Source organism: Campylobacter sp. (genome assembly GCF_052170435.1).
Classification (GTDB): Bacteria; Campylobacterota; Campylobacteria; order Campylobacterales; family Campylobacteraceae; genus Campylobacter_A.
In genome coordinates, this window is record NZ_JBQNAN010000004.1 from 56,503 (window position 1) to 103,379 (window position 46,877).

49 protein-coding genes, 1 other RNA gene and 1 pseudogene (1 of these 51 running past the window's edge) are annotated in these 46,877 nt (G+C 46.8%); 20 read left to right on the forward strand and 31 right to left on the reverse strand.

Annotated elements, in window-relative coordinates; all coding sequences use genetic code 11:
- From ACTTJF_RS02885 to ACTTJF_RS02895, 3 genes are all read right to left on the reverse strand, one after another.
- Positions 1-570, reverse strand: partial view of a flagellar basal body P-ring protein FlgI gene (locus ACTTJF_RS02885; protein ID WP_299027876.1) — the 5' portion only. The gene continues 492 nt to the left of window position 1, outside the view; 570 of the gene's 1,062 nt are visible here — the first part of the coding sequence; it begins with the start codon at positions 568-570; the stop codon falls past the left edge of the window.
- Between the two features lie 66 nt (positions 571-636).
- Positions 637-1,203 carry a 16S rRNA (guanine(966)-N(2))-methyltransferase RsmD gene (gene rsmD, locus ACTTJF_RS02890; RefSeq protein ID WP_442550688.1) on the reverse strand — a complete coding sequence of 189 codons (567 nt, stop codon included), beginning with the start codon at positions 1,201-1,203 and terminating at the stop codon, positions 637-639.
- Entirely contained in the window at positions 1,200-1,586 is a 387-nt protein-coding gene (locus ACTTJF_RS02895; protein WP_442550689.1) for a hypothetical protein, read from the reverse strand. Before ACTTJF_RS02895 ends, rsmD begins: the two co-directional genes overlap by 4 nt.
- A 148-nt stretch (positions 1,587-1,734) precedes the next feature.
- Between ACTTJF_RS02895 and ACTTJF_RS02900 the strand changes: the two genes are divergently transcribed.
- The 5 genes from ACTTJF_RS02900 to ACTTJF_RS02920 all read left to right on the forward strand — a co-directional run bounded on the left by ACTTJF_RS02900 (position 1,735) and on the right by ACTTJF_RS02920 (position 4,939).
- Entirely contained in the window at positions 1,735-2,106 is a 372-nt protein-coding gene (locus ACTTJF_RS02900) for a FlaG family protein (RefSeq protein WP_442550690.1), read from the forward strand.
- A gap of 2 nt (positions 2,107-2,108) precedes the next feature.
- A complete protein-coding gene (gene fliD / locus ACTTJF_RS02905) occupies positions 2,109-3,842 on the forward strand; it encodes a flagellar filament capping protein FliD (protein WP_442550691.1) in 1,734 nt (577 codons plus the stop codon).
- 11 nt (positions 3,843-3,853) lie between these two features.
- Positions 3,854-4,246, forward strand: coding sequence for a flagellar export chaperone FliS (gene fliS, locus ACTTJF_RS02910; protein ID WP_442550692.1), 393 nt, complete (start codon positions 3,854-3,856; stop codon positions 4,244-4,246).
- On the forward strand, positions 4,233-4,451 hold the full coding sequence (locus tag ACTTJF_RS02915) for a hypothetical protein (RefSeq protein WP_442550693.1): 219 nt from the start codon (positions 4,233-4,235) through the stop codon (positions 4,449-4,451). The genes fliS and ACTTJF_RS02915 overlap by 14 nt, the downstream gene beginning before the upstream one ends.
- Before the next feature lie 71 nt (positions 4,452-4,522).
- On the forward strand, positions 4,523-4,939 hold the full coding sequence (locus ACTTJF_RS02920; protein WP_442550694.1) for a hypothetical protein: 417 nt from the start codon (positions 4,523-4,525) through the stop codon (positions 4,937-4,939).
- 225 nt (positions 4,940-5,164) lie between these two features.
- Here the strand turns inward: ACTTJF_RS02920 and rnpB are convergent.
- The 21 genes and pseudogenes from rnpB to ACTTJF_RS03025 form a co-directional block, all read right to left on the reverse strand.
- An RNA gene (gene rnpB / locus ACTTJF_RS02925) (RNase P RNA component class A) lies at positions 5,165-5,490 on the reverse strand.
- 166 nt (positions 5,491-5,656) lie between these two features.
- A complete protein-coding gene (locus tag ACTTJF_RS02930; protein ID WP_442550695.1) occupies positions 5,657-6,559 on the reverse strand; it encodes a hypothetical protein in 903 nt (300 codons plus the stop codon).
- A gap of 226 nt (positions 6,560-6,785) precedes the next feature.
- Positions 6,786-7,043 (reverse strand): annotated as a pseudogene (locus ACTTJF_RS02935) (hypothetical protein); the annotation flags it as partial.
- A gap of 37 nt (positions 7,044-7,080) precedes the next feature.
- Positions 7,081-9,114, reverse strand: a complete 2,034-nt coding sequence (glyS, locus tag ACTTJF_RS02940; protein WP_442550696.1) for a glycine--tRNA ligase subunit beta — start codon at positions 9,112-9,114, stop codon at positions 7,081-7,083.
- A complete protein-coding gene (locus ACTTJF_RS02945; protein ID WP_442550697.1) occupies positions 9,111-9,239 on the reverse strand; it encodes a hypothetical protein in 129 nt (42 codons plus the stop codon). Before ACTTJF_RS02945 ends, glyS begins: the two co-directional genes overlap by 4 nt.
- Positions 9,226-10,563, reverse strand: coding sequence for an endonuclease/exonuclease/phosphatase family protein (locus tag ACTTJF_RS02950; protein ID WP_442550698.1), 1,338 nt, complete (start codon positions 10,561-10,563; stop codon positions 9,226-9,228). Before ACTTJF_RS02950 ends, ACTTJF_RS02945 begins: the two co-directional genes overlap by 14 nt.
- Entirely contained in the window at positions 10,560-11,039 is a 480-nt protein-coding gene (locus ACTTJF_RS02955) for a tRNA (cytidine(34)-2'-O)-methyltransferase (RefSeq protein ID WP_442550699.1), read from the reverse strand. The genes ACTTJF_RS02950 and ACTTJF_RS02955 overlap by 4 nt, the downstream gene beginning before the upstream one ends.
- 196 nt (positions 11,040-11,235) lie before the next feature.
- Complete coding sequence (locus ACTTJF_RS02960; RefSeq protein ID WP_442550700.1) at positions 11,236-12,372, reverse strand: CCA tRNA nucleotidyltransferase; 1,137 nt, start codon at positions 12,370-12,372, stop codon at positions 11,236-11,238.
- The gene (locus ACTTJF_RS02965; protein WP_442550701.1) at positions 12,338-12,847 is read right to left on the reverse strand and encodes a CiaD-like domain-containing protein; all 510 of its coding nucleotides are present in this window, start codon (positions 12,845-12,847) and stop codon (positions 12,338-12,340) included. The genes ACTTJF_RS02960 and ACTTJF_RS02965 overlap by 35 nt, the downstream gene beginning before the upstream one ends.
- Positions 12,844-13,089 (reverse strand): hypothetical protein, encoded by a 246-nt coding sequence (locus ACTTJF_RS02970; protein ID WP_442550702.1) that lies wholly within the window; start codon positions 13,087-13,089, stop codon positions 12,844-12,846. Before ACTTJF_RS02970 ends, ACTTJF_RS02965 begins: the two co-directional genes overlap by 4 nt.
- Positions 13,086-14,156: a 3-isopropylmalate dehydrogenase gene (leuB, locus tag ACTTJF_RS02975; protein ID WP_442550703.1), complete on the reverse strand. Its 1,071-nt coding sequence runs from the start codon at positions 14,154-14,156 to the stop codon at positions 13,086-13,088. Before leuB ends, ACTTJF_RS02970 begins: the two co-directional genes overlap by 4 nt.
- Before the next feature lies 1 nt (position 14,157).
- Entirely contained in the window at positions 14,158-14,640 is a 483-nt protein-coding gene (locus tag ACTTJF_RS02980; protein WP_122863074.1) for a 3-isopropylmalate dehydratase small subunit, read from the reverse strand.
- Between the two features lie 614 nt (positions 14,641-15,254).
- A complete protein-coding gene (locus ACTTJF_RS02985) occupies positions 15,255-16,316 on the reverse strand; it encodes a sensor histidine kinase (protein ID WP_442550704.1) in 1,062 nt (353 codons plus the stop codon).
- On the reverse strand, positions 16,297-17,154 hold the full coding sequence (locus ACTTJF_RS02990; protein ID WP_442550705.1) for a hypothetical protein: 858 nt from the start codon (positions 17,152-17,154) through the stop codon (positions 16,297-16,299). Before ACTTJF_RS02990 ends, ACTTJF_RS02985 begins: the two co-directional genes overlap by 20 nt.
- A 15-nt stretch (positions 17,155-17,169) precedes the next feature.
- On the reverse strand, positions 17,170-17,844 hold the full coding sequence (locus ACTTJF_RS02995) for a response regulator transcription factor (protein WP_442550706.1): 675 nt from the start codon (positions 17,842-17,844) through the stop codon (positions 17,170-17,172).
- Positions 17,845-17,935: 91 nt separating this feature from the next.
- Entirely contained in the window at positions 17,936-18,535 is a 600-nt protein-coding gene (locus tag ACTTJF_RS03000; protein WP_314127825.1) for a LysE family translocator, read from the reverse strand.
- A 350-nt stretch (positions 18,536-18,885) separates the two neighbouring features.
- Positions 18,886-19,377, reverse strand: coding sequence for a YfbM family protein (locus tag ACTTJF_RS03005; RefSeq protein ID WP_442550707.1), 492 nt, complete (start codon positions 19,375-19,377; stop codon positions 18,886-18,888).
- Between the two features lie 65 nt (positions 19,378-19,442).
- On the reverse strand, positions 19,443-19,802 hold the full coding sequence (locus tag ACTTJF_RS03010) for a DsrE/DsrF/TusD sulfur relay family protein (protein ID WP_442550708.1): 360 nt from the start codon (positions 19,800-19,802) through the stop codon (positions 19,443-19,445).
- Positions 19,803-20,155: 353 nt separating this feature from the next.
- Positions 20,156-21,202, reverse strand: a complete 1,047-nt coding sequence (locus ACTTJF_RS03015; RefSeq protein ID WP_442550709.1) for a type II asparaginase — start codon at positions 21,200-21,202, stop codon at positions 20,156-20,158.
- Positions 21,203-21,285: 83 nt separating this feature from the next.
- Entirely contained in the window at positions 21,286-21,621 is a 336-nt protein-coding gene (locus tag ACTTJF_RS03020) for a branched-chain amino acid transporter permease (protein ID WP_442550710.1), read from the reverse strand.
- Positions 21,618-22,280, reverse strand: coding sequence for an AzlC family ABC transporter permease (locus ACTTJF_RS03025; protein WP_442550711.1), 663 nt, complete (start codon positions 22,278-22,280; stop codon positions 21,618-21,620). Before ACTTJF_RS03025 ends, ACTTJF_RS03020 begins: the two co-directional genes overlap by 4 nt.
- 197 nt (positions 22,281-22,477) lie before the next feature.
- Here ACTTJF_RS03025 and ACTTJF_RS03030 point away from each other — a divergent pair, with 197 nt between their 5' ends.
- Complete coding sequence (locus ACTTJF_RS03030) at positions 22,478-23,479, forward strand: SEL1-like repeat protein (protein ID WP_442550712.1); 1,002 nt, start codon at positions 22,478-22,480, stop codon at positions 23,477-23,479.
- Positions 23,480-23,623: 144 nt separating this feature from the next.
- Here the strand turns inward: ACTTJF_RS03030 and flgG are convergent, their stop codons facing one another.
- Together flgG and ACTTJF_RS03040 are read right to left on the reverse strand one after the other, a co-directional pair.
- Positions 23,624-24,412, reverse strand: coding sequence for a flagellar basal-body rod protein FlgG (flgG, locus tag ACTTJF_RS03035; protein ID WP_442550713.1), 789 nt, complete (start codon positions 24,410-24,412; stop codon positions 23,624-23,626).
- A 550-nt stretch (positions 24,413-24,962) separates the two neighbouring features.
- Positions 24,963-25,775, reverse strand: coding sequence for a flagellar hook-basal body protein (locus ACTTJF_RS03040; protein ID WP_442550714.1), 813 nt, complete (start codon positions 25,773-25,775; stop codon positions 24,963-24,965).
- Positions 25,776-26,001: 226 nt separating this feature from the next.
- Here ACTTJF_RS03040 and rpoD point away from each other — a divergent pair, with 226 nt between their 5' ends.
- Positions 26,002-27,882, forward strand: a complete 1,881-nt coding sequence (gene rpoD / locus ACTTJF_RS03045) for an RNA polymerase sigma factor RpoD (protein WP_442550715.1) — start codon at positions 26,002-26,004, stop codon at positions 27,880-27,882.
- A gap of 81 nt (positions 27,883-27,963) precedes the next feature.
- Here rpoD and ACTTJF_RS03050 read toward each other — a convergent pair whose 3' ends face one another.
- Positions 27,964-28,191 (reverse strand): hypothetical protein, encoded by a 228-nt coding sequence (locus tag ACTTJF_RS03050; protein ID WP_442550716.1) that lies wholly within the window; start codon positions 28,189-28,191, stop codon positions 27,964-27,966.
- 52 nt (positions 28,192-28,243) lie between these two features.
- Here ACTTJF_RS03050 and ACTTJF_RS03055 point away from each other — a divergent pair, with 52 nt between their 5' ends.
- The 6 genes from ACTTJF_RS03055 (at position 28,244) to ACTTJF_RS03080 (ending at position 33,319) form a co-directional block, all read left to right on the forward strand.
- Positions 28,244-28,654 carry a hypothetical protein gene (locus ACTTJF_RS03055; protein WP_442550717.1) on the forward strand — a complete coding sequence of 137 codons (411 nt, stop codon included), beginning with the start codon at positions 28,244-28,246 and terminating at the stop codon, positions 28,652-28,654.
- A gap of 229 nt (positions 28,655-28,883) precedes the next feature.
- Complete coding sequence (locus ACTTJF_RS03060; RefSeq protein WP_442550718.1) at positions 28,884-29,918, forward strand: ABC transporter substrate-binding protein; 1,035 nt, start codon at positions 28,884-28,886, stop codon at positions 29,916-29,918.
- Positions 29,915-30,892 carry a FecCD family ABC transporter permease gene (locus ACTTJF_RS03065; RefSeq protein WP_442550719.1) on the forward strand — a complete coding sequence of 326 codons (978 nt, stop codon included), beginning with the start codon at positions 29,915-29,917 and terminating at the stop codon, positions 30,890-30,892. Before ACTTJF_RS03060 ends, ACTTJF_RS03065 begins: the two co-directional genes overlap by 4 nt.
- Entirely contained in the window at positions 30,876-31,649 is a 774-nt protein-coding gene (locus ACTTJF_RS03070; protein WP_442550720.1) for an ABC transporter ATP-binding protein, read from the forward strand. The genes ACTTJF_RS03065 and ACTTJF_RS03070 overlap by 17 nt, the downstream gene beginning before the upstream one ends.
- Positions 31,650-32,059: 410 nt before the next feature.
- Positions 32,060-32,431, forward strand: a complete 372-nt coding sequence (locus tag ACTTJF_RS03075; RefSeq protein ID WP_442550721.1) for a hypothetical protein — start codon at positions 32,060-32,062, stop codon at positions 32,429-32,431.
- Positions 32,432-32,725: 294 nt separating this feature from the next.
- A complete protein-coding gene (locus ACTTJF_RS03080; RefSeq protein WP_442550722.1) occupies positions 32,726-33,319 on the forward strand; it encodes a hypothetical protein in 594 nt (197 codons plus the stop codon).
- A 77-nt stretch (positions 33,320-33,396) separates the two neighbouring features.
- Here the strand turns inward: ACTTJF_RS03080 and ACTTJF_RS03085 are convergent, their stop codons facing one another.
- From ACTTJF_RS03085 to ACTTJF_RS03095, 3 genes are read right to left on the reverse strand one after another with little or no spacing between them, the layout of a single operon-like run.
- Positions 33,397-34,323 carry an ABC transporter ATP-binding protein gene (locus ACTTJF_RS03085; protein ID WP_442550723.1) on the reverse strand — a complete coding sequence of 309 codons (927 nt, stop codon included), beginning with the start codon at positions 34,321-34,323 and terminating at the stop codon, positions 33,397-33,399.
- 4 nt (positions 34,324-34,327) lie between these two features.
- Positions 34,328-35,884 (reverse strand): ABC transporter permease, encoded by a 1,557-nt coding sequence (locus ACTTJF_RS03090; protein ID WP_442550724.1) that lies wholly within the window; start codon positions 35,882-35,884, stop codon positions 34,328-34,330.
- On the reverse strand, positions 35,884-36,885 hold the full coding sequence (locus ACTTJF_RS03095; RefSeq protein WP_442550725.1) for a Fe(3+) ABC transporter substrate-binding protein: 1,002 nt from the start codon (positions 36,883-36,885) through the stop codon (positions 35,884-35,886). The genes ACTTJF_RS03090 and ACTTJF_RS03095 overlap by 1 nt, the downstream gene beginning before the upstream one ends.
- A 161-nt stretch (positions 36,886-37,046) precedes the next feature.
- On the opposite strand from ACTTJF_RS03095, the gene ACTTJF_RS03100 reads away from it, so the two are divergent.
- The gene (locus ACTTJF_RS03100; RefSeq protein WP_185899068.1) at positions 37,047-37,424 is read left to right on the forward strand and encodes a rhodanese-like domain-containing protein; all 378 of its coding nucleotides are present in this window, start codon (positions 37,047-37,049) and stop codon (positions 37,422-37,424) included.
- Positions 37,425-37,653: 229 nt separating this feature from the next.
- On the opposite strand, the gene ACTTJF_RS03105 is transcribed toward ACTTJF_RS03100, so the two are convergent.
- The gene (locus ACTTJF_RS03105) at positions 37,654-38,751 is read right to left on the reverse strand and encodes a CinA family protein (RefSeq protein WP_442550726.1); all 1,098 of its coding nucleotides are present in this window, start codon (positions 38,749-38,751) and stop codon (positions 37,654-37,656) included.
- Positions 38,752-38,872: 121 nt separating this feature from the next.
- On the opposite strand from ACTTJF_RS03105, the gene ileS reads away from it, so the two are divergent.
- From ileS to ACTTJF_RS03135, 6 genes are all read left to right on the forward strand, one after another.
- Positions 38,873-41,629, forward strand: a complete 2,757-nt coding sequence (ileS, locus tag ACTTJF_RS03110; protein WP_442550727.1) for an isoleucine--tRNA ligase — start codon at positions 38,873-38,875, stop codon at positions 41,627-41,629.
- Between the two features lie 96 nt (positions 41,630-41,725).
- On the forward strand, positions 41,726-43,084 hold the full coding sequence (gene gatA / locus ACTTJF_RS03115; RefSeq protein WP_442550728.1) for an Asp-tRNA(Asn)/Glu-tRNA(Gln) amidotransferase subunit GatA: 1,359 nt from the start codon (positions 41,726-41,728) through the stop codon (positions 43,082-43,084).
- A 4-nt stretch (positions 43,085-43,088) separates the two neighbouring features.
- Positions 43,089-44,537, forward strand: a complete 1,449-nt coding sequence (gene guaB / locus ACTTJF_RS03120) for an IMP dehydrogenase (RefSeq protein ID WP_442550729.1) — start codon at positions 43,089-43,091, stop codon at positions 44,535-44,537.
- Positions 44,537-45,637 carry a homoserine O-acetyltransferase MetX gene (metX, locus tag ACTTJF_RS03125; RefSeq protein ID WP_442550730.1) on the forward strand — a complete coding sequence of 367 codons (1,101 nt, stop codon included), beginning with the start codon at positions 44,537-44,539 and terminating at the stop codon, positions 45,635-45,637. Before guaB ends, metX begins: the two co-directional genes overlap by 1 nt.
- Positions 45,630-45,824: an exodeoxyribonuclease VII small subunit gene (xseB, locus tag ACTTJF_RS03130; RefSeq protein WP_002948190.1), complete on the forward strand. Its 195-nt coding sequence runs from the start codon at positions 45,630-45,632 to the stop codon at positions 45,822-45,824. Before metX ends, xseB begins: the two co-directional genes overlap by 8 nt.
- Positions 45,817-46,629 (forward strand): carbon-nitrogen hydrolase family protein, encoded by an 813-nt coding sequence (locus tag ACTTJF_RS03135; protein WP_442550731.1) that lies wholly within the window; start codon positions 45,817-45,819, stop codon positions 46,627-46,629. The genes xseB and ACTTJF_RS03135 overlap by 8 nt, the downstream gene beginning before the upstream one ends.
- Positions 46,630-46,877 lie beyond the last annotated feature (248 nt).

Genomic DNA, 46,877 nt, shown 5'->3' on the forward strand with positions numbered 1-46,877 from the left:
GTCGAAATTCGACTCTTTTAAGCTTAAAAATATCGCTTCTTGGTTATAGATATCGTATGCGATCTCACGCTCCACGATAGCGCCGCTTGGGATCGTGCCTGCGGTTACGTGGTTGCCGCCTTTGCTTCCTCCGCCGCGAGATGCCGTCTTGCCGCCTATGGTTAGCGAGCCCTGCGCTAGAGCGTAAATGTCGCCGTCCACGCCCTTAAGCGGAGTCATCAAAAGCGTTCCGCCCTGAAGGCTCTTTGCATCGCCGATAGATGAGATCACGACGTCGAGCTTATCGCCTTGCCTAGCAAACGGCGGCAGCTTTGCGATAACCATTACCGCGGCGGTATTTTTTGATTTGATGTCGTCTGGCTTGATTTTTACGTTCACGCTTTGAAGCATATTTGAAAGAGACTGGATCGTAAACTCCGAGCTACTGCCGTCGCCAGAGCCATTTAGACCAACGACCAGACCGTATCCGATCAGCTGATTTTCCCTCACGCCAACGACGTTTGCGATGTCCTTTATCTGCGCTGCAAAAGCCGATATAGCAAGGCTCAGCAAGCATGCCGCTAGTTTCATTTTCGTCCTTAAATTTGTATTTTCAAGGACTAAAAGCAATTAGTATTCCAAATTTGACGCAAGAATTTAAGAATAGTAGCTAAGCGAGGTGTTTCCGAATTTTTTAGATTTTAAAAGCGTGAACGAGCCGATGTTTTCAGGCAAATTTAAGTGGCTGGCGTGCTCGAAAGCGATCAGATAAATTTTGTCTTTTGGCAAATTTCGCGCCAAATTTACGCATTTTTCATAAACGTCCGCAAAGCCGTCCCTGATATCAAAAGGCGGATCAAGATACAAAATAACTGGCAAATTTTGCCTCGTGACGATGGCGGGAGTAGCGTCAAAAGTATCGCCGTTTATGACTTCTAACTCATCGCCGATAAGTTTAGCGTTTTGTAGCGCGATTTTATAGGCGTTTTTGTCGATTTCTACCGCGTAGGCCTTTGTCGCGCCGTTACTTAGCGCTTCTGCAGCCATCAGCGCGCTACCGCCGAAAGCCTCGATAAAAACCTTACCCGCTAGCTCGTAGCGAAACGAATCAAAAAACGAGCCTTTGACGATGCTTTTGGTACTTCGCGTAGTTTGAAGCGAAGGCAAAAGCAGCTTTTTACCTTTAAATTTGCCGCTTGAAATCGTAGCGTAGAGATTTTTCAACGAGCTTTCCTTAAAATCGCAAGTAGCTCTTCTTTAAATTTATCTATCAAATTTGAAACCTCAAGCTCCAAATTTGAACCGTTTTGCGGTGCGGCTTCTTCTTTTATAACAAATGCGGGCGAGGTCGTGCGAGAAGGCGCGATAGGTTCTGAAAACTGAATCGCCGAGTAAAACTCCTCAAGCGCGGAGACAAGGGCTTCTTTGCTAAAAGGGATTTTTAGATGAGGCGAGTGCTCGGCGATCACGAAAACGGGCTTTTTGGCCTCTATCTTTTTGTCTGCCACGATAAAATCGCAATCTTTTCTAGGCGAGATAAAATCTCTCAAAAATAGCCTTAGAGACTCCCCCAGCAAAATACAGTCGCATTCAAACGAAATTTTCACAAATTCTCCTTTTTCTCGCCTTGATTTAGGCTGGATTTTAACAAATTTATGCGAAAATTTAAATTAAGCAAAAAAATTTCCCGAACGGGGCTAAAAAAATTTGCAAATTTGACGATATAGAAGCTAGCAAATATTCAAAGGAGAAAATATGGAAATTTTCAAAGTAGCGAGCCAACCGATGGCAAACGTAGCTACAAGCTCGCACGCACAAAGCTCTACGCAAACTAGAGAGGTCGAAAGGACGCAGATCCAGCAAGACGCAACCCAAAATTTAACCGAGCAAAATAACGAAACGCTAAATGAAAAAGTAAAAGAAGCCACCGAAAAACTAAATAAACAAATGGAAGATCTAGGCACTAGCATACGCTTTGGCTACAACGACAAGATAGAGGCCATGTACGTAAACGTGATGGAGATGAAAACCGGCCACGTAATCCGCAAAATCCCGACCGAACAAGCCATGAAACTAAGCGAATATTTTAGAGAGGCGGTCGGAGTTTTATTTGACAAGGAGAGCTAAAAATGGCGCTAGGTAAAGTTTCTTCGCTTGGCTTTGGTAGCCAGGTTTTGACGCAAGACGTTATAGATAAGCTAAAAGCCGCCGATGAATCGGCTCAAATAAAACCCGTAAGTACTAAGATCACGGCAAACGCGACAAAGCAAAAAGATTTAACGGCTCTAAAAACGCTGATAGGCACTTTTCGCTCCTCGGTTTCGACCCTAGCAGACGATAGCTCGTATCAAAAAAGAACGACTAGCTCGGACGGCAAAAGCGCAGATATAAGCGTAAGCTCGGGCGTCGCGGTACAAGATATCGAGATAGACGTTAAACAACTAGCCAAAAAAGACGTTTATCAAAGCACCAAATTTGCCACCTCAAGTTCGTTTATCGGCAAAAACGGAACCTTTGGCGTAAAAGTCGGAGGGCAAACCTATAAGATCGAGGTTAAAAGCTCAACCACGCTAAAAGAGCTAGCCGATAAGATCAACGAGGTCACAAACGGCGCCGTTTCCGCAAAAGCGATGAAAGTGGGAGGCGAAGATCCGTATCAGCTTATATTGCAATCAAAAGAAACGGGCGCAGAAAACAAGGTCGAGCTAACAAACGTCGATGACGACGGCAACGCCCTAAGCGGCGCGGACGACGTTTTGGGTAAACTCGGCTGGGATAGCGCAAATATCGCAAATAATAAAATCTCGACCGCGCAAGACGCCGAGTTTGTCTACAACGGTATCACGATAAAACGAAGCGGCAACGAGGTAAAAGATCTAAATTTAGGAATGACGATAAAGCTAAAAGATACGGGCAAGACGACTTTTAGCGTCAAAGAGGACACGAGCGCGATAAAAGAGAGCATGCAAAGCATGGTAACGGCGTACAATAACCTCGTAAACAACCTAAAAGTCGCTACCGATTACGATTCGGATACGAAAAAATCGGGCACTTTTCAAGGCATAAGCGAGATAAATACGATAAAATCGACGCTAAACAAAATTTTGTTCGGCAATCAGACCTACACCAAGAACAACGTGACTAAGACGGCAAATTTAGCCGACTACGGCCTAAGTCTAAACAAAGAAGGTTTGCTAGAGCTAGATAGCTCAAAGCTCGGCAAAAAACTAGATGAGGATTTGCAAAGCGTCCAAAAGATATTTGCCGGCGGCACCACCTACGGCACGGCTCAAGTCCTTAGCTCAAAACCCATAGATAGCGGAGCGCTCACTATCGGCGGCGACGATCTCGTGATAAACGGCAAAAAGATAAATTTAGCCGCTACGCCTGCGTCAAATTCGGCAAAAGAAAATGCGCTGGCGCTACTAAAAGCTATAAACGACGCCGGGATACCCGGCGTACAAGCGACGCTAACCGCAAACGAAGACGGCATAATGCTAAAAACGACAAACGGTACCGCCATAGATATAAAAGGCTCTACCGCGGCGCTAAATGCGGTGGGCTTTAGCGAATCGACGGTAACGCCGAAAAACACGACCGTAAACGGGATATTTTCGTCAACCAAAAAGGCGGTAGACGGGCTAATCAACTCAAAAGACGGCTCTTTAACCAAATACGGCCAAAGCCTAGTAGACGAGAAAAAGTCGCTGGACTCGGAAAAAGAAAAAACGCAAAAGTCGCTGGACGCAAAATACGCCACGATGGAAGAGCGATTTTTGGCGTACGATAAGATCATCAGCAAGCTAAACAACGAATTTTCGTCGCTAAAATCGATGATCGAAGCCGAATATAATAAGAAGTAAAAGGTAAATTTATGCAATACAACACTGCACACGCGGCGTATTCGCAAAACGCGGTAGGCGGTATCGAGTCGCCTACTAAGCTCATCGAGATGCTTTACGAGGGCGTTTTGAGATTTATTTTTAGAGCTAGAAAAGCGATGCAAGATAACGACGTGGAGAAAAAAGTATATTTTATAAACCGCACGAACGCCATCTTTATCGAGCTTCTAAACTCGCTAGACTACAACCAAGGCAACGTCGCGCACTATCTAAGCGGCCTTTATACGAGGCAGATCCAGCTACTGTCGATGGCAAATATAAACAACGACGAGCAGAGTCTAAACGAGGTCGTGAGCGTAACCAAGCAGCTGCTTGAAGCGTGGAAAGAGACGACGAACGCGGGGCGGGCCGATGTGGCTGGATGAGCTAAAAATCGCCGTCGCTAACGATGACGCGGAGGCTATCGCGGCGCTAGCGGACGAGACGCCTAGTAAATTTGACAGCCTAGAGGATGCCCTGCAAGCTCAGGAGCTCCTGGGCGCAGCGATAAATTTGATACAAAAAAACAAAAACGAGCTCGGTAAAGAGCTAGAAAAACTAAAAAACGTAAAAAAATACATGGCGTCGTAAGCAAATTTGACCGCATTTACGGCGCTTTTATCTCAAATTCTCCTCTAAATTTTATCCCGCAAAGGCAAAATATGACGAAAAACGACGTAAATGACGCTTTAAAAAGCAAGTTCGGCGCAGAGATAGCGGGCGACTTTAGAGTGCTAAAGGAGCGCGAGTTAGCCAAATTTAACGATGAAGCGAAATTTGTCTTTGAGGGCGAGAGCGAGATACTGCGAGAGTTTTATATCTTTGCAGATACGGGCGTAGGCGATCTTTGGCTTGTCCGCCTAAATGACGGCAAGGTCGCTTTTTATGATCACGACGCCGGATATCTCTGCGCGTCAAATTTGGTTAAATTTGATCTGGATATGGCAGACTGGCTTAAGATCGCCGAGCTGTTTGGAAAATTTGAAACCATAAACGAGCCAAACTACGAACAAAAAACTAAATTTAAGCTAGCCGTTAGCGCTACGTGTCCGCAAATTTTAGAAATTTGGGATATTTAGGCTCCAAAACCATGCTTTACGCCGTTTCAAATTCAAACCCTGCCCGCAGCCATCAATTTTAAAGCCGACTCCGCCTCGTCAAATTTGATCAAATTTTACTTCGCCACTCGATCGCCCACAAAACCTCAGCTTAAATTTGCCAAAATCTCGCAAAATGCGCTGTCAAGATAGCGTTTTGCCGCAGTAAAAACACGTAAATTTTAAAATTTGATGAAATAAAAGTAGTAAAAAGGCATGGCGATAAGCCGAGTTCTGTCGTGAGTGATTATTTATCTACTCCAAATTTTACAATTTGGCTCTAGCGAAGGGTTTGACATAAGACTCAAAACCATCCCTTCTTGCTGCGAGTTGGGTTTATATAGCCGCCGCGCTTGCACGCCGCGCTGGTGGGCTCTTACCCCGCCGTTTCACCTTTACCGCCGAAGCGGCAGTCTGCTTTCTGTTACACTGTCCCTTGGGTCGCCCCAGCCATCCGTTAGATGGAACTCCGTCTTATTGCAGCTCGGACTTTCCTCTTTTGCCTACGCAAAAGCAATCACTTGCCATACCTTGGGCGCAATTATAGCTTTTTCGGGTTTAAGGATAGCTTTTGGAGCATTTGCCACGTTTAGCGTGATTTTCATAAATTTAGCCGCTTTGCAAAAAACTGGCGCCTTTAAATTTCTGCAGCTTTTGCGTCAAATTTTATACCAAAAAAACTCCGCATAGGTTTTAGCGTTATTTTCTATCCTTTTTAAAGAACTCAACTATCATTTTTTGATTACATACGTCTAAATACTTTTCCCTGCCGCTATCGCAAGATATCCCGTATCCTCTCGACTCGCTTCCAAAAGCCTTTATAAAGCTTTCGCCTAACGCTCCTTGGTATCTTACGTTTTCGTATATATTATCGGCTAGTATCCTGCCTGTTTGTCTATCTTTTATGATTCCGCCGTAGTTAAAACTTAGACCGATTAGGTCGTCAAGAAAGGTTTTGATATTTGGTGCCGGCTCTATGCGCCAGTCCGTCATCCTATTTTCTTTTTCCAATACCAACTCTATACCAGCTATCTCATCTTCATTGATTTCTTTGCGAGCTACGCATTTGTCTTTGTAAATTTGCTTGAGATCTTTTATATTGTATTTTATGTAGCTTAATATTTTAGACGGTTTTATATCTATCGTCGAGGCATTTCTATCATCAAGTAACGATCTTATCTCTCTGATTATTTTATCCTCGCTTTCATGATTTGATTGCAGTTGATTAAAAAATATATTTAATTCTTCATACGTTATCGGGATACTCTTTAAAAAGCCTCTTGTGCTTAACTTGGCTGATAAAAAGCACTCTTTTGCAGTATAGTCATCCAGATAAATTCTAAAATATTTACCGTTCGTGGCGGGATTTTTACTTTTTTCTTTGTAGTCTATAAAATTTACGTAGCCGTTTATCAAAGATATGAAATTCGCATCGGTCGTATTTGCAGGGAAATTTAGCCAATTGGTTGGATCTATCAAAGGAAAAGCGCTTCTATTCCATTCGACTATTTCTCTTTCTCCTGCATAATATCCTCTGCTAGTTGGGTTTTCGTAGACATTGATCTTTCCGTATAAATTTCCGTAGTAATGAAAAATAGCCAAGGCTATAAACCCGTCTGCAAAAAAACCAAAAACCAAACAAAAAGCCAAAGTAGTTTTCGTTTGCCTTTGGGGGCGATTAAAGCAACAAAAAAACTTACGATTAGAAGTGCTGCGGCGCCGTGCATATTTAATCCTTTTTAAGAGCAAATTTAAAAATACCTACTGCAGTCAAATATGGTCTCGCCACTAGTTTTAAATTTTAGCTAAATTTGGCTTCAAATTTAGGCTATTTTGCCGTTACGCTTGCTCGCTCGTAGTGCGCGATGATTTTGTTGTGTATAAGTAGCGAGATATAGATCATAGCACCAGCTAGGCAGAGTCTTAGTATATCCGCATCTTTGTGCCAAAAGACTAAATTTACGATGATGGCCGCAGGTATGAGAGCGTTATTCATGATAGCTAGAGTGCCGCTATCTACCTCGCATGCGCCTTTATTCCATAAAAAGTATCCAAGGCCGCTAGCTCCGATACCAAGCCGGAGCATATGCCGAGTTTAGAAGCGGCATCACCGCTTCTAGCGTTTATAGGCTTATCTCTTTTATATCGGCGATTTTGAGGAATTCCGCGTAAATTTGCCCCACGAGCGCAAGGCGGTTTTTACGCACGAGCTCGTCCTCGGCGTTTATCATTACGTTGTCGAAAAACTCGTCTATCGCGGCTTTTAGACCGAAAAGATTTTTTAGGCGTTCGCTGTATGAGCCGCCTGCTTTTACCGCGGCCTTAAAGGCGTCGTTTAGCTTTCTCTCGCTCTGGTTTTCAAATTTCGCCTCATCTACCGCGCCGAAATTTTCATCCTTGATGATGTTTGCCAGACGCTTAAACGTGCTGAAATTTTGCCTAAAGTCATCCGCCGCGCAAATCGCGCCTAGAGCTTCGATCGCCTCGCACTGCGCGAGCACGTCGCCTTTTTTGCTAGCTAGGCAGGCCTTTACGACGGACGGATTTACGTCAAAGAACGTATAAAGTCTATCGAAAATGAAATTTATCAGCGCCTCGACGTCAAATTTAGCGTAACCCTCCGCCGTTTCGCGCAAAAACGCCGCGATATCAAAGTTTAGATTTTCGTTTTGGATGATCTTGATGACGCCGTTAGCCGCGCGGCGCAGCGCATACGGGTCCTTGTTGCCGCTTGGGATTTTGCCAGCGCTAAAAAGCCCGATTAGCGTCTCGAGCTTGATCGCGAGCGCGACGACGGAGCTAAAGATAGTGCTAGGTAGCGCGCTGGCCTCGCCGCTTGGCAGATACTGCTCCTTGATGGCGGTTACGACGTTTTCGTTTTCGCCCTTAGCCGCCGCGTAGTAGCCGCCCATAACGCCTTGAAGCTCGGTAAACTCATACACCATCTGCGTGGTTAGATCGGCCTTACTCAGCATCACGGCGCGCTCCAGCAGTGCCTCGTAGCCCTCTCCCGCGCACTCTTTTAGCCGATCGGCGCAGATTTTAGCCAGTCGTTTTGCGACGCCTAGCTCGCGCACGCTTTTATCAAATGTACTGCCAAGCTCCTTTAGATAGGTGATGTTTTTTAGCTTTTCTGGGCCAAACTCATGCGCTAGGTCGCTGCGCCAGAAAAACATCGCGTCGCTAAGCCTTGCGAGAAGTACTTTTTCGTTACCTTTTACGATGAGTGAGGGCTCGGGCGAGATAGCGTTGCTGACGACTACGAAGCGATTAGCGAGCTTGCCGCCCTCAAAAACGGGAAAATACCTCTGATTTTCCTTCATCGAAGTGATGATGACCTCGCTAGGCACCTCCAAAAACTCCCGCTCAAAGCCGCCCAGCAGCGCGGTCGGATGCTCGGTGATCGCTACGACTTCGTCTAGCAGCGCCTCGTCCACCTCGACCGTTACGCCGTTTTTAGCTTCGATTTGTTTAAATTCGCTCAAAATTTTCTCTCGGCGCGCGTTTTGGTCGAGAATTACGCCGATTTTAGCCATCGCGGCAAAATAATCTTTTGCGTTTTTAACGGCAAATTTATCATAGCCCACGCTTCTGTGCATGAAAATACTGTCGCCGCTTTCCACGTCAAATTTGTTAAATTTAACAACCTCGTCTCCAAGCAGGCACAAAAACGAGCGTACCGGGCGGATAAACTCAAATTTACCCTCGCCCCAGCGCATTGATTTGCCGAAATTTAAACTCAGCAAAAACTTCTCGATCATGTCCCCCAGAAGCTCCGAGCTTGGCTTACCCGCAACGGGCTTTTTGTAGTAGAGCACCTCTTTGCCGCCGACTGTTTCAAATTTTAGCTCGGACTCTGCGATACCGCATTTTTTAGCAAAGCTTAGCGCGGCAGGCGTCCATGCGCCGTCTTTTTGCGCGACTTGCCTCGGCGCGCCGATAAACTCGCTAAATCCGTCCTCCTGACGCACCGCAAATTTCGGGTGATAAAACGCGATCCTGCGCGGCGTGTAGTAAAACTCGCACTCGCTATCTAGGCCGTTTTGCGCTAGCGTCTCGCGCCATTTCGCCACGACGTTGCCGCACTCTTTTAAAAACGGGATCGCCGGCAGCTCCTCGACGCCGATCTCCACGATCAGTTCTTTTGTTTCGCTCATTTTTTATCCTTTTTTAAATTTTGTCTTCTTTTGCTTCTCTCAAGCGTCTGCGTGACGAATCCGCGCATCAAAAATATCACGAAAAGCACGAATGCGCCCAGCATCACCGCATCAATTGTCTTCATTTTCTATCCAAATTTGAGGTTCGTTTTTGTAGCTCACGACGCGAACGGAGGTGAAAATCGCCTCTTTTTCGTTGCGCGGTTTGCCCTTTGCGCCGTAAATTTTAATATCTCCGTATGGCGTGTAGAGTCTGCCGTTTCGCACTTCGCCGCCGATACGACCAAATACGTCGCCCGCGCGCGCTTGTTTTAGGTTTTTGGCTTCCAGCATCTGCTCATGCGGGTCTTGCGTTTCATCATAAATTTTCACAGCGTAATGCGAGCTGATCTCAAGATTTCCCTTAAACTCGTCTAGGCGGTTTACCGCTACGTCCATTACCTGGCCGGGCTTTGCGTCGTTTTTTGGCTCGTAGACGTAGATACCGCGCTTATCTTGCGCCAGCGTAAAACCCTTTTTATCCTTTTGCACGACCGTAGCGCGTTTTAGCAAAACGGGCAAATTTGACTTTTTTGATAGCTCGCCGACCCGCGCCTTGGCGATATTTTGCAGCGTATTTTTAGCGTTTTTATCAAAATTTAGCCTAAAAACCAACGCGAAATGATCCGAAATTTGCGCCCCGCTCTGCTCAACCTTAAAGCTATTTAAGACATAGTTTTGACTAAGCGCGTCCTTTGAGAGCAGGACATGATCAAGCGCGTTTAGACTCGTATGCGAGTAGCACTCGTGCTTTGGCAAAAACGCCCAGAGATTGGCTAAATTTTTACTAATCTCAAGATCGCCCAGCAGCTCCTTATCTCCGTAAGGCGTATTAAAATCGCCCAAAACCACGACTCTTTCGGTATCCGCTAATGCTGATTTTAGCGTGACAAAAGCCGTTTTTCTCTGCTTTAACGGATTTTTCCTAGCCGGAAAATGTAAATTTAAAAGGCTAAATTTTTGCCCATTAACCTCAAAATCAAGCTTCAAAATGTCCCTTGTTTTTACGTTTGGCACGCTAAAAATCTGCGTTTTTTCAGGCTTTACGCGAGAGATGACGGCTAGGCCTACGGGGCCGTTTTTGCCCTTTGAAAAGGCAAAATATTTATAGCCCGTATCCTTCATCAGCTCTTTTAAAATCGCTTCGTTTTCTATCTCTTGAAGCGCGATGATATCGGCGTTTAGCTCTTTTATCTTTGCGCTTACGGCTTTAAATTTAGCGCTCGCTTTTTTCTCGTTCCACTCCGATTTGCCGACGACGAAATCCTTATACTCGCTACCGTCGTTTTTGGCGTCAAATAAATTTTGCGCGTTAAAAGTAGCGATCTTTAGCTCGGCACCCGCCGCAAAAACAGCGAAAAACAGGGCCGAAAAAAAGAGCGTAAAGAGCCTATTTGCAGTAAATTTCATAGCGCGCTACCAAGGCCTGACTGGGCGAAATTTTGCCTGATAGCCTCATACGCGATGATGCCCGCGCTCGTGGCTAAATTTAAGCTCCTGCCCTGCTCGCCCATCGGGATTTTGATCGCGTTTGCGAAATTTCGCTCCATTAGCTCCATAGGCAGGCCCGTGCTTTCGCCGCCGAAAAACAGAAAATCGCCCTTTTTAAACTCCGCTTCAAAATAAAATTTATGCGCCTTCGTCGTCGCGTAAAAAAATCTATCCTCGTAAGCGGCGTTTGCGCGTAAAAACTCATCCAAACTCTCCCAAATCACCGGATTTAATCGCGCCCAGTAATCAAGCCCTGCGCGCCTAACAGCCTTTTCGCTGATGTCAAAAACGGTCGGTTTGATTATATGCAGCTTAAGGTTTGCATTTACGCACATGCGGCCAATCGAGCCCGTATTTTGGGGAATTTGAGGATGAACGAGGACGATGTTGAACATTTAAAAAGCCGCCTTAGCCTGCGCTTTAAAAGCCACAAAAGTACTTGCCGAGTCGCTCAAATTTAGGCTTTTTGCAAAACTTATACTAAAAAGAATATTTTTATTTTGAAAATTTATATTTGAAGTTTTTTCCACTTTCGCCTCTTTAAAATAGGGCTTGATTTTAGCCAATTTGCGCTTTTAACTAGGTTAATTTTTAAGCGCGGCTTGACTTTTCGTTTAAAAATTTTTCTATCGCCAAATCCTGCCTGTGCCTTATCTCAGCGCCGACCTGCGCGCCTTTAAAGCCTTGCTTTAAAATCTCGGCCGTATCGATAGCGGGTTCAAATTTAGCTTCATAAACTCCTAAACTTTTAGCTCTTTTTATGAGGCTGGGCGAGTTTAGCCCGAGCCAGCTTTTTAGCGGTTTATCTAGCGCGATTTTAAGCAGCTCGCACTCACTCGGACGACGCACAAAAAACGGTTCCTTAATGCAAACTTCAAAGCTTTTCGGCAATCCTAAATCGTAAAAATTTTTAACGCCGAAGTAGCCGTTTAAAAGATACAAAAACTCGCGCTCGTCTTTTTTGCCGTTTTGTTTGGGTAGAAATTTAACCGCGCTTTTTAGCTTTACGGCAAATTTTTCCGCCTCGGCGCTGCTCAAATTTAGCCCGAAAATTTTACCCAAAAGACCTAGTTTATAAAGATATAAAAAGCCAATTTCTTGAAATTTAGCGCCGAAAAGCTTCATCAGCTCGCCGTTTATGCGCTCTCGGCTAAGGTCGCTGATACTTAGGCGTTTCATCAGCCTCAAACTACCTCGCGCGATACGGAAATTTAGCCGTGCGCTAAACTGTACCGCACGCAGTACGCGTAGGCTATCTTCGGCGAATTTTTCATCGTCGATATGGCGCAAGATACGGCGTTTTAGGTCGCGCTCTCCGCCGTAAAAGTCCAAAAACGAGCCGTCAAAGATATTTATCATCATCGCATTTACGGTAAAGTCTCGGCGCAAAGACGCCGCGCGCTCGTCGTCCGTATATGCGACCTCAAACGCTTTGTGTCCTTCGCCGGTTTTGTTTTCGGTTCGCGGCAAAGAAAGATCGAAATTTTTAAATTTATAAACGAAGTAGTTTTTGCCTACGCCGCAAGCGCCGATTTGAGCCATCAGAGCATCAAATTTGGCAGGATCGATGCCGTAAATTTCAATGTCAAAGTCGGAGATTTTTTTACCGAGCATCGCGTTGCGAACGCAGCCGCCGACGATATACGCGCGCTTGGTGTGGGGTGCTAGAAAATCTCGCAACCATTTTAGATTTTTATTTTTGCAGATTTTCGAGCCGATTTTCGACATTTGCCAGCACGAATTCTAAAAATTTAAGCGTGAGCGAGAGCCTGTCTTTCAGATTTTCCTCGCCGGTCGCGTTTAGCCCCTCAAAAAGCACCAAAATGCGCTCTTTTAGGTTTTTTAGAAATATCTCCTCGCCCGTAAAATTTGTAACCTCGACTTCAAAGGCTTTTTGCGGGGCAGCGATTGCGGCGACCTCCTCTACGCCGTCAAATTCGGGCGCGACGTTTTGTGAGTTTGCCGCGCTATCCAAAGTCGCCTCAAACTCGCTAGCCTCGTCCGCTACGCTTATCTCGCCGACTAAATTTGCAAGCCCGGCGGCGTTGGTCAAATTTACGTCGCCGCTTGACGTTGGAACTCCCGTCAAATTTGCCACGCTTTCAGCCTCGCTAGCATCCAAGTTTTCCTGTGCGGCGCTCATTTGCTTTAGCTCCATCGCCACCTCGTCTATCGCCATTTTCGCTATTTCTTCTAGTTTCATAGTTTTATCAGCCACCTTTTAAATTCGGTTGTTTCTTCGTCGGTTTTCATCTTGATGAAAAAGTCTCGCATCTGCTCGTTTACGCCCGTTTTTTTTCTGCTAAGGCCGCTTAGACGCCTTATCGCAGCGATCGCGGCGGCGTTTGCAGGCTCGCGCTTTAGGATGTTTTTATAAACTATCAGCGCGTCGTCTTTTAGTCCTTGAGCCTCGTAGATTAGGGCTTCTGTGATTGTATTTTTCATTTTTTTATTAGCGAGGCGATGATGCCGCCCATCTCGCTCGTAGAGCAAATTTCTTTAGCGCCAAACTCCGCTATATCCTTCGTCCTGTACCCTTGCGCGAGCGCGGCTTTTACGGCGTTTTCGATCGCTTTTGCCGCCTCGTTTTCGCCAAATGAATACCTAAGCATCATCGCGGCGCTCAGTATCGTAGCGACCGGGTTTGCGATGCCCTGCCCCGCGATATCGGGCGCGCTGCCGTGGATAGGCTCGTAGATGCCTATCTTGCCCCCGATGCTGGCACTCGGTAGTAGTCCGATCGAGCCGCACACCATGCTAGCTTCGTCGCTTAGGATATCTCCAAAGAGATTTTCCGTCAAAATCACGTCAAATTTACTAGGCGCGCGCACCAGCTGCATAGCTGCGTTATCGACGTACATAAACTCCAAATTTACCTCCGGATAGCTCTTTGCTACCTCGCTCGTGACCTCTCGCCACAGCTGACTGGTCTCTAGCACGTTTGCCTTATCGACCATGCAGACGCGTTTTTTGCGCTTCATCGCGGTTTCAAACCCGACCTTCGCGATGCGCTCGATCTCCTCGCTAGTGTAGGTCATCGTGTTGTAGGCGCTATTTTCTTTTTTCTCGCGCGGCTGACCGAAGTATATCCCGCCGGTTAGCTCGCGAACCACGATAAAATCGACGCCCTGAAGGACTGATGGCTTTAGCGTGCTAGCGTCTACTAGCTCGTCAAATATCATCGCAGGGCGCAAATTTGCATATGCGCCAAGCTCTTTTCGCAGCTTCAAAAGTCCGCTTTCGGGGCGCAGATGGCGCGGCACGCCGTCCCATTTAGGCCCGCCTATAGCTCCAAAAAGCACCGCGTCCGAGTTTAGCGCGCCGTTTAGCGTCTCGCTAGGCAAAGGCTCGCCAAACACGTCGATCGCGGCGCCGCCCATCAGATAAAAGTTATAGCTAAGCTCAAAACCAAACTCCGCGCTAGCCGCATCCAGCGCCTTTATCGCCTCGTCCACTATCTCAGGGCCGATGCCGTCGCCCTTTATCACCGCTATGTTATAAATTTTAGCCATTTTATATCCTTGTTTTCGCGTATTCTATGAGGCCGCCGCTTTTTAAAAGCTCTTGCATAAACGGCGGTATCGGGCTAAATTTATACTCTTTGCCGCTCGTTAAATTTACGACCGCGCCGTTATCCACGTCGATTTTTAGCTCGTCGCCCGCGTTTATCTCGTCCGTTTCTTTGATTTCCAGTATCAAAAGTCCCGTGTTAAAGCTGTTTCTATAAAAAATCCTAGCAAAGCTCTTAGCTATCACCGCGCCTATGCCTGCGGCCTTAAGCGCCAAAGGAGCGTGCTCGCGCGAGCTGCCGCAGCCGAAATTTTCGCCCGCTACGATGACGTCGCCGACGGAGATTTTTTTGCTAAATTCGGGATCGGCGTCCTCCATGATATGAGTGGCCAAGATTTTCTCGTCGGAGGTATTTAGATAGCGCGCGGCTATGATGATGTCGGTGTCGATATTGTCGCCGAATTTCCAGACTTTTGCTTGTTTCATGATTCGCCTTAAGATTAAATTTGGGCGATTTTATCCAAAAGAAGCTAAATAAACAATCAAAGCGCGCAGGGTAGCGGTCGGTGCTGGTAAATTTGAGGTTAAATTTAAGCGGTTCGGCTCGCGGGTCAAATTTTAAATTTTATATAAAAAACAAGCTTGCCGAGAGGGAAATTTAACAAACCGAGCAAATTTGAGCGGTTAGAAAAGCCGGGTTTTAAAAGCGGTGCGGGATCGCGGTTAAATTTGTTTTAGAAGAAGGACGAGATATCGCTTGGATACTCGTCCGTAGATTTTTTATTTTTACGTTTTGTTTTCGGTTAAAATAAAACCACCGCTGCCGTTAGACAACCCCAAAGCACGGCTCCGATAGCCATAGTTACGTGAGTTACTGCAGAATCTTTCATCTTTTTCTCCTTTATTTTTGGAGAATTATAATGACCTTTTGTGTCCTCAATGTGTCCTTTGTATGACTTTTTAAAATTTCGCGTTAAATTTACGCTTATTCTGTCAAATTTTTCACCCGCAAGTTAAATTTGCCGCGCAATCAGCCAATAAAAAACCAAATTTGCCAGCCGCAGAATAGCAAATTTAAATGATTTCAGCCGCGGCTTCCCTCAAATTTTACGCGCATTTGGGATCACTACGCTTACGGTCGTGCCGCGCCCAGGCTCGCTTTCAAGGCTTATCTCGCCGCCCAAAAGATGAACTATACGACGCACGATAGATAGCCCTAGACCGCTACCCTTGCCCTTGTGCGACTCCTCGCATTGATAAAACTTATCGTAGATTTTTTCTAGCTTTTTAGCCTCTATGCCCGCCCCCTCGTCGCTGATGCGCACGACAAGCCGCCCGCCCTCTTCGCGGCAGCTCACGCCGATGTCCGCAGCTGAGTATTTCAGCGCGTTATCCATCAAATTTACCCAAATTTGCGCTAGCATCGAGGCGTTGCTACGTACGCTCACGGCGACTAGATCTAGATCGAACTCCCGCCCGTCGTACTTTTGCATTAGCATCGCGGCGGCCTTTCGCAGCTGCTCGTATACGCGCACGTTTTCGTCCAAATTTACGCCCGCCTGGCTATCTAGCCGCGAGAGCAGGAGCATATCCTCGCACAGCCTGCTTAGCGCGCCTGCCTGCTCTTTTATGAGGTCTAGATACTCGTTTCTGCGCGCTTTGTTCGTCTCGTCCTGCGCAATCTCGCAGTAGCCGCTGATGACGCTTAGAGGCGTTTTTAGCTCGTGCGAGACGTTTGAAATGAAGTCCTTTTGCATGTAGTCCATTTTTTCTAGCGCCGCCGCGGTCAAATTTATATTTGCCGCCAGCTCGTCTAGCTCGTGCAGATACTCGCTATCAGAGCCGCGCTTGCAGTTTTTACGCGCGACCCTAACGGCAAAGTCGCCTCTAGCGATCTTGCCGGCTGCTAGTCTAAAGCTCTCGACATATCTCAAAAAGTATGCCGTAGCCGCGTAAAATATCGCTCCGCCCGCGCCCATCACGATAGCGCAAAAGCTGATAATGCCCCAAAACATCCCAAGCTTCATCTCAAATATCCGCTCGTAAGCCAGGATCGCCGCCGACGCCGCGACGCAAAGCACGCAAAAGACGAAGATAAACATCGCCGCGGTGTAGGTTTTTAAGCTGATTAGGTATTTTTTCTTATTTTGCGTAGTATTCATATTTTATTTCCGTTTTTTTGTATAGACCGATCTCTTTTATGTCGCCGTTTTCGTAGTATTTGTCCGCGGGCTTAAATTTGACCGAGGTTTTATGCGTCAAATTTCCCCGCTCGTCCCTCGTTATATCTTTAAACTGCAATATTTGCCAGATTTTTGCCTCGGAGCCGAAGTAATTTACCGACGTATACTCCATCTCGTCGCCGTTTGCGGCGTAGTAATAAACCCATTTTGAGTTCGGGGCTTGCGTGATTTTTTCGTATTCGCCGTTTGGCTTGCGCTCGAAGCTTATCTCTATGCCGTGCCGCGGCTCCATATTATTTTCTATCCGCGTTAAAACGCCCTTTTCGTCGTAGACGTAGCTATCGTCCGTCACTAGCGTCCCGCCCGAATACGCCGCCCTAGCGATCATTTTGCCGTCCTTGCCGTAGGTAATTTTCTCCGTGCGGGGATAAAATTTATCCTCCACGTGCTGTTCTTTGGCCGTCGCGACTAAATTTTCGCCGTCAAATTCGTATTCGTAGAGATAAACGGCGCTATCTTGATACTTTTTGCGCACTAGCCCGTCTTTGCCGTACTCAAACAAAACCGAGCCGTTCGGTACGCCGTTTATATGCTCGGTTTCTTGCACTATATAGCCGTTTTCGTTAAACTCCGTCCGCTTTACGCGCGTATTTTCTAGCGTCCCGGAGCCGTCCATTGAGTATTCGTACTCCGTAGCCGTCATGCTTTTTACCTCGCCTTTTAGCTCTCTTTTGCTCCAGTCGCTTTCGGGTAAAACGGCCGAGTTTAGATAGCAAACCGCCGATGCCGCCGCTAAAATAGCTTTTAAAATTTTCACTTTATCTCCCCGCACTCACTCGTAAATTTCGCCCTTATAGCCGATGCCGCGCACCGTAGCTATCTCAAAGTCCGCGCAGTTTTCTAGCTTGCGGCGTAGTTTTTTTACGTGCGTATCGACCGCGCGCTCGTCGCTATCCGTGTCGTAGCCCCAGATTTCTTGCATGATTTCTAGGCGAGTGAAAATTTTGCCCGGGTTTGAGAGCAGTAAAAAGAGCAGATAAAACTCCTTTGGCGCGAGCTCCACGGCCTCGCCGCCGATTTTTAGGCTAAGCGCCGCATAGTCTAGCTCGGAGTTTTTAAACTTCAGCCGCTTGCCGCTAGCGATCTTGGCTCGGCGCAAAAGCGCGTTTATGCGTAGCGTCATCTCTTTTAAATTTACGGGCTTGCTCATGTAGTCGTCCGCCCCCGTGACAAAGCCCTTCTCCATGCCCTCCATGCCGCTTTTTGCCGTTATCATGAGCACCGGCAGCGACTCGTCTAGCAGCTTGATTTGCTTGGTTAGCTCATATCCGCTAAGCCCGGGCATCATGATATCGGTGATCACAAGATCGGCACGCTCGCTCTCTAGCAGCTGCAAAGCCTGCCGCCCGTCAAATGCCGCAAGCGGAGAAAAGCCCTCCTGCGCGAGCTTGAGGCAGATTATTTTATTTAAATTTTCGTCATCCTCGGCGACTAAAATTTTAAACATTTATTTTCCTTAAATTTGCCCCGAATTTAACGGGCAAGGCGATAATTTTTGTCCTATTTTATCAAATTTAACGAGAATTCGGCGGGCAAATTTAGCGAAGCATCATCAAAACGCCGATAACGCAGATGATAACGGCTGTAAAAATCTCCAAAAGTCGCAGGTGGGTTTGCAAAAATTTCTTTAGTATCGCGCCGCCAAGAGCATAGATGCTAAGCGAGCAAAACTCAATAAAAACGAGCGTAACCGTGATAGAGAGTATGCGCGGCAGGCTAAAAGGATCGTTCGCGTCCAAAAAAGTCGGCAGCAAAGCCGATAGAAAAATCCACGCCTTAGGATTTGAGATGCAGACCACGGCGCCGTTTAAAAACATCTGCTTTTTACTCGGCAGCTGCGAGACCTTCGTTATACTAAGCTGCCCCTTGCTAAAAAACAGCATAGCGCCCAGATACAGCAGATAAAGTCCCGCAATGACGTTTAAAACTTTAAATGCGAAGCTATAATGCGCTAAAACGGCGCCAACTCCTAGCATGCAGCAAATACCCACGAAGGCCAGAGAGGCGAGCTGCCCCGACATCATCGGCAGCGCGCGCACGTAGCCTAGGCTCATGCCGATACTCATCGCGTAGGTCATGTTGATGCCCGGCATCAGGCTGATGGGAAAAAACGTAACGGCAAAAAGTAGGTAGTTCATAAAGCGCCTTAAATTTTAAAGAAATAGTAAATCAAATTTAATAAATTTAAGATAAAAAACGGCGGCCAAACGGCGGAAATTTAGCAAAATTTGCTTAAGACGTCGTTTGCGTTTTTGGATCGCGGCGGGAAATTTGCTTTTTTATGCGCGGGCGGGAAATTTACCTGGCTTTGCGGCGGCTTTTGCTTGCGTTTTTTGAGGCGCAGAGCGTAAATTTTGCAGGCTTATATTTGAGCGCATAAATTTGAACCCGCAAATTTAAGTTTATATACGCGGATTTAAATTTACCCCGCAAAACGGCTCTAAAGCCAACCGACCGTTTAGCATGTTTTGCGGTAAAATTTGGAAATCTAAGCTATCACGATCAGTACGCCAAGCCCATTGCCCGCGACATTTTGATAAAAGTTCAAAAGCCCGTTAAAATGCTCTTTTAGCTCGGCTTTGATATCCTCAAATTCACTCTCGTACTCCCATATCTCGGGATAGGTGCCCGCCTCGCCGAAGTCCGCGAAATTTACGTTTGCTAAAAGCGCGCCGATGTCGGTACTCTGCATAGCTTTGGCTACGGCTTTTACGTCATCTGCGTCTACGTAAGATACCGCCTCGCTCCCCTCCTCGCCCGCCATGCCGCGTCCAAATATCGCCCAGCTAAGCGGATTTGGCGTCGCGAAAATCTCGCCCGCACTCATCGCTTCAAACATATTTTTGCCCGTTAGCGTTTTATGCATCGCGTCCCACATTTTATCCAGATCGTATTCGTCCAGCGCCTCGCCGTCGCCGCCGTTTTTGATCGCCTCTATAACGCCTTGCGCATAGGCGTAATAGTGCGCGCTCATTCCCATTTTTGCTCCTTAGTTAAAATCAAATAAAGTCTCAAATTTAAGACAAATTTGCCGCTAACGACGGACTAAAAAGTCATCACCTGATCGCACTCCGCGACCCAGCTAGCAAGGATATCCATGCTGCCTTTTATCTCGCTATCAAAGTACGGCTCTCCCGCGTGCAGACCGCATCTAGCCTCACAGCTGCCGCAGACTTTTAGCGCTACGCCGTTTGCGTGTAGCTCTTTTAGTTTCGCCACGAGATCAAAGTCGTAGTTTTCGGGCTTTTGCGTGCTATTTCGCACAAGATCTACCGCGTCGTTCATCAGAAATATCCTGACGTATTCGCCCCTGTTTTTGAGTGCTCCCGCTAGTCGCAATGCGTTATACGCGTTATCCGTACCGTTATACGGCTGATTTGTGAGGATGAGTAGAAATTTTTTCATTTTGTGCTCCTTTTGCTGCTTTTACTAGCTTCGCTTAAAAACCTCGCCTTTGCGACGCCGCTGGTTTTAGCGGTACAAACAGTGCAAATTTTAGCTAAGTTGTGCGTAAAATATCTTAAATTTGAGCTCAAATTTGAAATAAATTCCTCGCCGTAAAGCCGTAATAAAAAGGAAATTTATATAAAGAGACGGCGGACCGTAAATTTAGCAAATCCGCCGTAATATTAAATAAGTGCAAATATCGCAAAGCTAGGCGAGGCGAATTTTGCTTCGCGAATGAGGCGGGCTTATCGCCCGTCACAGTGAAGTGAAGTAAAATTCAACGATGCATAGCGATGCGAGACGCCGCGCGCTTAGTGAGTTAAGAAAAGCTCCTGGATCTTAGCTTTATCCGTAGTCTGCGTAAGCGCAAGCATTAAAAGCACTCTAGCTTTTTGCGCGTTTAGGTTGTCGCTAGCTAAAAAGCCGTATTTACCGTCGTCTACCTCGCCGTTTAGCGTGGTCTCGCCGCTACCTACGCGTGAGTCGCGCACGACTACCACGCCGCCTTTGACTGCTTCACCTAGAGCCTCAAGCGCGCTTGGGAATGGATTTCCATTACCCATGCCCGCGTTTACGATGCCTTTAGCACCGTTTTTGACGGCCAAATTTACAAAGTCCGGGTTGTCGTTTGAGTGACTGTAGATGATATCGACCCTTGGAAGCTCTTTGATCTTCGTGATGTCAAATACCGAATTTACGGTGTGTTTGCGCGTTGGATTCATATAAAATTTGACGTTACCGTAAAACACGGTGCCGATCTTGCCGCTGTTTGGAGATTTAAATGTATCGACCGCGGTAGTGTTGGTTTTAGTCACCTCTCTAGCCGCATGGATCTCGTCGTTCATCACGACTACTACGCCCTTGCCTGCGGCTTCTTTACTCATCGCGACATTTACGGCGTTAAAGATATTTAGAGGGCCGTCCGCGCTTAGCGATCCGCTGTTTCTCATAGCGCCGACCATTACGATAGGTTTATCGCTTTTGACGACTAAATTTAGAAAATACGCCGTCTCCTCCATCGTATCCGTTCCGTGCGTGATGACGACGCCGTCGGCCTTGCCGCTAGTTAGTAGCTCGTTTACTCTGTTTGCGAGCTTAAACCAAACTTCGTTGTTCATCTCTTGAGAGCCGATGTTTGAGATCTGCTCGCCTTTGATGGTCGCTATTTTGTTGATTTCAGGTACCGCGGCGATCAGTTTATCGACCGTAACGGTTCCGGATGTATAGCTCGTATCAAGAGCACCAGAGCCGCTGCCGGCTATCGTGCCGCCAGTTGCAAAAATGTAAATCGTCGGCTTTGCAAAAGCCAAAGTCGCTCCTAAAAGCATGAAAATCACCGCCTTTACTGCAAAACGCATGTTTGCTCCTTGTATTGAGATGTTACTAGGATTTTAGCGTTTATTACTTAAATTTATTATTAATTCTTAATTTTTATTTTCAGTTAAATAATCCTAATAAGCGTCATATATATCGCCGTCGAAACCGTGATACTAAGCAGGGTATTTTTAAATTTTAGATGAATCAAAACCGCGCTAAAAACTGCTAGCGCTTCGTTTAGTCCGTACGGATAAACGTCAAATTTAACGTCTCTTAGCCCGTAGCACACCAAAATAACCATTATCATCAGTCCCATGTGTCGCTCCACGGCGCTAAGCCACGGGCTAGGCTTATAGTTTTTGATGACGTAAAACGGCGCGGCGCGCGTCAAAAAGGTCGCAAACGCGCTTAGCAAAACGGCGACGAATATCGCCCACTCGCTAGAATTTACGCTTATCAAAGCTTATCCTTAAAAACTAAAATAAAAATAAAGCAAAGAGCCATCGAGCCTACCAGCATCGCTTTAGCTGGCATGAGTGCTACGCCGGCGACTCCAAACAGGCACGCCGCGCCTAGCACCTTATAGTTTTTATCGTTTTTAAACATCTCCATCACGATAACGATAAAAAGCGCCGTGAGGCTAAACTCAAGCCCGCTCGTATCGACCTTTATCAGCCCGCCGGCTAGGCATCCGACCGCCGTTCCGGCCACCCAGTAGAGCCACGAGATCAAATTTAAGCGCGTAAAAACATAACTGCGCTCCGCCGCGTCCGAGATATTAAGCGCCTTAAATATCGCAAAAGTTTCGTCCGTGAGAGTCGCGATATTTAAAAGGCGAAATTTGAGATCTTTGTACTCTTTTAAAAGCGCCAGCCCGTAAAAAGTATGGCGTAAATTTACCAGATACGAGACGATAAAAACCTCTAAAAGCCCCGTACCCGCGCTAAAAAGCGAGAGCATCATAAACTGCGCTGCGCCGCCGTATGCCAGCGTGCTAAGAGCGACGGCGATAAATGCGCTAACGCCCATGCTTTTAGCCAGTATTCCAAAAGCGACTCCGAGGGGAAAATAGCCCATAAATATCGGAACGCTAAGCTTAAAAACGTAACTAAAATGCAAATTTTTTCCTTAATAAAAGCGCGATGATAGCTAAAATTTTAAAAAAATTGGATAAAGGCTGGAGATTTGATCAAATTTGAGCTAATGACGCGGTGGGCAAATTTAACCAAACCAAATTTAGCGTTTAGTATAAAGTTATCCGCATTTTAATAATAAATCTTATAAAATGGCGCTAATCTTTTTATAGGAGTAAATTTATGAAAAAAGTAGTCATAGCGGCAGCATGCGCGACGGTTTTGTTTGGTGCGGGCAACGACGCAAAGATATTGCAAGGCGCTTGCGATGCGGGAGACGTAAGAGGCTGCTATAATCTGGGCGTTTCGTACGCAAACGGAGAAAGCGGCTTGGAGCAAGACTACAAAAAAGCCAGCGAGCTATTTTTGAAATCATGCGAGATGGGAGACGCAAAAGGCTGCTATAATCTAGGAATTTTGTATAGCAACGGTCAAGGCGTAGCGCAGGACTCTAAAAAGGCTAGCGAGAACTTTTTAAAAGCTTGCGATAAGGGGGACGCAAAAGGCTGCTATAACCTTGGATTTTCATACGAAAAAGGTCAAGGCGTAAAACAAGACTACAAAAAGGCCGGCGAGCTATACTCTAAAGCTTGCGATATGGGAGAGGCGCTAGGCTGCGGCAATATGGGGCTTTTATGCGAAAAAGGCCAAGGGGTAAAACAGGACCTTAAAAAAGCTAGCGAGTTACACTCTAAAGCTTGCGAGATGGGGTATGCGGGAGGCTGCTATAACCTTGGAGTTTTATACATAGAAGGTCAAGGCGTAAAAAAAGACTACAAAAAGGCTAACGAGCTGTTTTCTAAGGCTTGCGATATGGATGACGCGGAGAGTTGCTATAATCTCGGCGTTTCATATCACGACGGTCAAGGCATAAAACAAGACTACAAAAAAGCCGTTGAGTTGTTTTCTAAAGCTTGCGAGGCAGACTACGTAAAAGGCTGCTACAATCTCGGAGGCTCGTACTACAACGGTCAAGGCGTAAAGCAAGACCTTAAAAAAGCTAGCGAGCTATACGCTAAAGCTTGCGATATGGGCTATGCAAACGGCTGCTATAATCTCGGCGTTTTATACGCGGAAGGCCAAGGCGTAATCAAAGATAAACAAGCGGCTAAGAAGTATTTCGGCAAGGCTTGCGATATGGGCTTGAAACAAGGCTGCGATAGTCACAAAATCCTAAGCAAATAAGAATAGCGAGTAAGAACCGCTGCAAAACGGCTAAAATTTAGCTCAAATTTAGCCGTTTTTCACCGTAAATTTAAAAAGCCGCCGAAGTCCGTCAAATTTGCAAATTTGAAAGACCCGGCGGCGTCAAATTTAGCCTATTTTAGGCTATCTCTTTAGACTATTTACGATCGAGAGCATATCGTCGCTCGTCGTGATCGCCTTTGAGTTTGCTTCGTACGCGCGCTGACCAGTGATGAGGTCGGTCATCTCTTCTACCAGCTGGACGTTACTCATCTCGACAAATCCCTGTCTGATCGTACCCAGACCGTCCTGACCCGCCGTACCGACTACGACCTCGCCGCTAGAGCCAGTCGGCAGATAGAGGTTGTCGCCCATAGAGTGCAGGCCTGCCGGGTTGATAAAATTTACTAGTTCGATGCGGCCCACCTGCGTCATCTCGGTGTTACCCGGCTGCAGCACGGAGACTGTGCCGTCGGTGCCGACTGAGACCTGCGTGGCGTCGGCCGGGATAGTCATCTGCGGCTGTAGCACGTATCCGTCGGAGTTTACGATAGTGCCCTCGCTATCTAGCTTAAAGGCGCCGTTTCTAGTATACGCCGTCGTACCGTCCGGAAGCTGCACCTGGAAAAAGCCGTTACCCGCGATAACCATATCGAGGTTGTTACTCGTTTCTTTAAAATACCCTTGCGAAAATATCTTCGTTATCGCCGTCGGACGCGCGCCCAGACCTACCTCGATACCCGTCGGGCTTTTTGTCGTGGCGCTGGTTGCCGTACCCGCATACTCCATGACCTGATACATCAGATCGGCAAATTCGGCGCGGTTTTTCTTGTAGCCGATAGTGTTTACGTTTGCGATGTTGTGCGACGTGATATCGATCTGGGTTTGTTGGGCGATCATGCCGGTGGCGGCGGAGTAAATAGACCTCATCATTTTCGTGTTTTCCTTTCTTAGCGCGTTGTATCTTGAGCGTATACTTCGTTGGGTTTTTTCTCGGCTTCGGTTACGTATTGCATATACGCGCCCTCGCCTCGCAAAAATCCGCCTAGTCTCCATCTCAAGCTACTGCCGCTTATCTTTATGTATCTAATGAGCGGCTCATCGCTTTTGCCATTGCAAAATATATTCCAAATTTGCAGTCTTAAATTTTACGCTTTTGCATAAAAAACCGTCTAAAATTTACAAATTCGGCGCGATTTCTTGCATTTCTCGGGTATCTAGCAAAAGACGTTCCAAATTTGCCAATTTGGGAAAATTTGAAAACATTTTGGCGGAAGTATTTTAAAATAAAATTTTGAAAGAAAATTAGAGTTGAAGCACCTGCGATCGTAAGCAAAAAGCAAATTTAAAATAGCCATAATAAGCAAAGTATTTTTAGATGATTTTTAATGCTGTTGCAGTTTTTGCGACTGAGGCTAACCATTAAGGTTGCCGAAGAAGCAAAAACCAAACTCATTAAAAAGCGCTAAAAAGGCGCAGCTTATTAGACTTTCGTATTAGCAAGCTTACTTATAGCTTCCTGATTTAGATCGTCCATATGCGACGTCATCACCTTTTGATACATCTCGACAAAGCGCTGCGTCTCGATGAGTCCGACCATCTCGGTCACGGCGTTTACGTTGGAGATTTGGGTATACTTCCACGCGACCGCGTCTATCTCGCCGCCTATGTCTTCAAGCTCCTTTAAATTCGGCAAAACATAGAGATTATCGCCCTCTTTGGTTAGATTTCGTATCTCTTTTGGCTGCGCGATATAAAGCCTAGCCAGCGGCTCCTCGTTTGAGTAGAGATTGCCGTTTTTATCGGCGGAGAAACGCTCGCCCTGCGGGATTTGGATGCCTTGAAAATTATTCGTAAAATAATCGCTCGGCAGCACCTTGTACCCCTCTTTGGTTACCAAAAATCCGTCCTCGTCGAGATTAAACGAGCCGTTTTTAGTTAGGCGTACGTCGCCGGGCTTCACCTCGACTAGGAAAAACAGATCCTCTCGCTTCATCGCAAAGTCAAGGTCGTTGTTTGAAAATTTAAGCCCGCCCTGGCTAAAATCCACGTATTGCTCCGAAATTTGCGGCACTCTGTCGATAGTTCTGTTTAGAAATTTCGCCGCGTCTTTCGTGTGATTTTCTATCGGCAACTCGTCGCGGTACTCTTTGAAAATCCTCTCAAAATCCCCCACTACGACGTCGTCGCGCTTAAAGCCGATAGTGTTTATGTTGGCAAGATTGTTTGCGATTACGTCCAGGCGGTTAAACTGCGTCACCATGGCGCCGGTTGCTTGGTAGTAGCCGTTGTTCATTTACTTTTCCTTATCTTGGCGACTCGTCTTGTTTGCTACGCTTTGCTTGCAACTTTCAGACGAGCGCATTTTTCTGACTAGATCAGCAACTTCCGTTCCAACTCAAATTTAATAAAATTTTCAGCAAATTTAGCTTACTTAAAAATGCCCGAATGATCGCATTTTTATTAATGTTTAAAAAAATTTGGGTATAATCCTCGTTTTCTACAAAAAGAAGGAATCCCGAATGAGTACCGCAAAAAAAGAGGCATTGTCGCTTATAGAAGAGCTTTTTAAAGAAAATGCCAAAGGCTATATCACTTACGAAAAACTAGTTAAATTCCTAGACAAAGCGCCGACTGCGGCGATAGCAAAAAAGATAGAGTCGCTAGCTAAAGCAAATAAAATCCAGCTCATCACCTCGGCTGAAATCGCCAAAATGCGCAACATCGAAGACGCCAAAAAGCGCCGCGAAGAGCTGGCGAAACTAGCCGACGACAGTCTAGAGGAAGAATTTGACCTCGCCAGCGAAACGGATCTGCTCGAGTGGTCGCGCTCGGATAGTCCCGTGCGTATGTATCTGCGCGAAATGGGTCAAATCGCGCTACTAACCAAAGAAGAAGAAGTAGAAATCAGCAAAAAAATCGAACTTGGCGAAGATATCATTATAGATGCGTTTTGCTCGGTGCCATACCTCATCGACTTTATCCTTGACTATAAAGAACCGCTCATCAACCGCGAACGCCGCGTAAAAGAGCTTTTTAGAAGCTTTGACGACGAGGGCGAGGAAGGCAGCGAAGAGGTCGAAGAGGAGGAAGAGGAAGAGATCGAAGACGAGGGCGAGGAAAGCGAAGAAAAAGAAGCCAAGCCTAAAAAAAATAGTAAAAAAGACGATAAGCGAGCCGAAAAGGTAATCGAGAGCTTTAGAGCGCTCGAAAAGGCTAAAAAAGAGTGGCTAAAAACGGCAAATAAGCAAAATGAAGTCGAGACGGAAGATGAGTTTTTAGCAAAGATAACGCTTGCATTTAAAAAGAAAATCCTAAAAGACAAGCTGATGGATCTAGGACCTACGAGTAAGCTCATAACCGAGATCGTAAAATCGATGGAAACGGCGCTAAAGAGTGATGATGACTTCGACAAAGAGCTAAAAAGGCTTGAGTATAAGCTACCGATGTTTAGCGACGAATTAAAGAAAAATCACAAATCTATCTTAAAAGATATAATCAAGCTAAGCAAAGACGATATCATCGCTAGAGTGCCAGAAGCTACGATGGTCTCGACCTACGTGGAGATCAAAAAACTATTTGCGACCAAAGAAGCGAGCAAGAGCGGATTTAACCTCGATCCGATACTTTTAAAAGAAATTTTGGAGCAAATCAAACGCGGCAAAAAGATATCCGACGAAGCAAAAGCTAGGATGGCAAAGTCAAATTTACGTCTAGTCGTAAGTATCGCCAAGCGCTACACAAACCGCGGTTTGCCGTTTTTAGACCTTATCCAAGAGGGCAACATCGGACTGATGAAAGCGGTTGATAAATTTGAGTATAAAAAAGGGTATAAATTTTCGACCTATGCGACGTGGTGGATACGCCAGGCTATCAGCCGTGCTATCGCCGATCAGGCCCGCACGATACGTATCCCTATACACATGATAGAAACGATAAACCGTATCAACAAAATCAACCGCAAATATCTACAAGAAGAGGGCAAAGAGCCTGACGTGAGCGTCATTGCGCAAGAGGTCGGACTAAGCGTAGACAAGGTAAAACAAGTCATCAAAATCACGAAAGAGCCTATAAGTCTAGAAGCCCCTATCGGCAACGAGGAGGACGGCAAATTTGGAGATTTTGTCGAGGATAGAAGCTCGCTAAGCCCGATGGATCACATCCTAAAAAACGACCTAAAAGAGCAGATAGACGAAGTCCTAGATCAGCTAAACGAGCGCGAAAAAGCTGTCATCAGGATGAGGTTCGGCTTGCTCGACGACGAGAGCGACCGCACGCTAGAAGAGATCGGCAAGGAGCTAAACGTAACTCGCGAGCGCGTCCGCCAGATCGAAAGCTCTGCGATCAAAAAACTAAAGCACCCAAAAGTCGGTAGAAAACTCAAAAACTACATCGAGGGCTAAATTTAGCCCTCCTCTTTTATAGCCGATCGGCAAATAAAACCAACTACCAAATTTAAAAAAATCCCAAGGCACAAAGATGGATCAGAAACCCCTGGCCGAGATAAAATTCCACGGCATAGCTTCTAATATTTTACTGATAGGCGGCTGTATGTCTATTTGGATTTTGTGCGAATTTTGCAGCCGCGTCTCGCTGGCTGGATTTTTGACCGCCATGTTTTTTATTTGCCTTATATTTCTCACATAGACGATCTTTAGGCTTCTTGCCGCTAGACAAATTTCCAAACTCTCCGCAAGCAAACTCTTTACCAAAACCTTCTCCGCACTAGTCGCGGCGGCGTTAATAGCGATTTTATGGCTATATATGGCATTGTATTCGGTAAGTCAAGTCGTATTTGGCGCGGTAGAGTATGCCGCGGCGCAGATCGGAGGCTCTTTCGTAGATAATGCTTACTCTGTAATCGGAGCGGTCGCAAATAATTTTTTAAATATACAAGGCTCGGCCCTTACGATATTTCTTACCATAGACTCTATTCTTACTATCTACTTTTGGTTTATGCTCGGCGTTGCGTACTATCTGCTCGGCAAAGATACGCAGAGCAATGCTTTCTACATCTACTCAGGCTTACCCTTTATGTGCACAGCGCTTCAGTTTATCGATATTTCACCCCTTAATGGTTTGGTATCTCCATATACGCTGCTTACGATAGCGCTCTTGATCCTGCTTTGCGAACTAGCGGCTTGGGTCATGGTCAAAAACATCGCTCTTGCGTAGTCTTAAAATTTATAAATTTCAAATTTCATCACAGCTACCACGCTTGCCGTTTCGCTAAATTTATCAAAAACTACACCAATGCCACCCCTCAAATTTACCCGCAAAACAAAATCTGTAAATTTATGCTAAATTTATCGCCGTTCTTGTAATATACTGCTGTTTATTTATTGGTTAAAAGTACCAATTTTAAGCCTATAAATAAATATAATTTAAAAACTTAAGGAAAAACATGAGTAAATTTCACTCTTTCGCGCTAGCTCTTGCGCTGTGCGCGAGTTCGCTTTTCGCAGACCGCATCGTAACCGATCAGCTAGGCCGCGACGTCACGCTGCCTGACGAGGTCAAACGCATAGTCGTGCTTCAGCACCAAAGCCTAAACGCGCTAAATGAGCTAAACGCGCTGGATAAGGTCGTCGGCGTGCAGGAGTCGTGGGAAAAGTCGCTCGGCAAAAACTACATCCGCCTAGCGCCGAGCCTAAAAGACATGCCGACTCCTGGCGATCTAAAGGTCATCAACTACGAGGCGGTGCTTAAGCTAAAGCCCGACGTCGTGATCGTCACGAACTACATCCCAAAAGAGTACATCGACAAAATGAGCGAGCTTAAGATCCCGGTGATCGCCGTTAGCTTTCAGCGTAGCGACGCCGCCGATAAAGGCAAGCTAAATCCGACCTTCAAAGACGACGAGGCGGCCTACACCGAGGGCTTTTACGACGGGATCGAGCTTCTTGGCAAGGTCGCAAACCGCGAGAAAGAGGCCGCCGAGCTCATAAGCTTCGTCAAAACCTCGCAAGAGCAGCTAAAGGCTAAATTTAGCGATTTCATCATAGATAAAAGACCTAAAATTTACATGGCAAATCCCGATCTCACGACCTACGGCAGCGGCAAGTACACGGGCATAATGTTTATGCGTGCAGGCGCGCAAAACGTTGCGGCAGAGAGCATCAAAGGCTACAAGCAGGTATCCGCCGAGCAAGTTTTAGCGTGGGCGCCGCAGATGATCTTCGTGCAGGATCGCTATCCGCAGGTGCCAGCCGAGCTTAAATCCAACCCGCAGCTTGCAAATTTAAGCGCGGTCAAAGAGGATAAAATTTACATGATGCCGGAATACGCCAAAGCGTGGGGCTATCCGACTGCCGAAGCCATGGCGCTTGGCGAGTGGTGGCTAGCGATGAAGCTCTATCCAACGCACTTTGACGAAGCGGAATTTAACAAAAAAGTAGAGGAATTTTATCAAAAATTCTACCGCACGAGCTATAAATGAAATTTTCCGCCCTGCTGCTGCTCTGGGTTCTGCTGTTTGCGGTATCGCTGGGCATCGGTCAGTATCCCGTTAGCCTAGAGGAGACGGGTAAAATTTTGCTCGGCTCCTCCGCCGATGAAACGGCAAAAAGCGTGGTGCTTGATATCCGCATCCCGCGCGCCCTACTTTCGAGCCTTTGCGGCGGAATACTGGCGCTTAGCGGCCTCGCGCTTCAGGCGGTGTTTAAAAACCCGCTCGTAGGTCCGCACATCGTGGGCGTGAGCACAGCGGCGGCATTTGGCGGTGCGCTTTGCATCATGCTTGGCTTTGGCTCCTACTTTATCGTGGGTTTTGCCTTCTTTTTCGGGCTCGCCGCGCTTTTTATGCTCTACTTTATCGCTAAATTCGTCTCGCGCAGCGACGTCTTTTCGCTCATTCTGGCCGGCATCGTCATAAACGGCGTATTTGCCGCGCTAACGAGCCTCGTGCAGTATCTAGCCGACAACGAAGACGTACTACCGAACATCATCTACTGGCTGCTTGGCAGCTTCGTGCGCGCAGACTACGACAAGCTCATCATGCTCGCCGCCGTTTCGGCACCCTGCGTCGCGGCGCTCATCGCGATGCGGTGGAGATTTAATCTACTCAGCCTCGAAGACGGCGATCTAAAGGTGCTCGGCGTAAACATCGTGCGGCTGCGCTCGGTCATCCTCGTCGTCTGCACACTGTTAGTCGCCGCGCAGGTCAGCGTCAGCGGAAACATCGGCTGGATCGGCCTGGTGGTGCCGCACGTCGCTAGGATGATATTTGGCAGCGACCACTTGCGATCGATGCCCGCTTGCTTCGTGGCAGGAGCCGTTTTTATGCTCGCTATCGACGACGTATCGCGCTCGATAAGCTCTAGCGAAGTGCCGCTTAGCATCATCTCCGCGCTCATCGGCAGCCCGATATTCGCCATCCTCTTAAAAAGGAGCGCCGATGCGAACAGAAGGTAGTTTGCTCTCTATTAAAAACGCTGGATTTTTCTACGAAAAGGGCAAATTTCTTTTTAGAAATTTAAGCTTTGAGATAAAGCGCGGTCAAATTTTAGCGATTTTAGGACTAAACGGTCAGGGCAAAAGCACGCTGATGTCGTGCATGATGGGAATTTTAGGCCTCAAAGAAGGCGAGCTAAGCACGCAGGCGAAATTCGGCTTTTTGCCGCAAAGCTTTAGCGTGGCGTTTGATTACAGCGTGCAAGACATCGTAGCGATGGGGCGTGCGCGCGATATTTCGCTATTTTCAAAGCCGAGCAAACGCGACGTGCAGATCTGCTTGGACGCGCTTGAGAGCCTTGAAATTTCGCACCTGAAAAACAAGCGCTTTAACTCGCTTTCGGGCGGCCAAAAGCAGCTCGTGCTCTTTGCCAGGGCGATCGCTAGCAAGAGCAAAATTCTGTTTTTAGATGAGCCTGCTAGCGCGCTTGATATCAAAAACCAAGACCGCGTGCTAAGTCTCATCGTAAATTTGAAGCAAAAAAGCAATGCGAGCATCGTTTTTACCACGCATCAGCCAAACCACGCCCTTGCGGTAGCGGACCGCACGCTCGTCTTAAAAGACGATCTTAGCTACGTTTACGGGCCCAGCGCCGAGGTTTTAAACGAGGAAAATTTAAACGCGCTCTACCGCGTGCGGATGAAAACGGCGGAATTTGACATAGAGGGCGAGCAGATTCCCAGTATCACGCAAATTTTCAGTGCGCAGGTAAAGTAGTTTTTTAATCGGCAAAATTTGAACTGTGTAAAATTTTATGTATTTTAAAATTTGCGAGTTTGTAAATTTGCCGATTTTTTAAAATTTTAGATTAGTAATTTGCGCAGACTACGAGCTTTGCGGCGTTTGCTAGTCCCGTGCTGCCGTTTAAATTTAATACCGAGAACGCTATTTTATTTACTTGTCGCTTTACTAAATTTACTTTAAATAAATTTAGTATAAAATTAATTTTAAAGATAAATTTGAGTCATCACAAGGCGGGCGACAACGAATTTTATAGACCCAAAGGGGCAAAAATGAAGTTATATTTACTCCAAAAAAGCGAGCTTATTTTAGGAACAGTATTTTTTATTTGTAGCCTTTTTTATTTAAATTTTTATTTTGAGTTAGGAATACTTAGAGAAGGAACTATGGGGTTTGTCATATTTTCATTTCCGCTCGCGTTTGTGTTTAATATTTTAATGTTAGCCATAAATTTCAAACGAACTCGCGCGATATTTTTTGCTTTGATCGGCGCTTTTATCCTATGCATTTTTAATATATTTGGATCGTCAATCATCGATATCGGCATACTATTTGGCGTTACTATTTTATTTTACGCCGTAGCTGGCTGGAGACAAAACATCGGACTAAAACTGTTTTTTATTTTATTTGCGGCTACGATGTATTTTTGGTTTCACAACTTTAAGGTTATCGCTCTAAAAGACAGCCTTGTTTTGGCAGGCTTGCTCGCCAGCTGCGCCACCGCACTTTTTACATCGGCTTTTAGCGAAAAACATTAAATTTTACCAACAAATAAATATGTAGATAAATCGAAAATTTGACGATAGATTTGCCCCTAAATTTATCGTCAAATTTAATCACCCGCAAATTTGTATTTTTCATACGATCAGCCTTTGACGCATTTTAAAACTCGGTCCAATGTTAGAGTTCCTTAGCTGCAAGAATAAGCTTTGCAACTTTGCTTATTTTGTATTTTATACCCCAGACTATCCGCGTGCTTACTTGGGTTAAATTTAATAAAAATTTTAAGCTTGTTTGTGTGAAATTTTTATTAAATTAATAAAAGGCAAAATGTGCAAGAAAACTTCATAAAGCGCATAGGTACGGCAAGAGCGCTAGGTATGACGTCCGGGATTTTGGTTATTTTAAATTTACTCTCGCAAGAGATGGTTTTACCTAAAAGCCTATTTGATATCGCAACAAGCGCGCGCGTAGCGATGTTGTTCGTCTCCGTTATCTGCCTTTACGGCGCTATATCAAAGGTAAACAAACTAGCAGGCGGAGGCGTGTTTAAGCTTTACCGCGTTTTTATCGCTATTAGTAGCGCGATGATTTTGCTAAGTTTTAGCGCGAACTACGCTCCCGCTAGCACGCACAAGGTCCTATTTTTCCTCATTTGCGCCACGGCGGTGCTTGCGTTTTTGCTTTGGATAAAGATAAATTTAAAACTCGCCGCCGTCACGCAAAACGCCCTATTTTCAGGCTACGCGGTGCTTTGCGTGATCGGCACTTTTATCGCTGCAGCGCTAAAGCTTTTACTCACCAAAGCCCTGCGCGACCCCTACCCTATCGAACTTGCAGTGCTTGGTATCTACCTGGCGCTAGGATTTATCTACGTGCTTGCTTGGTCGATAGTGGATTACGTCGAAAACCGCAATCAAGACTAAGCCAAATTCGCCAAATTTGCGTTTCAAGCAAATTTAGACGATAAAAAATCGCGCGACTATACTAAGCCTGTCCAAATTTAAGCCAGGTCAAATTTAAATTTATCGCAAATCTGCAAATTTGAGCTAACGACGGCTTTAAATTTGATCCCGCAAAAGTCCAAATTTAGCTCGTAAAATGCGCCTAAAAATTTTGCTTCTACCACGTTTGCTTCGTATTTTTCGCCGCTTATGATTAGCTCCGGGCGAAACATAAAGTTTCTCTGTTCCAGCCACGTTTTAAATTCGACCGGCAGGCTTTGCGCATCCTGCGGGTTTATCAGGTTCATATCGCCTAAAAAGCAGGCGATTTCGTAGGATGCAGGCTGAAAATACAGCTCCCTAGGCGCGCCGAAAGCCAAAACCTTGCCGCCTTTTATCAGCGCGATTTTGTCGCTTAGCAAAAAGGCGTCCTCTTTGTCGTGCGTTACCATGACCGCGCTGATGCCGTTTGCCTTTATCATTTGTTTTAGCTCGCCTCTTAGCGCGCTTTTTAGGTTGCGATCGAGATTAGCGAAAGGCTCGTCGAGCAAAAGCAGCTTTTCGCGGTTTGCTACGGCCCTGGCAAAGGCCGTCCTTTGCGCTTGACCGCCCGAAATTTGATCTGGAGTTTTGTCTTTTAGCTCGGAGATTTTAAATTTCTCCAGTAGCTGCGCGCTCCTTTGGGCTCGCTGGGCGCTAGGGAGTCGCCACAGCGCAAATTCCACGTTTTTGCAAACGCTTAAATGCGGAAAAAGCGCGTAGCTTTGAAACATCATCGCAGTGCCGCAGCCCTCTTTGACGCAAATTTGACCGCCGCTTGGCGTCTCAAGGCTCGCGATTATGCGTAAAAGCGTGCTTTTGCCGCAGCCGCTATCGCCCAGAACGCTTAAAATTTCGCCCTCGTTAAGGCTTAAATTTACATCCTTTAAAACCTCTAAATTTCCGAATTTCTTGTTTAAATTTACGATTTTTAAAATTTCAGCCATATTTTTATCTTTCTTGTTTTTTTCTGGAGATTATCTCGAGCCAAAGGACGGCGACTAGCGACATCGAAACGATGAGAAACGACGGCAGAGCCGCAGCGTAAAGCCTCTCGTCGGCGGCGTAGAAAAAGGCTCTGATACTAAGCGTCTCAAAGCCCAAAGGCCGCAAAATTAGGCTAAGCGGCAGTTCCTTAATGATGTCGATAAAAACGACGATGAGCGAGAGAAAGAAAAAGTGGCGAAGCAGCGGAAAATGCACTTTGAAAAACAAATTTAACCGCGAGCCGTTTAGCAAAAGCGCGGCGTCGTCGATATTTGCCGAGACCTTAGCGTATCCGCTCTCGACGGCATATATCGAAGTCGCCAAAAACCGCACGACGTAGCCAAAAATCAGCACCACAAAGCTGGACGAAAGTAGATGCGTGCCGAAATTTCGGTCAATATAACCAAAAACTATCATGACGCAAAGCCCGATACTAGCGCCCGGCAGCGCGTAGCCTAGCGAGACGGATTTTAGCAAAAAGGCGTTTAGCGCTTTGTTTTTTATAAGTCTCGTCGCAAAAACGAGAAAAAAGCTAATCGCCGTGATGAGTATCGCCGCGCCCGCAGCCATCAGAAGCGAATTTAAAGCCATCTGCACGAACTCGAATTTAAAGCTATCTAGCTCGTGAATACTCCAATACAAAAGCCAGGTAAAAGGAAAGGCAAACGCCAGGCAAAATACGCTCGCGCACCATAAAAACGCCGCCGCCGAGCCGAATTTGCCAAGCTCCTTTTTTTGCGTAAATTTGGAGGTGTCGTGCGTGGAGAAGCTGTATTTTTTAGAGTTTTTATTGACGTGCTCAAATATCATCAAAACAAACACGAACATCATCAAAAGCCCCGCCAGCACGGACGCGGAGTACGAGTCGCCCATGTCAAACCATAGTTTAAAAATGCCCGCGCTAAAAGTCTCTACGCCGTAATACGCAGCCGTGCCGTAGTCGCTAAGCGTCTCCATGAGCACCAGCATCGCTCCGCCCACGATCGCCGGACGCGAGAGAAATATCGCAACCCTAAAAAACACTGCAAGGCCGGGGAGCTTGTAAATTTTACAAACGTCGTAAATCGCTGCGGACTGCGTTTTAAACGAGGTTTTGGCAAACATATAGATGTATGGATAAAGCGACAACGAAAGCACGAAAATCGCTCCGTAGATATTCATAAACTCCAGTCTAAAGCCGAAAATTTGATGAAAATATCCACCGTAATCCATAATCCCGACGTAGCAAAAGCTAAATATATAAGCAGGAATCGCAAACGGAAGGATGAGGGCATATTCAAAGAAATTTGATAGCGCGAAGCGGTAATTCGCCACCAGCCACGCAGAAACCACGGCGATAACCAGACTAAGTGCCAAAACGCCCGCCGCGACGGCAAAAGTACCTTGGATATACCTCATAAAAAGATACTTAAAAAAGTGCTCGAGTAATGAGTAGTCGCCCAAAGCGATCTCGAAAAATATGCTAAAAATGGGGATCAAAACGATAAGGGCGATAAAGATCGCCCCAAATTTTACTTTCATTATTTCCAGCCGGCTACGTCGTAAATTTTAATAGCCTCGTTCGTGTTTTGCACGCTTTTATAAAGCGGAGTCGAGTCTTCTTTAAATTTACCAAAGCCTTTTACGATGTCGCTAGGATCGACCTCTGCGTTGATCGGATACTCGAAATTTATACCCGCGAGTATCTTTTGCGCCTCAGGGCTCACCATAAACTCCATAAATTTAACTGCGTTTTCTTTATTTTTAGCAGCTTTGGTTAGCGCGATACCGCTGATATTTACATGCGTGCCGCGGTTGTCCTGATTTGGGAAAATTATGCCCAGATTCTTCGCAGCCTCGACGTCTTCGGCTTTCGGAGATGTTAGCATGAGGCCTATGTAGTAGGTGTTCATCACTGCTACGTCGCCCTCGCCTGCGTAAATAGCCTTAGCCTGATCCCTATCGCCGCCTTTTGGATCGCGGGCTAGATTTTTTAGCGTGCCTTCCGCCCATTTAGCCGCCGCGTCTTTGCCGTCAGCCTCGATGATAGCAGCTAGCAGCGACTTGCTATACGGAGCAGTAGCACTTCTGATTAACAGTTTGCCTTTTAGCTCGGGTTTTGTGAGATCCTCGTAGTCCTTGATACCTTTAGGATCGAAGTCTCTTTTATCGTAAACGATGACTCTAGCGCGTTTTGAGATAGCAAACCACTGGCCGTCGTTATCTCTATACTGCTGTGGTACGATTTTTTCTAGAGTTTCTGATTTGACCGATTGCAACACGCCCTTAGTCTTTGCGGTGTAGAAATTTCCCGCGTCTGCGGTGATAAAGATATCCGCCGCAGAGCTATCGCCCTCGACTTCGAGCTTTTTGATTAGCTCGCCGGCTTTTGCCTGCGTGGCGTTTACCTTGATACCCGTTTTTTGCTCGAAAAGCTTATAAAGCTCGCTGTCGGCGTCGTAGTGGCGCGCAGAGTAGATATTTACCTCCGCGGCAAACAAAAAGCTTGAAAGCAAGCTAAGCGCGAAAAAACTTTTTTTCATTTTTATCCTTTGTATTGATATGGATTTGCGATTATAGCGTCTGTCTTATGAAAGTAATATTAATTATTAAAAAAGAAAAATTTATGCCGGAGTGATTTTAGAATGACAAAATATTTAAAATTGGGTGCTAATATTCACGCCGTCAAATTTAAGGAGATAAAATGAGAAAAATTTTACTTTTAGGAGCGGCTGCGGCGATGGCTTTTGCGGAAATTTCTACGGTTCAAGTTAGTCCCGAGGCGATCAAAAACTACGAGCAGATCGTAGATATCAGGACGCCTGCTGAATGGATGGAAACGGGCGTGATAAAGGGCGCAAAGACTATCACTTTTAACGCAACCGATAAAGAGGGATTTTTGAACGAGCTTAAAGCCAATGTCGATCTAAAAAAACCGGTCGCGCTCATATGCAGAAGCGGACGCAGAAGCGCTGCAGCGGCGATGATGATAGACTCGCCGGAGCTAAATATAATAAATCTTGACGGCGGTATGGGTAGCCTCATAAATCAAGGCTACGAAACCGTGCCGTATCAAAAATAATCCGCGGTTTTACTTTATAAATTTCGTCCGTCAGGCTTAAATTTGCGCTAAATTTTAAGTTTGGCGGAGCCAATTTGTGCTCCACTCGCGCGTAAGACGGCGATAAATTTAAACTCGCCGCCGTATTTAACGCAAAAACCCTCACTGTTTCTTACAAAATTTAATAGAACAAAAGCGTATCCGCTTTAAATTTTAAGTGGTCGCAAATTTCACCAAATTTGACCAAAATTTACGCCAAAAACAGCCTCGGCTTTAGCTTTAGCAAGCAAACATACGCCGCCAGCGCGCTTTGCTCTCTTATGTAGTTGCGATCTCCGTTTAAATTTAGCCTCTCGATGATGCACTCGCCGTCTTTTGCATAAGCTCCGACAAACACCGTCCCCACCGGCTTTGCCTCGCTACCGCCGTCAGGTCCCGCGATACCGCTGATAGCTAGCGAAAAGTCTGATTCGCTCGCCTTTAGCGCGCCTTTTAGCATCGCCATCACGCACTGCTCGCTCACCGCACCGTAGGTTTGTAAAATCTCATCGCTAACGCCCAGCCAGTCGCGTTTCATCTCGTTTGCGTAGGTCACTAGCGAGCCGTTAAACGCCGCCGAAACTCCCGCAAAAGCTCCAAATTTAGCCGCGGCAAGCCCCGCCGTGCAAGACTCGGCAAAGGTAAGCTTGAGTCCGCTTGATATAAGCGTGCTAGCAACGTGACGGAAAACGTCCTCGCCCTCAAAAAATTTGCCAGAAAAGAGATTTTTCGCGCCGTTTATAAAGCCGCTCGTTTGGCCGAATTTGTTCGCCTCTACTCTGATTAGCGCCAAATTCGACAAAATTTGAGACGAATAAATCTGCACTTCGTAAGTTTTTGCCAGCGGTTCGAGCAGGATTTTTGCGCTCTCCTCGTCGATATCGACCAGGTGAAAGTAGCCAAAATCTCGCTGCGTTTTGATATCTATGGCAGGCAGTTTTTGGTTCGCGTCGGCCTTTAGTAAATTTACGTAAGTTTGATTTAGTTTGATTAAAAAGCCGTAGTCGCTAAATTTTTCAGCCCTACTCGGAGCTAGCATTTGCGGGGATTTTAGCTCTAAAATATCGCCGCTTAACGTAGCTAAAATTTTAGCCGCGACGGAGCAGTTTTGACTCGACGCGTAGATACAAAGGCTGTCCGAACGCGCGCAAAGATGCTCGATGATAAACGGCAACTCCTTGTCGCTTTTGCTAACGAACCTAAACTCGCCCAGCTCGCCGAAATGCCGCTTGTAAGCGCAAAAAATATAATCCAAAAAAGGCGCGTTTACGCCGATATCTTCGCCGATGATCAGTAGTGCGTTTTTCACTGTTTTCTCCTTTAAAAACCGAAAACATCTTACATAAATTTAGCTTAAAATAGCGTTTTTTCAGTAGCATTTAATCGCCGTTTGGATAAAATCTACCAATTTTTTACTTCAAGGCGAACCTATGGATTACAAAGATACATTATTGCTTCCAAACACCGAATTTCCCATGCGCGGCAACCTGCCGGAAAACGAACCCAAACGCTTAAAATCGTGGTTTGACGATAGAAAAATCTACGAAAAAATGAAAGCTAAAAGGCAAAAAGCCGCTAAAAGCTTCACTCTGCACGACGGCCCTCCCTACGCCAACGGTAACATCCACATCGGACACGCGCTAAACAAAACCCTAAAAGACATCATCTTAAAAACGCACTATTTCTTCGGCGAAAACGTGAGATTTACGCCCGGCTGGGACTGCCACGGACTACCGATCGAGCAGCAAGTCGAGGTAAAACTGGGCGATAAGAAAAAAAGCCTCAGCAAAACGCAAATCCGCGAGCTTTGCCGCGAACACGCCAGAGAGTTTATCGAGGTACAAAAGGAGAGCTTTAAACAGCTAGGCGTCGCCAGCGACTGGGACGACCCGTATCTGACGATGAAATTTAAATTTGAAGCCGAAATTTACAAAACGCTTTGCAAAGTCGCCAAACGCGGACTTTTGATCGAGCGAAGCAAGCCGGTATACTGGAGCTGGGCGGCTAGAAGCGCTCTAGCCGAAGCCGAGGTCGAGTACGAGGACAAAGAGGACTACAGCATCTACGTCGCGTTTAAGCTAGGCGAAGAAGCCGCCGCAAAAATCGGCGCAAAAGACGCTCGAGCGGTCATCTGGACGACCACGCCTTGGACGCTGCCGGCAAACCAAGCCATCTCGCTAAACCCTAGCGAAATTTACGTTTTAACGGCTGAAAATTTGATATTTGCCAAAGAGATGCTTGGCGAACTGGAAAAAGAAGGGCTAACTAAGGGCGAAATTTTAAAAGAATTTGCCGCGGCCGAGCTTGAAAACCTTCACGCTATAAATCCGCTAAACGGCAGAAAATCGCTATTTATCCTAGGCGATCACGTCACGATGGACGGCGGTACCGGCCTAGTACATACCGCACCCGGTCACGGCGAGGACGACTACCACGTGAGCCTAAAATACGGCATCGAAGTCATCATGCCGGTCGATGAAGGCGGATTATACGACGAGACGCTAAGGGCGAAAAAGTTATTCCCAGATGACGTAGCGGACGAGCTAATCGGCATGCATATCTTTAAAGCAAACGAGAAAATTTTAGAGCTTCTAGGCTCAAATTTGCTAAAAGTTAGCAAATTTGTCCACTCGTATCCGTTTTGCTGGAGGACGCATAAGCCCGTTATCTACCGCGCTACCAAGCAGTGGTTTATCGCGATGGACGAGCCGAAAATCGAGGGCAAAACACTACGAGAAGTCGCGCTAAAAGAGCTTGAAAACGTTAAATTTTACCCTGCAAGCGGCGTAAAAAGGATAGGCTCGATGATAGAAAATCGTCCCGACTGGTGTATCTCGCGCCAACGCGACTGGGGCGTGCCGATAGCGTTTTTTAGACGCAAGGATACAAAAGAGCCGATATTTGACGATGAAATTTTAGATAACGTCGCGGCGATATTTGAGCAAAAAGGCGCTGATGCGTGGTGGGACAGTGAGATAAAAGATCTCTTACCCGCAAACTGCAAATACGATCCGCAAAATTTAGAAAAAGTGATGGACATCCTAGACGTCTGGTTTGACAGCGGCTCGACGTGGGCTGCGGTGCTAAAAAGCGGCGACTACGATGCGGGTAGCTATCCTGCGGATATGTACCTAGAGGGTAGCGATCAGCACAGAGGCTGGTTCCAAAGCTCGCTACTGCTAAGCTGCGCCGCGCAAGGACGAGCGCCGTATAGAAGCGTGCTCACGCACGGTTTTACCGTCGATGAAAACGGCCAAAAGATGAGTAAAAGCAAGGGCAACGTCGTGGCTCCAGCGGACGTCGCTAAAACATACGGCGTGGAAATTTTACGCCTTTGGGTTGCGCTTAGCGACTACTCCAGCGACCTAAAAATCAGCGAAAACATCCTAAAACAAGTAAGCGAACAATACCGAAAAATACGCAATACGATAAGATTTCTACTAGCCAACGTAAACGATCTAGAAGATATCGAAACGTCAAATTTCAACATCCTAGACCGCTGGATACTAAGCCGCGCGAAAAAAACATTCGACGAGACCGAAGCGGCGTTTAGAAATTACGACTTTTCAAAGGGCTTTAGCCTGCTGATGAATTTCTTAAGCGCGGATTTAAGCGGCATATATCTTGATATCTGCAAAGACCGCCTATACTGTGACGCCAAAGACAGCGATACGCGCCGCTCGGCTCAAAGCGCCATGGCGCTAATCACTAGAGCGCTCCTACCGCTCATCGCTCCGACGCTAACCTACACCGTGGATGAGGCGATGGACTATGCGCCCAAAATCATCAAAAACGGCGTGGCGGACGCATTTGATCTAGAGTATGCGCCGCTAGATTTTGAGTTTAACGTAGACGACGAGCTGCTAGTCGCTAGCCGCGAGAAGTTTTTCGAGCTAATCGACGTACTCAAAAAAGACAAAAAGATAAAATCGACCCTCGAGCTAGTGCTGCAAACCAGCTCAAATTTGATCCTAAGCGAAGACATAAACGAGATCAGCGACTGGTATATGGTTAGCGACGTCCAGAGCCTAGACGGCAGCGACAGCCTAGCTGAATTTGACGTCGGAAACGATAAATTTAAACTCGTTTTATCGACGCGACACAAATGCCCGAGATGTTGGAAATTTACCGCTAAGCACGACGGCGAAACATGCCCGAGATGCGAAAAGGTACTAAAAAATGTCTGAGCCCATCTCCGCTTGGTTCGTCGCGGCAACTATCGCGGCCATCCTCGCGGTCACAGCCGCGGGTATTGTAGCGGTAATAAAATTTAAGGATAAAAAATGATAACTTTAAAAGAGGCTCTAAAGCTAAGCGCCGGCGAGATAGCCAAGCTTAGAAACGAGCTGGAAAAGAAAATTTTCGCGGATAGGGAGCTTGGCGCTTACGTCGAGCAGTTGGCAAATTTGCCGCTTGACAAACTGGGCGCGGGCGTGCCGATCGCTATCAAAGACAACATCCAGGTAAAAGGCTGGAGCGTAACGAGCGCGTCTAAAATTTTACAAGGCTACATCGCGCCATATAGCGCGACGGTTATAGAAAAGCTGCTAGCAGCGGGCTTGGCGCCGTTTGGCCGTACAAATATGGACGAATTCGCCATGGGAAATACGACCGAAAACAGCTACTACGGCAAAACGCTAAATCCCCTAAACCGCGAAAGAGTACCGGGCGGCAGCTCGGGCGGCTCGGCGGCTGCGGTAGCGGCGGGGCTAGCGGTTGCAGCCCTTGGCAGCGATACGGGCGGCTCGATACGCCAGCCTGCGGCATTTTGCGGCTGCGTAGGACTAAAGCCAACCTACGGACGCGTGAGTCGCTACGGCCTTGGCTCATACTCTAGCTCGCTAGATCAGATCGGTCCGATAACGCAAAACGTCGAGGACGCCGCGATCCTATACGACATCATCGCTGGACACGACGACAAGGATAGCACGAGCGCGGATATAAAATTTGAAAGCGTAGCAGACAAGCTAAACGCGGATAAAAAACTCACGATCTGCGTCATCGAAAACTACATAAACGAAGCCTCGAAAGAGACCAAAAAAGCTCTTTTAAAAGCGGTCGAAATTTTAAAAGCCGCAGGCCACAAAATAATCTATAAAAATTTAGAAAACTCAAAATGCGATATCGCTACCTACTACATCATCGCCACGGCCGAAGCCAGCGCAAATCTCAGCCGCTTTGACGGTATAAGATATGGACGCAGAGCCGAGGCCAAAAATTTAAAAGAACTATACATCAACTCCCGCTCGGAGGGATTTGGCGAAGAGGTAAAAAAGCGAATTTTACTCGGTACTTTCGTACTTAGTAGCGGATACTACGACGCATACTATATCAAAGCGCAAAAAGCTCGCGCCTATACTAAAGCCAAGTATGAGCGAATTTTGAGCGAATGCGACCTTATTTTGATGCCGGTCGCCCCTAGCACGGCGTATAAATTCGGTGAGCTAAAAAACCCGCTAGACTCCTATCTATCAGACATCTATACGATCAGCGTAAATTTAGCCGGCCTGCCCGCCATCTCGGTTCCGGTAGCCAAGGACGCTGACGGCCTAAACGTCTCGGCTCAGCTCATCGCAAAGGCGTGGGACGAAAAAACGCTGCTAGAAGGCGCGCTTAGTTTAGAAAACTCTATAAAAGGATAAACGCATGAAGATAGTTACGAAGGCTCTCACCTTTGACGACGTTTTGCTCGTCCCGCAGTACTCCGAAATTTTGCCTAAACAAGTCGACATAAAAACGCGCTTTAGCAAAAACGTGGAGCTAAACATCCCGATCGTATCGGCTGCGATGGACACCGTCACCGAGCACCGCGCGGCGATCATGATGGCGCGCTTGGGCGGTATCGGCGTCATACATAAAAACATGGACATACAAAGCCAGGTCAAAGAGGTCCGCCGCGTGAAAAAAAGCGAAAGCGGCGTGATCATCGATCCTATCTCCATCTCGCCAAACGCCAGCGTAGGCTCCGCGCTTGATATGATGGCGGATCTGCATATCTCGGGCGTTCCGGTCGTAGACGAGGAAAATAAACTGATAGGAATCCTAACCAACCGCGATTTGAGATTTGAAAACGATAGAAGCGTCCTCGTAAAAGACAGGATGACCAAAGCTCCGCTAATCACAGCTCCAAAGGGCTGCACGCTAGACGACGCGGAGAAAATTTTCTCTCAAAACCGCGTAGAAAAGCTACCTATCGTCGATAAAGACGGCCACCTAGAAGGCCTCATAACCATAAAAGATCTAAAAAAACGCAAAGAGTATCCAAACGCAAACAAAGACGCATACGGCAGACTCCGCGTAGCGGCAGCCATCGGCGTGGGGCAAATGGATAGAGCAAAAGCCCTAGCGGAAGCCGGCGTAGACGTCATCGTCATCGACTCCGCTCACGGCCACTCCAAAGGCGTACTAGACACGCTAAGACAAGTCAAAGCCGAGCTAAAAGTGGACGTCGTAGCCGGAAATATCGCAAACCCGGCCGCCGTCAAAGACTTAGCGGAAGCAGGCGCAGACGGTATCAAGGTAGGCATAGGACCGGGCTCTATCTGCACCACTCGCGTGGTAGCGGGCGTTGGCGTACCTCAAATTTTCGCCGTCGATAGCTGCTCTACCGAGGCTGCAAAATACGGTATCCCTGTCATCGCAGACGGCGGACTAAAGTACTCTGGCGACGTGGCTAAAGCCCTAGCCGCAGGCGCTAGCTGCGTGATGGCAGGCAGCTTGCTAGCTGGCTGCGAGGAGACTCCTGGCGAGGTGATAACATTCCAAGGACGCCAGTATAAGGTCTACCGCGGCATGGGGAGTATCGGCGCGATGACGAAGGGCAGTAGCGATAGGTATTTCCAAGAAGGCACCGCACAAGATAAACTCGTACCAGAAGGCATCGAGGGCCGCGTACCGTTTGCCGGTAGCATAAAAGAGGTCGTGCACCAGCTAGTTGGCGGCCTACGAAGCGCGATGGGTTACATGGGCTCAAAAGATATCAAAACGCTTCAGGAAAAAGCCCAGTTCGTCGAGATCACGAGCGCCGGACTAAAAGAGAGCCACGTCCACGACGTCGTCATAACGCAAGAAGCCCCTAACTACAAAGTCAATTAGTGCTAAATTTAAAAACCGGCAAAGTAAAATTTGACGAGCCGCTCTATCTAGAGAGCGGCCGAATTTTACCCGAATTTGAGCTCGCCTACGAAACATACGGCAAGCTAAACGAGAATAAAAGCAACGTCATAGTCGTCTGCCACGCGCTAACCGGTAGCCACCACGCCGCAGGTAGATACGAAAACGAGCAGAAATTTGGCTGGTGGGACGCGCTCGTCGGCGATGGCAAAGGCATAGATACGAACAAATTTTTCGTCATCTGCGTAAATATCCTCGGCTCAAATTTCGGCTCGACAAATCCTCTCAGTATCGAAAAAAGCACGGGCAAGCAGTATCGTTTGCGCTTTCCGGTGCTTACTATCAGCGACGTCGTAAAAGCACAGATGAGGCTTTTTGAGCACTTAGGCATAGAGCGCGCGCATGCAGTCGTGGGCGGCAGTCTAGGCGGTATGCAAGCACTTTGCTTTGCGATCGAGTTTCCAAATTTCGCCAAAAACGTCATCATCCTAGCCAGCACCTATCAGAGCAAGGCCTGGGCGATCGCGTTTAACAAAATCGCGATCGAGGGCATCCTGCGCGATCCTGGTTTCAAAGACGGCCAGTACGATGAAAACGACATCGCCGCACAGGGGCTAACCGGCATGGCGCTAGGACGCATGGCAGGGCACATTAGCTTTCTTTCGCCTAGCTCCATGGACTCTAAATTCGGCCGCAACTACGTCGAAACCGATGGTCTTTACGAGCTTACGGGGCGGTTTCAGGTCGATCGCTATATGGAGTACAATGGCCACGGCTTTCCCAAGCGCTTTGATCCGCTGAGCTACCTTTACATCGTAAAGATGATGAATATCTTTGACTGCACGCGCCACTACGACGACCTCGCGCACGCTCTTTTGCCTATTTGCGCCAAGGTTACGCTGGTTGCGTTTAGCGGCGATATGCTATTTCCGCCAAGCTGCATGCGCGAGATGCACGAGACGCTGCAGGGTATCGGCAAGGCGTGCGACTACCACGAGATAGACAGCGACTACGGCCACGACGCGTTTTTGGTCGAAGTAGATAAATTTGAAAAAATCATAAAAAAGGTTTTAGATGAGTGAAAATTTAAGCGAGGATTTTGAGAGCAAACTCGCCAAAGCAAATGAAATTTTAAAACAGCTCGGCGACGAAAATTTAAGCCTAGAGCAAAGCGTCAAGCTGCACAAAGAGGGCAAAAAGCTGCTCGAGGAGGCAGACAAAATCCTGCAAAACGCAAAACTAGTCGTGAAGGACGCAGACGATGAATAACGCGACCGCAGCCGTTTGCGCCTTACAGCTGCCGACGCAGCCCATGAGCGAGTCGCGGTTAGATTATTATTTTAGGATTTGCGCCGACGAGGGCGCTAGGCTCGTGGTTCTCGGAGAGTACGTGCTAAACAGCTTTTTTAAAGAGCTCGAGCTCATGCCAAAAAGCCTCATCAAGGAGCAAAGCGAGCGCAAAAAACACGCGCTTGCCGCGATGGCGCAAAAATACAACCTAGAAATCTTAGCCCCGCTCGTACTGCCCAAAGGCAAAGGTTTCGTTAAGGTCGCGGCGAGATTTAGCCCTGCGTCCTCGCGCTTTTACGAGCAGCAGATCCTGATGCCCTACCCGCACTGGAACGAGGCGAAATTTTTTACCAACAAAGATGAGGGCGAGCTAAATTTGCCCGTCTTTAGCTACGAGAAATTTAAAATCGGCGCGATGTTTGGCTTTGAGGCGCATTTTGACGCGGCGTGGGCATATATGGCGCGCAAAAAAGTCGATGCCGTCGTAGTCCCTACCGCATGCACGTTTTTTAGCGAGTCGCGCTGGGAGGAGCTGCTAAAAACCCGCGCCTTTACAAACAACGTCTATGTCCTGCGCGTAAACCGCGTCGGCAACCACAAGGCCGCAAGCGGCGAGCAGTGGAGCTTTTACGGCGATTCGATGCTCATTAGCCCGTTTGGCGAGGTGGTTTCGCGCCTAGGCAAAAACGAAGAGATGATGGTAGCAAAACTCGAAAAAACCGAACTTGCACAAGCTAGACACCTATGGGGATTTTCTCAAATTTTAAACAAAAGACTGGGCTAAATTTAATTTTTAGGCGGCAAACCTAATCAAATTTGCCGCTTTTTCCCTGCAAATTTTGCCGATTTGCTAATTTTACCCCGCCCTCAAATTTTATATTATCGCCGAAATTTGATCAAATATATTTTTATATCTTTAAATTTTGCATAATAAATCAATTTAATTAGACTAAATTCAAATTTATTTTAGCTCTATTCTACCCCGATATAGTCACGTTTTTAGGCTAAATAAATCTTTAAATATTACTAATA

Coding starts and splice junctions, on each gene's coding strand:
- ACTTJF_RS02900 (WP_442550690.1), top strand. CDS start 1,735: ATGGAAATTTTCAAAGTAGCGAGCCAACCGATGGCAAACGTAGCTACA.
- fliD (WP_442550691.1), top strand. CDS start 2,109: ATGGCGCTAGGTAAAGTTTCTTCGCTTGGCTTTGGTAGCCAGGTTTTG.
- fliS (WP_442550692.1), top strand. CDS start 3,854: ATGCAATACAACACTGCACACGCGGCGTATTCGCAAAACGCGGTAGGC.
- ACTTJF_RS02915 (WP_442550693.1), top strand. CDS start 4,233: ATGTGGCTGGATGAGCTAAAAATCGCCGTCGCTAACGATGACGCGGAG.
- ACTTJF_RS02920 (WP_442550694.1), top strand. CDS start 4,523: ATGACGAAAAACGACGTAAATGACGCTTTAAAAAGCAAGTTCGGCGCA.
- glyS (WP_442550696.1), bottom strand. CDS start 9,114: ATGAGCGAAACAAAAGAACTGATCGTGGAGATCGGCGTCGAGGAGCTG.
- ACTTJF_RS02945 (WP_442550697.1), bottom strand. CDS start 9,239: ATGAAGACAATTGATGCGGTGATGCTGGGCGCATTCGTGCTTTTCGTG.
- ACTTJF_RS02950 (WP_442550698.1), bottom strand. CDS start 10,563: ATGAAATTTACTGCAAATAGGCTCTTTACGCTCTTTTTTTCGGCCCTG.
- ACTTJF_RS02955 (WP_442550699.1), bottom strand. CDS start 11,039: ATGTTCAACATCGTCCTCGTTCATCCTCAAATTCCCCAAAATACGGGC.
- ACTTJF_RS02960 (WP_442550700.1), bottom strand. CDS start 12,372: ATGTCGAAAATCGGCTCGAAAATCTGCAAAAATAAAAATCTAAAATGG.
- ACTTJF_RS02965 (WP_442550701.1), bottom strand. CDS start 12,847: ATGAAACTAGAAGAAATAGCGAAAATGGCGATAGACGAGGTGGCGATG.
- ACTTJF_RS02970 (WP_442550702.1), bottom strand. CDS start 13,089: ATGAAAAATACAATCACAGAAGCCCTAATCTACGAGGCTCAAGGACTA.
- leuB (WP_442550703.1), bottom strand. CDS start 14,156: ATGGCTAAAATTTATAACATAGCGGTGATAAAGGGCGACGGCATCGGC.
- ACTTJF_RS02980 (WP_122863074.1), bottom strand. CDS start 14,640: ATGAAACAAGCAAAAGTCTGGAAATTCGGCGACAATATCGACACCGAC.
- ACTTJF_RS02985 (WP_442550704.1), bottom strand. CDS start 16,316: ATGAATACTACGCAAAATAAGAAAAAATACCTAATCAGCTTAAAAACC.
- ACTTJF_RS02995 (WP_442550706.1), bottom strand. CDS start 17,844: ATGTTTAAAATTTTAGTCGCCGAGGATGACGAAAATTTAAATAAAATA.
- ACTTJF_RS03000 (WP_314127825.1), bottom strand. CDS start 18,535: ATGAACTACCTACTTTTTGCCGTTACGTTTTTTCCCATCAGCCTGATG.
- ACTTJF_RS03005 (WP_442550707.1), bottom strand. CDS start 19,377: ATGGGAATGAGCGCGCACTATTACGCCTATGCGCAAGGCGTTATAGAG.
- ACTTJF_RS03010 (WP_442550708.1), bottom strand. CDS start 19,802: ATGAAAAAATTTCTACTCATCCTCACAAATCAGCCGTATAACGGTACG.
- ACTTJF_RS03015 (WP_442550709.1), bottom strand. CDS start 21,202: ATGCGTTTTGCAGTAAAGGCGGTGATTTTCATGCTTTTAGGAGCGACT.
- ACTTJF_RS03030 (WP_442550712.1), top strand. CDS start 22,478: ATGAAAAAAGTAGTCATAGCGGCAGCATGCGCGACGGTTTTGTTTGGT.
- flgG (WP_442550713.1), bottom strand. CDS start 24,412: ATGATGAGGTCTATTTACTCCGCCGCCACCGGCATGATCGCCCAACAA.
- ACTTJF_RS03040 (WP_442550714.1), bottom strand. CDS start 25,775: ATGAACAACGGCTACTACCAAGCAACCGGCGCCATGGTGACGCAGTTT.
- rpoD (WP_442550715.1), top strand. CDS start 26,002: ATGAGTACCGCAAAAAAAGAGGCATTGTCGCTTATAGAAGAGCTTTTT.
- ACTTJF_RS03055 (WP_442550717.1), top strand. CDS start 28,244: ATGGCATTGTATTCGGTAAGTCAAGTCGTATTTGGCGCGGTAGAGTAT.
- ACTTJF_RS03060 (WP_442550718.1), top strand. CDS start 28,884: ATGAGTAAATTTCACTCTTTCGCGCTAGCTCTTGCGCTGTGCGCGAGT.
- ACTTJF_RS03065 (WP_442550719.1), top strand. CDS start 29,915: ATGAAATTTTCCGCCCTGCTGCTGCTCTGGGTTCTGCTGTTTGCGGTA.
- ACTTJF_RS03070 (WP_442550720.1), top strand. CDS start 30,876: ATGCGAACAGAAGGTAGTTTGCTCTCTATTAAAAACGCTGGATTTTTC.
- ACTTJF_RS03075 (WP_442550721.1), top strand. CDS start 32,060: ATGGGGTTTGTCATATTTTCATTTCCGCTCGCGTTTGTGTTTAATATT.
- ACTTJF_RS03085 (WP_442550723.1), bottom strand. CDS start 34,323: ATGGCTGAAATTTTAAAAATCGTAAATTTAAACAAGAAATTCGGAAAT.
- ACTTJF_RS03090 (WP_442550724.1), bottom strand. CDS start 35,884: ATGAAAGTAAAATTTGGGGCGATCTTTATCGCCCTTATCGTTTTGATC.
- ACTTJF_RS03095 (WP_442550725.1), bottom strand. CDS start 36,885: ATGAAAAAAAGTTTTTTCGCGCTTAGCTTGCTTTCAAGCTTTTTGTTT.
- ACTTJF_RS03100 (WP_185899068.1), top strand. CDS start 37,047: ATGAGAAAAATTTTACTTTTAGGAGCGGCTGCGGCGATGGCTTTTGCG.
- ileS (WP_442550727.1), top strand. CDS start 38,873: ATGGATTACAAAGATACATTATTGCTTCCAAACACCGAATTTCCCATG.
- gatA (WP_442550728.1), top strand. CDS start 41,726: ATGATAACTTTAAAAGAGGCTCTAAAGCTAAGCGCCGGCGAGATAGCC.
- guaB (WP_442550729.1), top strand. CDS start 43,089: ATGAAGATAGTTACGAAGGCTCTCACCTTTGACGACGTTTTGCTCGTC.
- xseB (WP_002948190.1), top strand. CDS start 45,630: ATGAGTGAAAATTTAAGCGAGGATTTTGAGAGCAAACTCGCCAAAGCA.
- ACTTJF_RS03135 (WP_442550731.1), top strand. CDS start 45,817: ATGAATAACGCGACCGCAGCCGTTTGCGCCTTACAGCTGCCGACGCAG.